The following is a 57,671-nucleotide window of genomic DNA, read 5'->3' as shown; positions in this document are numbered from 1 at the left end:
GCAGTTCTGGCGATTAATATAGGGCAACCTAAGCCATTGCCTGGCCAGAAAAATGAAGTGTTGAGTGGTATTGTGAAACATCCTGTCTCCGCCCCGGTTTTCCTGTCATTCACTGGAATGACAGGGGATGCTCAAGCGGATCTGGTGCACCACGGTGGTCCAGATAAAGCTGTTTGTGTATACGATCATAGTCGCTATTCTGCGATTGAGCGTCTGATGGAGCGTAAGCTGGAGTGGGGGGCATTCGGAGAGAATCTGACCGTTACAGGATGCGCTGAGGAAGAGGTTCGCATTGGTGATGTATTTGAACTCGGTGATGCGCAGGTGCAAGTCAGTCAGCCGAGACAACCATGTTTCAAGCTGGGGATAAGATATGATTACAAGGAGTTGCCTGTATATTTTCAGGAAAGCGGGCATACCGGTTTTTATTTTCGAGTATTGCAAGAGGGAGAGGTTGGCCCTGCATCACGTTTCAGAAGAGTTCGCACAGATACTTCATACATGACGATTCTTGAAGCTAACCGGATCATGCATCAGGGGAAACAGGATGTGGAAGGGATGCAGGCTCTACTCTCTATTCCTGTGCTCTCGGATAGTTGGAAACAGACATTGCTTAAACGGTTGAACAAGCTTGAGCGTAACTGAGCCCTGCTGAATAGTCCGAACCGCTATATGGATACGGCAGTGTTCCTATTACAAACCAACGTAGGAGTGAGATCAACATGACAGTTTTAGGTGCGATTGAAGCAGGCGGAACCAAATTTGTATGTGGCCTTGGTACAGAACACGGAGAGGTCCTGGAACGAGTTAGTTTCCCTACAACCACGCCGGAAGAAACGATGGCTCAGGTCATCTCTTTTTTTGAGGGCAAAGGTATTGAAGCAATGGGGGTAGGTTCTTTCGGGCCAATTGATCCCATTGAAGGAAGTCCAACCTATGGTTATATTACGACAACACCGAAGCCGCATTGGGGACAGTACAACATGATTGGCAAACTCAAAGAACACTTTGATGTACCGATGACGTTTGACACCGATGTGAATGGAGCAGCTTTGGGTGAAGCCACTTGGGGAGCTGCGCAGGGGCTGGATAGCTGTCTGTATATTACGGTAGGTACAGGCATCGGTGCAGGAGCTGTCGTTGGCGGAAAAATGGTGCACGGACTGTCTCATCCCGAGATGGGCCATATTATCGTGCGGAGACATCCCGAGGATTCATATGCAGGATTTTGCCCATACCATGGAGACTGTCTGGAAGGGCTTGCGGCGGGGCCGGCCCTGAACAAGCGCTGGGAACAACCTGCTTATGAATTGCCAGCAGATCACAAAGCCTGGGAGATTGAAGCGCATTATCTTGCACATGCTCTAATGAATTATGTGCTGATTCTTTCGCCTCAGAAAATAGTGATGGGCGGAGGTGTGATGAAGCAGGAGCACCTATTCCCGATGGTTCGTAGCAAACTACAGGAATTGCTGGCAGGCTATGTGCAGCATCCGTCACTTCATGCTGGAATTGATGCGTATGTTGTTCCACCAGGTCTGGGAGATAATGCTGGCTTGTGTGGTTCGCTGGCACTGGCGAAACTGGCCTTGTCAAATAAACGCATTTAGGGATTGACGAAATTTACCAGTATGGTATGATGTGAGCAACAGCATAGTACGGTTAATGAGGAAGCACCTCTCTTGCAGCGATCTGCGGGAGAGGTGCTTTTTTGTGTTGTCTGGAGACAGAGACAGAGAATACCTTCGTTAATCGAACAGGCTGTATCGTCCAAAGGAGGGAACAAGTAATGGAAGTCATTTTCATGAACAAATTATCCAGAGTGTTTGATCAGCATGAACAGATTGCCCAGTTATGGATTGGCGAGGAGGAGAATACTTGGCACTTGGGATGGAGTCGTTATGAAGCAGGGGATCGGGAAGATACGATCTGGTATGAAGGTCATTCGTGGGAAGAGCTGATGCACATATATCGTCATCAACTTGCCATGCAGATGAGCGAAGGGTATCGTCCATTGATGCATGGGTTGTACAATGAAAATGAGGATCTGAAGCTACGTAGTTATGCAGGCCAGCGTCTGCATTGTTTTAGTGAATTATACGGAAATGAACAATTGTATGAGGATTTATGCACATGGCGCAGGCAAAAAGCGGCTTCGGATCGGAAGGCTCCTTATTTTGTAGCGACGAATCGTTTGTTGCGGCTGATCAGTGCGTTTGTTCCACATACGATGGATGAGCTGATGCAACTGCCGGGCGTTGGTGAGAGCAAAGCAGCAGAATATGGGCTGGAATGGCTTGAAATGATGAGTGGAATCGAACAATCGAGACCTTTTCCGTTAGACTGGGTGTACATCGTATTGCAAGAAGAAGAGTACGAAAGTTGGTTATATAAGCAGAAAGAGCAGAAGTACAAGCAGGAACTGGATAAATTCATTACGCGTAAGCACGTGCTGGAAGGCATGAAAGAGGGACAGACCTTAGAAGAGATCGTGAATCGATCTGGTCTATCACGGCGTGAATTAATCGAACTGCTCGAAACATTGGATCTGGAAGGGTATGACACGGATTCATTGCTGGATGTAGAACTGGCCGTTATGCCTGAGACTGAACAAGAGGCGGTATGGAACGCATATGAGGAGTTAGGAGATACATTTCTGAAGCCTGTGTTACATAAAGTTTACGGAGGAGAGCGCCCTGAAGGAGGGAGCTTGGAGCAAGTGTATGAACGGTTACGGATGATTCGCATCCGTTTTCGGAGACATACTGAAACAGAGCGTAATGTTGGTTAGCTAAAATACGCCGTGAGGCGGTGATATTAAAAAAGACGAAGTCGTCCCTGTGAAGGAGCGCTTCGTCTTATTCTTTAAATGGTATGATATAGCGGATAGAGCGGTCGTTTCAGATCCAGTCTTTTTTACGGAAAATAAAGAACATCGTCAGACCGAGTGTAATCATCAGGCCGATAACAGCATAATACCCGTATTTCCAGTGTAATTCGGGCATGTTGTCAAAGTTCATTCCATAAATACCGGTGATAACGGTCAGAGGCATGAACACGGTGGTGATGGCGGTAAACACACGCATGATCTCATTCGCGCGGTTAGCGATACTGGACTGATAGGCTTCTCGCAAGTTGCCCATCAGATCGCGGTACGTTTCAAAGGTTTCCGATATTTTTACGGCGTTCTCGTAAATGTCGCTGAAATATTTTTGCAGCTGATCATCAATGAGACGCAGATCTTTTTTGTTGAGTGTATTAATGACCTCTTTTTGAGGTCCCAGTACTTTCTTCAGCCACAAAATCTCGCTTCGCAGACCGATAATCTCATTCAGATGTGACTTTTTGGTATGCATCAGAATGTCTTCCTCAAGTTTCTCAATTCGCGCTTCAATTCGATCACCAACGGTGAAGTAATTGTCCACAATCAAGTCAACAAGCAAGTAGAGGAGACGATCTGGACTGCTGATTTCCTGTTCCCAGAGAATCGGCTTCAATGTACGTAGTTCGCTGATCTTTTGTTTGGTAACCGTAATGATAAAATGTCTACCGAGAAAGAGATTGACTGCACGCAGGAAGATCTCTTCATCATCAAAACGAATGCTATTAATCACGATAAAATAATGGTTCTCATAAATCTCAATCTTCGGACGCTGTTCTTCATCACTCAAGCAATCCTCAACAGCCAGATCATGCATGGAGAACAGCGGCTGAAGTACAGCCAAATCGTCCACGTCCGCATCAATCCAGTAGAACCCTTCTGCTGGTGGAGTCAGCGCTTGCTGAATGTCATCCACCGGGATAAATACACCGTTGTTAACCAACCGGATTTTCATGTTATCTACTCCTTGTGCACCCGCCGTCTTGGCGGATTTCATCGTTAATATGGGCGCAAAAGAACAGATCAGCCGGTCGGCAGCGGAGCCTGTTATGAGGACTGTACTGCGTCATCAATCTATAATCAAACGGAAGAAACGTCCCGCTGCCGACATGCTGATGTCAATTCTCTATGCAGTTGTTCGGAATTCGACTGCCAGTTGGGCCTCGGGTCGCCATCCATTTAATATGTCACCTCTCACATAAGGGCTTATAAACACTTGTCTAGTATACCGCTGGTCTAGGGTGCTTTCAAGCGCAAAAATGTGTCTATTTCACGCTCTGAGGCAGTGTATGACAACGGATGATGAACGGTTCCGAGTTTAGGTTCAAAACCAATCAACTGGTTCTTGACGTGAGGGCAGTAATGTTTTAAAGTAAAAGTTAATATATCTGAATTAAAATTGAATACAGCGAAATCTTATCAAGAGTAGGTGGAGGGACCAGCCCGATGAAACCCGGCAACCGGCGATATAACGCACGGTGCTAATTCTTGCAGCGACCAAGCATCCTTGTGATGCTGTTGTAACTGAGAGATGAGAGAGGCGCATATCTGTTTACATATGACCTTTCTCGGAATCCGAGAGAGGTCTTTGTCATATGCAGAGCTTCTCAGAGCGTGATTTTCGCACCAGATGCGACCCATGAAAAAGGAGGAGTCAACTCACTATGCCAATTAAAATTCCAGACACATTACCAGCCAAAGAAGTGCTTGAGAGCGAGAATATTTTCGTCATGGACGAATCATCCGCATACAAGCAGGATATTCGTCCGCTCCGGATCGCCATACTGAATCTGATGCCTACGAAGGAAACGACGGAAACGCAATTGCTTCGTCTGGTAGGTAATACACCGATTCAAGTGGATGTTGTGCTGGTACACCCCAAATCCCATACTTCCAAGAACACATCTCAAGAATACCTGGATCTCTTTTATAAAACATTTGATGAGATCCAGCATCGCCGTTTTGACGGGATGATCATTACCGGTGCACCGGTAGAGCAAATGGATTTTGAGGACGTGAATTATTGGGAAGAGATTCAGGAAATCTTTGAATGGACCAAAACGAATGTAACTTCGACGATGCATATATGTTGGGCTTCTCAAGCAGGTCTATACCACCATTTTGATGTACCCAAAGTTCCGCTGGATGAAAAGTGTTTTGGCGTATTCCCGCATACGATCAACAAACCTCATGTTCCAATACTGCGTGGATTTGATGAAGTGTTCAACGTTCCACACTCCCGTCACACGGAGGTACGACGCGAGGATATTGAGAAAAATGATAAACTCGAAATTTTGGCTGAGTCCGAAGAAGCAGGGGTATTCCTGGTTGCCACCAAGGACGGTAAGCAAATTTTTGCCACAGGACATGCCGAGTATGATCCGTTTTCATTGAAATGGGAATATGACCGTGATGTTGCCAAGGGATTGGACATCGCGCTGCCGAAGTACTACTATCCAAAGGACGATCCTTCTCGGATACCTCCGGCTACATGGCGTGCACACGCTAACTTATTATTCTCTAACTGGCTCAATTACTATGTGTATCAGGAAACCCCTTACGATATTGGCCCACAAATCTAATCAAGATTACAGGAGGATGCAGTAATGGAAGATAACAAGTTGAAAATTGAAAGCCGTTTAGCTCAAATTGGGTCCATCAATGAACCCGTAACAGGTGCTGTTAACTTTCCGATCTATCAATCCACTGCGTTTCGTCACCCGAAGCTGGGACAAAGCACGGGGTTTGATTACATCCGTACAACAAACCCAACGCGCAAAGTATTAGAGGAAGCAGCAGCGGCTCTAGAGTCCGGTGATGCGGGTTTTGCCTGTAGCTCGGGCATGGCAGCACTGCAAACGATCTTTGCGATGTTCGGCCAAGGGGATCACCTGATTGTTTCTCTAGACCTGTATGGCGGTACATATCGCCTGTTGGAACGGATTTTGTCCCGGTTCGGTGTAACTGCAAGTTATGTAGATACGAACGATCTGGAAGCATTGGAGAACATCCGTCAGCCGAATACGAAGGCTGTTTTCATCGAGACACCAACTAATCCGCTCATGATGATTACGGACATTCAAGCTGTTGCTTCTTGGGCGAAAAAACACAATCTATTAACCATTGTAGATAATACGCTACTGACTCCATTCTTCCAGCGTCCGATTGAACTTGGTGCCGATATTATCATCCATAGTGCGACTAAATATCTGGGCGGACATAATGATGTGCTCGCTGGATTGATCATCACCAAAGGTGAAGCCTTGTCTGCCGAGATGGCGTTCCTTCATAACTCCATTGGAGCTGTGTTATCACCGAGTGATTCATATCAATTGATGAAAGGGATGAAAACACTGGCTCTTCGCATGGAGCGTCATGAATATAACGCACTTACCATTGCGAAGTTCCTCTTGGAACATCCGGCTGTAGCTGAAGTATTCCACCCTGGTTTGTCCGATCATCCTGGATATGAAGTTCAGCGTAAGCAGTCTTCCGGCAATACAGGCATTTTTTCGTTTAAAGTGAAGGATGCACGTTATGTTGAGCCATTGCTGCGTCATATCCAATTGATTGCATTTGCAGAAAGTCTCGGTGGTGTAGAATCACTCATGACCTATCCTGCGGTGCAGACCCATGCGGATATTCCGCTTGAAATTCGTGACGCTGTAGGTGTGGACGATCGTCTGCTTCGCTTCTCGGTAGGCATCGAACATGCAGAAGATTTGATCGCGGATCTGAATGAAGCATTGCTGGCAGCACAGCAGGAAGTTGAAGGAGGCGTAACCTCATGAGTGAATCGAGTAACCATAAGCCCAGTACGTCGGAGCTGAAGTTTGACACCAAGCTGCTTCACTTTGGAGATGAAATTGATAAAACAACAGGTGCCTCAAGTGTACCGATTTATCAAGCTTCCACGTTCCATCACTTTGATATCTTTAATCCGCCGCAACATGATTATAGCCGTTCAGGTAATCCGACTCGCCAGGCTCTGGAAGATTACATCGCGTTGCTTGAGGGCGGGGTACGCGGATTTGCATACTCGTCAGGGATGTCTGCAATCTCCAGTGTGTTCATGATGTTCTCCGCAGGGGATCATATAATCGTAACGGAAGATGTATACGGTGGGACATATCGTCTACTCACAACGATACTAAGTCGGATGCAGATTGAGACTACTTTTGTTGACATGACCGACATTGAACAAGTCAAAGCAGCAATCAAGCCTAACACGAAGGCCGTATACATGGAAACACCTTCCAATCCGACCTTGAAGATTACGGATATTGCCGCAGTTACGTCCTGGTCCAAGGAGCATGATCTGATTACCATTCTGGATAATACGTTTATGACACCGTACTATCAGCGTCCTATTGAGCTCGGCGTAGATATCGTTGTACATAGTGCTACGAAGTTTCTCGGTGGTCACAGTGACGTGCTGGCTGGTCTGGCTGTTGCGCGTACAGACGAGCTGGGCAGACAATTGAAACAGTTGCAAAACGGACTAGGTACCGTTCTCGGAGCTCAGGAATCTTGGCTTCTGATGCGTGGGATGAAGACCCTGGGTGCGCGGATGGCTCACAGTGAACAGAGTACTGCAAAACTGGCCACATGGCTCAAAGGGCGTCAGGATATAACAGCCGTGTATTACCCTGGACTTGAGGATCATCCGGGCCGTGAAGCGCATGAGCGTCAGTCGACAGGTTACGGAGCCGTAGTATCGTTTGACGTCGGTTCAGGTGATCGTGCAAAAGCTGTCCTGAATCAGGTGAAACTACCCATTGTCGCTGTAAGTTTGGGAGCAGTGGAGAGCATTCTTTCGTACCCAACGATGATGTCTCATGCAGCTATGCCTGCGGAAGTTCGACATGAGCGTGGAATTACCGATGGGTTGCTGCGTTTCTCTGTAGGGCTTGAGGATATTGATGATCTGATTGCTGATCTCGAGCAAGCGTTGCAAGCCACGCTATAAATTGAACGACTAAATAGGTGCACGTTAAAATCGGATGCAGCTAGCATTCAAACGGTTTTCATATGTCAAAATTTTAACTTATTTTATAAGCACCTTTTCATAAGGTGCTTTTTTTCACATGTAACCTGTGTTACGATATGTGGAGTACAGAAATGCGATGTTACAGCCACGACTTGCTTTTTGCTAACAAGCCGGGAGTGATCGTCGTATTATTTTCTCTTTACGAGGGAGGCTTTTTTACGATGAGTACGGTAGACCGTATCTTAGATAAAGCCCTTCGGGGCGAACGTTTAGACTTGGAAGACACAATTCAGTTATTTGAATCAGACGAAGTGGACAAAATCGGGGCAGCTGCCAATGTAATCATGAAACGTATGCACCCTGAACCATACAGAACATTTGTTATTGGGCGTAACGTCAATTACACGAATGTGTGCGACGTATACTGCCGTTTTTGTGCTTTTTACCGCAGACCTGGTTCAGAAGAAGGTTATGTGCTTCCGGATGAAGTGATTTTCCAGAAAATCAAGGAAACTGAAGATGTCAACGGAACCGAAATTCTGATGCAAGGTGGAACGAATCCAAATCTGCCTTTCAGCTATTATACGGACTTGTTGAAAGCGATCAAGGAACGTTTCCCGAATATTACGATGCACTCTTTCTCACCAGCCGAGATTATGAAAATGGTTGAAGTATCCGATGGTCTTACGCTGGAAGAGGTAGTGCGTGCCATTCACGATGCGGGACTTGACTCCTTGCCAGGTGGCGGAGCCGAGATTCTTGATGACCGTACACGCCGCAAAATCAGCCGTCTGAAAGGTTCATGGCGCGACTGGATGGATGTGATGCAGACTGCTCACCGAATCGGTATGAATACAACCGCTACGATGGTTATTGGTCTGGGTGAATCCATGGAAGAGCGTGCGCTGCATCTGATGCGTGTACGTGAAGCGCAGGATGAGTGTATTGCCAATAAGTATGATTCTGAAGGCTTCCTCGCTTTTATTCCGTGGACATTCCAGCCAGATAATACGAACCTTAAGCTGGAGCGTCAGACTCCACAGGAGTACCTGAAAACGGTAGCGATTAGCCGTCTGGTGTTAGATAACATTAAAAACATCCAATCTTCCTGGGTCACAATGGGACCTGAAATCGGTAAGAAATCACTCGAATTCGGCTGTAATGACTTCGGCAGCACGATGATTGAAGAGAATGTTGTATCCTCCGCAGGAGCAACATACAAAGTGAACATTGAATCCATTCTGCGTCTGATTCGGGAGTCTGGTTATATTCCGGCACAGCGCAACACCCGTTATGATATTCTGCGTATGTTTGATGAAGAAAGCATTGTGCCTAAAGATTTCGTAATGCAGAACTAATCCCTACATTTATAGAAAAGCAATATGGTTTTTAATTTATGTCACATCATGTGAAGTAAATAGAAACTCGTTCCGCTTAAAAGGGCCAAAGTAGATTAAACCTGCTTTGGCCCTTTTCGTTGTGCGTACCTGATTCAGGTACAGTTCTCCTTTTATCCAGGAATCGAGATCATTAAACAGTACATATTACGCATTTGACGATATGTTATATAGATTTTTAACTGATACAATGGAGGGACAGTTGTGTAGTCAAACCTGCTGGGAGGAACGAATCGATGAAAACAAGAAAATTGGGAAAGACAGCATTAGACGTACCTGTTTTGAGCTTTGGCGCATCATCACTGGGCTCTGTATTTCGTGATATTGACCGGGATGAAGGGATTCGTACCGTTCATGCAGCGATCGATGCAGGTATGAATTATATAGACGTGTCGCCGTACTACGGTTTAACCAAGGCGGAGACGGTACTCGGTGAAGCAATCCGTAGTTTGCCGCGTAGCTCTTATACGTTATCAACCAAAGCTGGACGGTATGGTGAGAACGAGTTTGATTTTTCTCGCAAGCGTATTTTGGAGAGTGTACAAGAGAGTCTGGCAAGGTTGCATACGGATTATCTTGATATTTTATTTTTACATGATATCGAGTTTGTGGCTCCTGAGATCATCATTGAAGAAGCTTTTCCAACATTGTTAGACCTGAAAGAGAAAGGCGTGATTCGTTACGCCGGAATCTGCGGTTTGCCGTTGCCTTTATTCGAAAAAATGTTGCCGCAGCTTGATGCGGATGCCATTATCTCCTATTGTCATTATGCTCTAAATGATACGTCATTGTTATCGCTACTGCCGTTACTCGAGGAAAAAGGGGTTGGACTTGTAAACGCTTCCCCACTTTCAATGGGATTGCTTAGCACGCGCGGAACACCGGCTTGGCATCCAGCGGGTGAACGGGTAAAAGAGCTTTGTTTGACAGCTGCCCGCTTCTGCGAGGAACAAGGCAGTAATATCGCCAAGCTGGCAGTACAATTTTCTACAGCAAATGAACAAATCCCAACAACTCTCGTTAGTAGCGCGAGCCAGCAAAACATTGTCAACAACGCGGCCTGGGTTGAAGAACCTATAGATAAGCAACTTCTGGAAGAGGTATTACGTATTCTGGCTCCATTAAACAATGAAACTTGGCCGAGTGGTCGTGCTGAATATAACGGATAGTTAAATATATCGTCGAATGGATCTGAGGGGGAACAGTGATGAGAGCTATCGTATGTGAAGAAATTGATCGTTTGGTGCTGAAGGATTTGCCGCAGCCCGAAAGAGGTGAGGGAGAAGCGTTGGTCGCTATCCAGCGAATTGGTATCTGTGGTACAGATTTGCATGCGTACAAAGGCAATCAGCCGTTTTTTACGTATCCTCGTATACTTGGTCATGAGCTTGCAGGTATCATCGAAGAGATTGGCCCGAACGAGGCAGGTTTACAGCCGGGAGACCAGGTAAGCATTATTCCTTATCTGCATTGTGGACATTGTATTGCTTGTCGTTCAGGCAAAACCAATTGTTGTGCATCCATGCAAGTGATGGGTGTACATGTGGACGGTGGTATGAGAGAACGGATTACAGTGCCTGTTTCCCATCTGCTGAGAGCAGAGGGGTTAACATTAGATGAGACAGCTATGGTTGAACCACTTAGCATTGGGGCTCATGCTGTGCGCAGAGCTGCACTTCAACCAGGAGAGCGTGTCGTTGTTATTGGAGCCGGACCTATCGGGCTGGGAGTCATGGCCTTTGCCAAACAAGCAGGTGCATACGTTATTGCTGTGGATCGAAATCTGGACAGGCTGGAATTGAGCCGAACCTGGGCCGGGGTGGATGAGATCGTGCAGGCGGATGAACAGGCTCTGCAGCGGGTATTCGAGATTACTGGCGGTGATTATGCCACGGCTGTATTTGATGCGACAGGTAACGTACATTCCATGAATGGCGCGATACCTTATGTGGCTCACGGTGGACAGTTGATTTTTGTTGGGCTGGTGAAGGCGGATATTACGTTCCATGACCCGGAATTTCACAAGCGTGAGATGAGTATGCTGGGCAGCCGGAATGCAACACGCGAGGATTTTGAACAGGTGTTATCGACGTTGCGTGACAAAAAATTAACGATGGATGGTTATATCACACATCGAGCACCTTTTGAAGAGCTGCCAACCGCAATGGACACTTGGCTGTTACCCGAATCTCAAGTGGTTAAAGCAATCGTAGAATTATAAATTTTCACAATTTGAAGATGTGTACGAAGAAATGCTCTCTTCCCGGTTAATGAGCAATGGAGAACGATCCATTAGTTCATGGGAAGAGAGCGTTTTGTTATATCGTTATTTTCGCTAGCTATTTCATTTTTCTGGATTCGAGATAATACCTGCGTGAGGGTCAATGTGCCGAACAATGGATTTTAACCAGATAATTTCCAGGAAATGTACTTCGTAATAAAGTGTTCCTGGAATCTGTTTGATCCAGACCTCCGCGTCAGCGATCGGGGAAGACTCAAGTGTTGCACTTAGCTTCCCTGGTTCCCTGCGCAGGCGGTTTCGTACAGCTTTTTCAACTTGAGCACGTTGCGTGGTCAGAATGCATATTTTGCGTTTGGAGGAGAATCCCCGGAATGCAAGGTACACCATTTCATAGGCAATCAGATAAGCGATGATAGAATACATGGCCTGATCCCAGCCAAAAACAACACCAGCAGCTGTCAGTATGATCAAGTTAAGCAGCATGATTATTTTTTCGATAAGCATCCGTTTCCCGCTAAACACACGTTCAGGTGGCCGAGAAGACGGATCACCGATTTCCAGCGTATCCAGTGTCCCACCATACCGAACAACAAGCCCGATTCCGAGCCCCAGGCATAACCCGCCAAACATGGCAGCAGCCAAAGGATGCTCGACGAGCGGCGGCATGGGATGTAGCACAATGGCACCGATCGAAAAGACAACCAAACCCAGAACAGTTACAAGTACAAACTTTTTCTTCACGATCCTGTAGGATAAAAATATAAACGGAACATTGAATAAAAACAGGAATAAGCCGATTCGTAGCTCCGTCCAGTGTGCGAACAGAGAAGAGATCCCTGTTATGCCACCAATAATAATTTTATTGGGGTGCAGAAACAACTCAAGTCCGACGGAGGCCAGTATTCCGCCAATGATGACCAGAAACAGATTCAGCCAGCGGCGGGAGGGCGCTATGCTACTCTTCGTAGTACGTGGCACCGGATTAGCCGATATCAGAGGTGTTTTCACATGTCCATCCTCCTTCAGTGCGGCTTCGAGCCATTCTCCCTGGGTTCTTCACAGAAAGGTCAGCATGTAGCCGCTCAGTTGCTTAATACAAACATAGGTCTGCTCTGCACAGACATGTTACTTAGCCTTCTTTCTGCAGAACTTTAGGTTCCTCTTTTTTCTTGCGAGGATCTTTGAACTTGAATATTTTATCCAAAATACGGAATACGTGTTTGGACTCTTTGGTTAACAGCGGCCCCAGAATAGCAAGGATTAATACATACAGCGCGGCAAATGGTTGAAGCAATGGTAACAGTCCACCGGCTTTACCCATATTGGCCATAATAATGGAGAACTCACCACGAGATACAATGGTTAATCCGATATTAGCAGATGCTTTTGGTGAAAGTCCTGCACTGCGTCCAGCCAGCATACCTGCGAGGAAGTTACCAAACAGTGTAATCACTACAGCAATCAAAGCGAGCCAAACGGCTTCACCACCAAGGGACAACGGATCAATAGATAGTCCGAAGCTGAAGAAAAAGATAGCTCCAAAGAAATCTCGGAACGGCAGAATCAGATGTTCGATCCGTTTAGCATGTTCCGTTTCCGCAAGCACAAGACCAACGAGCAACGCACCGATGGCTTCAGCAACATGAATCGTTTCGGAGAAACCAGCGACAAGGAACAATGCCCCGAAAACAACAAGTGAGAATAATTCATTGGAACGAATTTTCAGCAATTTATTCAGTAGCGGTGTAGCTTTACGTCCGAGAATGATGACTACAAGCATGAAGCCGAGAGCAATCAGTGCGGACATGATTACGCCTCCAATGGAGGATGAATCACTGAGTACAAGTCCGGACAGGATGGAAATATATACGGCGAGGAATACGTCCTCAAACATAATGATACCCAGAATCATCTCGGTCTCCGGATTGGCTGTTCGTTTCAAATCAACAAGCACCTTGGCAACAATGGCACTAGACGAGATCGTTGTTATGCCTGCAATGATGAGTGCCTCAGCTGCCGGGAAACCGGAAGCAAAACCGAATACTAATCCGAGTGTGAAGTTAATCCCGATATAGATCGAGCCGCCAACAACGATGGAGCGACCCGATTTGACTAAACGACCTACAGAAAACTCCAATCCCAGATAGAACAAAAGGAATAGAATACCGATTCGACCCATAAAGTCGATGAACGGCTGGCTTTCAATAAATCGGAAGTCCAAATGCCAGATTTGCATGGCATGTGGTCCCACGGCCATCCCGATCAGAATATAGAACGGAACAACCGAAAATCTCAGTTTTGCGGATAAAAGGCCGGCTGCTGCAATAAGCACCAGCGCGAGCCCCACTTCAAAAATCAAATGGTCCATCGAGTTACCCCCTTCCCGTCAGGAGGAGGGACTTGAAAAGCTTCTGCTGGTTGCGTTCGCCAACGGCGACTACCGTAGATTCTGCGCTAATCACAACCTCCGGACCTGGGCTGATGTGTTTTTTATGATTTTTCTCCACAACGGCAATGACCGTTGCACCAGAGTTTTGACGTACATTCAATTCACCAATGGATTTGCCAATGCATCCAAATGAAGCTTCGATTTTGTACCATTCGATAATCAGATCATCAAAGGTAACTTCAATATTTTCAAGTTGCTTCGGTTTGTAAGTTAATCCGCCAACGATCGCGGCAATCTGTCTTGCCTCATTGTCGTCAAGTGTAATCATAGAGATGCTTTGATCCGGGTCATCATATTCAAAATGATACATTTCACGGCGTCCATCATCGTGAATAATAATGACGATTTTATCACCGCTGCTCGTTTCAATTTGAAATTTTTTGCCGATTCCCGGCAAGTCTGTTTCGCGTACATCCATGGATAGTATGCCTCCTTAGTAATTGAGGCTGGCCATAGAAGGAAGGCCTTTCTTCCCGTAATCAATTGATCTGCTGCTCAGGCGGAACATCAAGTGTTGCAGGGAAACAGAGCCAGTAATTCCTGACACAGCCGAATATATGATGTGTAATCAAGATCAGTTTTGTGAAATAAAGCTCAACAAATAAACGAACACATATAAAGTTCAAACCAGTTGTTTCAAAAGTAACGTTTACATAATGGGTTATAAGTTATGCATGAGAACACCGTCTATAACAAGAGGTGGCTCCATGCTCTGGCAACCTGACGAATACGGCAAACAGGCTCTTAACGAGCTCAGGCGTATCTCGGTGCCATTGGGGAGAGGGATAAATACATACTGGTGTATTTAATTGGCAACAGAAATAATCTGCGCTTGAACAGACAATACCACGGTTTAAAAGACAGACCTGCTGTAGGAATTCGCAGCACGATTAATAATGCGAGGACAAGAAATACAGGCTTGGTTTGCTTAACTGCAGCCAGCTTAGACATTACTTGCGGATTTTTGCGAATGACAGGTTTCTGCTGAGACTCGGGTATTTGAGACAGCACTTCAAGCCCTTCTTTATTCGAAGTGGCATCGACGGATACACCAACGGCAGACTCGGTCTGCATTGGAACCGGGAAGCACAGCGCCTGAAAAACGCATAAAATGATGATAATCATGTGATGGAGCAGTCTAGGATGTTGTCTCATTTTCGGCTTCCCCCCTTCCGTGAAGATACTGTTATAAAAATAATAACACATTTTTGCGTGATCTCCAAACCATTCATTTATAGTTCACGAAACCTTCTATTATTCTTTTTGCCAAAAAACTTTTGCTCGCGTTTTATGCTGAGAAATCATGACACCCTTTCCATCAAACCGCTTCGTATATCCCTTTGGGCCTTGCCATATACTTTGAAGAGAAAGGAAAGGAGTGATTCTTATGGAACTGTTTACAGTATGGACCGATGTGTCTGGGCAAGAGGAGGCAGCCCTTTTTCAACAATGCATTAAGGAAAAAACCAAAGGTTTACATATAAGTAAAAGAGGCTTCCGGCTCACCTTCAAACATAAGGATGGCAGAGCAGTCTGGACGTGCAGAGGCAATGAGAATCACGAAGATTTCCAGCAGTGGTTGCCACGAATCAGTGATTTGCTTTCCCTGGGTATTGCGGATTATATAATGGAAACACAGGAACGAAGCATGGTAGAGAATATTATTGCCAAATCATGCTCGGTAATGGATGAACACGAAGTTGAGAAGGTTCACCGCATCTGCATGCCGCTGCTCGTGAATAGTGACTTGCATCAACCGGGCCTGCGGGAGCGCCGCCGTGCAACATTAGCGAGAGGTTTAAGGCAGGATTTGGAGGACATCCATTTTTTCCATCTCGAAGGAATCCTGAATTTCCGTATACGTGCCTACAAGCAGGAATTGCAGGAGCTCGTGGAATATGCACTCGATGAGTTCTGGATGGATCGTCAATATGAAGAGTTCATGGGACTGTTGAAGTATTTTGTGTTTTTTCAGGAGGCTAAAGTTCCTCTAATCCATCTGATCCACAAGGGCAAACATGAATTTCAGGTGCTTGATGCAGGACTTAATCTGTTGCCTGTGCAGAAGGATGAGCAGGTGGTTGTGGAGATGCCAGGACTGGAACTGGAGATGGATATCGAGGATATGATCGTGAGTACACTTATTTCCATATCACCCGAAAAAGTCATGCTACACACCAGCACTCCCGAGTTGCCCATCATCTCGACGATATGCCAGATTTTCGAAGATAAGGTGCAGATATGCCATCAGTGTCCCGAATGCGAAGTGCTCCGTTCTGGATTGCTCACAAGTCTTGACGCAGGCGATCTGGGCAATTATAATAACTGTTGATACAAAAGCGTTGACAAAGACAAGAGCCACACGTTAGATCGGTGCAGAGAGAGGAACCTGGGCTGAAATTTCCTCCGGATATCGCGTATGGTTTACCCCTTTGGAGCTGCAATTTTGAAAATAAAACCGGTTACCCAACCATTTGAAGGATGGCGGTTTTGTGAGTAAGGATTTGCCGGGTCATGCCCGTTACCGACATGCCAATGAGGGCTGTTTTCCTAATATGAGGAACAATCAGCTGAATTAGGGTGGAACCACGAGATATAACACTCGTCCCTTGACCGGGACGGGTGTTTTTTGCGTTCTTTTTCGTTGATCTAAGGGCGAACTGGAAATACGCAATAGATGATCAGTCCATTGCATGAAAATGAATGATGTATATTTTACAGGAGGAATGAGACAAATGGCAGTAAACATTAAACTACCGGATGGTTCCGTACGTGAGTACGCAGATGGGAGCAGTATTGAGGATGTAGCCGCTTCAATTAGCAGTGGGCTTCGCAAAAATGCCGCAGCAGGAAAACTGGATGGCATCGTGGTGGATCTGTCCACTCCAATTCATGAAGGGGCTTTGGTGGAGATCGTAACGCTGGATTCCCCTGAAGGTCTTGAAGTGATGCGCCACAGTACAGCTCACTTGCTGGCTCAGGCGGTAAAACGTCTGTACGGTAACAAAGAAGTTCATCTGGGCGTAGGACCAGTCATCGAAGATGGCTTCTACTATGACATGGATCTCGAACATCCGCTTAACCCGGAGGATCTGCAAAAGATCGAGAAAGAAATGGAGCGCATCGTCAATGAAAATCTGCCTATCGTGCGCAAAGAAGTAAGCCGTGCGGAAGCCATCAACATTTTCAATGAAGTCGGCGACCCATACAAACTTGAATTAATCAATGCTCTACCGGAAGATAGCGTAATTACGATCTATGAACAAGGCGAATTTTTCGACTTGTGCCGTGGACCACACGTTCCATCTACAAGCAAGATTAAAGTGTTCAAACTGATGAACGTAGCGGGTGCATACTGGCGCGGGGACAGCAAGAACAAAATGTTGCAACGGGTGTACGGTACTGCTTTTGTGAAAAAAGCACAGCTGGACGAGCACTTGCATTTCCTGGAGGAAGCGCGCAAGCGTGACCACCGTAAACTGGGTAAAGAACTGGAAATGTTCACGTTCTCGCAACTCGTGGGTCAAGGTCTGCCGATCTGGTTGCCTAACGGTGCGAAATTGCGTCGTACACTGGAGCGTTATATCGTTGATCTGGAAGAAAGCCTTGGTTATCAGCACGTTTACACTCCTGTATTGGGGAACGTAGAGCTGTACAAAACTTCCGGTCACTGGGAGCACTACCAGGAAGACATGTTCCCGAAAATGATCATGGACAATGAAGAACTGGTTCTTCGTCCGATGAACTGTCCTCACCACATGATGGTGTACAAATCCAATATGCACAGCTACCGTGATCTTCCGATCCGTATTGCCGAACTGGGTATGATGCATCGCTATGAAATGTCAGGTGCGTTGACAGGTCTGCACCGTGTACGTGCGATGACACTGAATGACTCTCACATCTTTGCACGTCCGGATCAGATCAAAGAAGAGTTTGCTCGTGTTATCGAATTGATCCAAACGGTATATAAAGACTTTGGCATTCACGAATATCGTTTCCGTCTATCTTACCGTGATCCGCAAGACACCGAGAAATACTTCCAGAACGATGAGATGTGGGAAATGTCTCAGCGTATGCTGCGTGAAGTTGTGGAAGAACTTGATCTTCCGTTCTATGAAGCTGAAGGCGAAGCGGCGTTCTACGGTCCGAAGCTGGATGTACAGATCAAGACTGCACTTGGCAAAGAAGAAACACTTTCTACCGTTCAACTGGACTTCTTGCTCCCTGAGCGCTTTGAGCTTGAATACGTTGGTGATGATGGACAGAAGCATCGTCCGGTCGTTATCCACCGTGGCGTAATTAGTACAATGGAACGTTTCACTGCATTTTTGCTGGAGAACTTCGCAGGTGCATTCCCGCTTTGGTTGTCTCCAGTACAAGCCAAAGTCATTCCGGTATCCGGAAATTACGACGAGTATGCGCGTGAAGTAGAAGCGAAGCTGAAACGTGCGGGAATCGCGGCGGAAGCAGATCTTCGCAATGAAAAACTGGGTTACAAAATCCGTGAAGCACAGCTGGAGAAAATGCCTTACATGTTCGTTGTGGGCGAGAACGAGAAAAATGCTGCATCGGTATCCGTACGTAAACGCGGAGAGGGCGATCTAGGCATGAAGCTGGTGGATGAGATTGTTGCTCAGTTGAAAGAAGAAATTGCTTCAAGACAAGTCTAGTTTAGAATCCTGTGTTGTAAAATAAATCTAACGAAACCGTCTGAGAACATGGCTGAACCCATCGTTTTCAGACGGTTTTTGTGTTCTTTTTGTACCTATAGTCTGACAAAAGGTATAGGATAGATGCTTTTTGGTAACCCTTTGCAAGTGAGGGGGAGGTTATACCATGAAAAAGCATTTACTAAAATTCAATGAAAACCACAAGTTCATCATCATGTGCTGCTTCATATTTGCCGGGATTTTGATGAGTTTCAATGAGGCCAAGGCCTATATATTTGAAGAGGAAAGCACGATCATGCATGTCCAGGAAACGAACAATAATAACAAACAAGATGTAGCTCGTAATTTAAAAGCCGAGCAGACAGGAGAGCAAAATCAACTCGAACCTGTATACACAGACGAGGCTCAATTGACCACACTCGTGTACATGGCTTTTATGTGGTCTCCACAGCCAATGGTGTTGCCAAAACCTGAATTACCAGCCAAACGAGTGATTGATCCTGCTGACCCGGCCATGCCAGTGCTGGCACCGCGTTCAGAACAAATTTTGGAAACCCAGAAGGTGACGGCAACAGGATATACAGCAGGAGTCGAATCCACAGGTAAAACGCCAAAACATCCGCAATACGGTATAACGTATTCTGGGGTAAAGGTTCGACGGGACAAGGAAACCGTATCTACCATTGCAGCAGATCCGAAGTTATTTCCGATGGGTTCCATATTGTATATACCTGGTTATGGTTACGGTATAGTTGCGGATACAGGTTCGGCCATTAAAGGCAACAAGATCGATCTGTATTTTCCGACGACCAAGCAGGTGTACAAAGAATGGGGTAAAAAGGATGTTGAAGTACAGGTTATCAAGCAGGGTGCAGGGAAATGTACGGAGCAGATGCTGGCGGAGTTGTCCAAAGCGATTGATGTCTATAAAACTGTACCGGATTCCTGGCTGGACAAAGCTATCTGAGAATGGAATGTTATGCCTGAATAACAAAATGGCTCTCTTCACATAATATTGACTGGGGACGAACCCCGCACTGCAACAGGCAGTGTAAATATGAAGAGAGAGGTGATTCGTTGTGGCAAAGAAATCCCAAGGGTACCAAACGCCGAACGAGAAGTATGATGCTGAATTTGGACAGGAGAATGGAAGCGCCGCGTCTAAAGTGAAGCAATCCGCTCAAAACAAAGTACAAGACAATTTCCAAACACCTGATGAAAAATATAATGCCGAGTTTGGTGTAGAAAACACAGGTCAAACCGGCCGTGCAGGAAAAATGAAAAAGTAAGTTGCCACGGTTCAAGCATTAAACTATGCAAGATGAATAAAGAATCGATGATGATTTGTACACCCTGGAGCGGTTGCTCCGGGGTGTTTTCATTTTCATGTTCCTGATTTCATGTTCCTTTTCTAAAATGATTAAAATTTACATAATTCTCCTCAGGCCTCAGTCTCGAGACCGAGACAAATTACACCTGTCGGCGCTGTTAACCTTAGCATGTCTAAGGTACACTGGATATAGAATAAAGACAAAGGAGACATGAGTGATGAAACGATCTACGCTAGACCGTTTGTGGGTTGGCATACCTCTTATCGCTATAGGTGCAATGATCTTGCTCAGACAATTGGGATATGACATTGATGTAGGATATATATTTAGAACATACTGGCCGGTGTTTTTGATCTGGTGGGGAGTGAAAGGCTTGACGGAAATTCGCCGTAACGGGGGATATGCTGCTATTGGGCCCGTTGTTGTGCTTTCCATAGGTGGATTCTTCCTTGCGCGTAACTTGGGCGTGATTGGTTATTCCCTAGGAGAATTCATTCGTTATCTAGTTCCAATTCTGCTGATCGGCGGAGGGTTATATGTACTAATTGGACCAGGTCATCGGGATCGGAAACCTCCTGGAAATGGAAGCAAAACACCGCCTCCACCGCCTGAGCAGCCTTATAAGCCGTTGTCCCCTCAAGATTTGGAGATGCCCTCATCATTCGATGAAGAGTTCGAGAAGACCTTTGGCAAACCAAAGCAAGAGCAACCCTCCAGTAAGCATCAATCCTTTCATTCCGAAGAGGGGCCGAACCTGAAAAAAGACAGTGAAAAGTTCGGACAGTCTCATCAGAAGTACCATTCACATTCGGATGATCCAAAATTTGGAGGCTTTGGCCACGCTAATTCTCATAACTATAAGTATGGATATGAAGAAGGCTATGGCAAAACAATTAATAAATCCACTTTCATTGGTGATTTTCATATGGGCAAAGAAGTGTTTACGCTGAAACCGATGAATATCTCCTCTTTTATTGGGGATACCGTTATTGATTTGACCAAGGCACAGATCCCATATGGAGAGACCAAAATTGTCATTTCACATTTTATTGGCGATGTTAAGATTTTTGTTCCAGAAGACATGGATCTGGGCATTTCACTGACCAGCAGCTCTTTTCTGGGAGACATGAAGCTTCTGGGTACAAAACGTGGAGGTTTTTTGGGAAATGCGCAGGAGGAAACTCCGCACTACCAAGAAGCCGGTAAGAAGCTCCGCATTATTGTCAGTGTTTTTATTGGCGATGTCAAAGTAAACAAGGTGGATTAACCTATGATTCGAACGATTCTTAAGGCAAACAAGTGGGAACTGATGACGTATTTCGTGTTGACCGGATTGATCACACTGGGCGGATTCTATCTGTTATATGGGGATGTGCTTACAGGGGACAATCGCAATCGGGCATGGACATATATCGGAGTTGTCGTTGTAGGTACTGTGGTCACCGGCTATATCGCCGCATTGCGGCTTCAGCGCAAAATTGATTTGCTCGATCTCAATATGTTGAAAGTATCTAAAGGAAATCTTGCGGTTCGCATGCCTGATGCGGAAGATGCTTCTTTTGGACGGGTGTATCAGGAGTTTAATGTGATGATGGAGTCCATTGAGAAAAAAATGAGGTTACTCCAGCGGCTTGGTGAGCAAGAGGTTATTGAAAAGGAACAGGCTTCTGAGCGTGCCGTTATCGAAGAACGTAAACGTATGGCAAGGGATCTGCATGACACAGTGAGTCAGCAACTATTCGCCATGCATATGTCTGCTTCATCCCTTCCACGTCTGCTAGAGATGAATCCGGAGCATGGTCGCAATGTGCTCGACCAGTTAATTCAGATGTCTCATATTGCACAGCGCCAGATGCGTGGATTGATCGCGCAACTCAGGCCGATTGAATTGGAGGGACGCGACCTAACTGCAGCACTCGACAGCTGGTTCCCTGATTATTGTCGGCAAAATGGTTTAAAAGGCGTGAAAGAGCTGGAGTTGGATGGCGGAGTCTCTGATGCCATTGAGCACCAGCTGTTTCTCATTATTCAGGAGGCTGTAGCCAATGTTGTTAAACATGCTGAAGCTGGACTCGTTAGTCTGGCTATCCGGGAATCGGAGCATCAGATCAGCATGAGCATCAGTGATGATGGGCAAGGTTTCTTGCAACAGACGGAGCGACCAGGCTCATATGGGTTGTCCACGATGCGAGAACGTGCCGAGAAGCTGGGCGGTCAAGTGCAGATTATATCCAAGCCTGGGGCGGGTACGACGGTACGAGTGCTCATCCCGAAATTTGATAACGTGTCCGAGGAGGAATCAGAATGAATGGCAAAGTAAACGTAATGATTGTGGATGACCACGATATGGTACGAATGGGCTTGAAGACTTACCTCATGCTGGAGCCTACGTTCCATGTGATGGCAGAAGCAGGTAACGGGCAACATGCACTCGATCAGCTACGTCAGATGAAGGATTCGGAAATGCCGGACCTGATTCTGATGGATCTGATGATGCCGGTGATGAACGGAGCTGAGGCTACGCAAGCCATTATGTCTGAATTTCCGAATATGAAGATTGTCATGCTGACCAGTTTTCTGGAAGATGATCTCGTTGTTCAAGCGATCGAGGCAGGAGCAGTAAGTTATGTGCTCAAAACGGTATCCGCCGAAGAACTGATCTATGCTCTTCAAGGTGCTAACCGAGGGATGCCTGTGATGACAGGAGATGTCTCACAGGCGTTAACGCGAGGCATCCGGCAACGGACGGCGAGGGACAGTGAATCTGGACTTACCGATCGGGAGAAGGAAGTACTTCTACTTATTGCTGAAGGGAAAACCAACAAAGATATCGGAGAAGAATTACATATCAGTATTAAAACCGTTAAAACACATGTAAGTAATTTGCTGATGAAATGTGAGATGGATGATCGGACACAACTGGCGATTTACGCACATCGGCAAGGATGGGTGAAGAAGCAAGGCTGAAAATGTTGCTATGACGGGAAAAAACAGCAAATATTGCATGCTTTTATCTCCTTTTTAATTGTTTTTAAGGTACGATTAAGGTTCAAAGTACAAAATAAGGACAGTTAAAGAATATCTCTTGCGAATAAGAGATTGGGAGGTAGAGAGGCATGGACGAACGTAATTATAGATCAAATCGACAAGATGAGGAAAAAGAAACGAATCAAACTGAAAATCGGAATCCTGCCGGAAATGATGACTCCTCGTATTATTATTCTTACGGACCATTCCAGTCTGTGAGTCAGGAAGATACAGCTAGTGGCAATGGGCCAGGGCAAGAAGGAAATGTGGAGATTACAAGACCAGATCCAATAAAACCTGTACCTTCTTACCATAATAATGACTCCTCTGGTCAAACGGGCAGAATGTCTGGCGGCGGTTCGGGTCATGGCGGAGGTCAAGGAAATGGAAATAACAATGGTAACTGGAACTATAACAACCGCAGACCAAGGTCTTCTGTAAGATCACTTCTGTTCTCCTTTATCGCAGGTATGTTAGTCATCACTGTGTTGATGTACACAGCCGACAGAACGAACATGTTCACACCACAAGCCGCGCTGACGAATAACGGAACGGAATCTGCTCAGGAAACACCGAGTAATACAGGTGGAGGTAACAATGTGACGGCGTCCTTGCTACCGACAGGTAAAGAGGATGTATCCTCTGTGGTGAAACAGGCGAGCCCGGCTGTCGTGAAAATTGAAACGCTGGCTAAACAGTCCACACGTGGTTCTGGACAAGGTGGAGCAAATACAAACGATCCGTTGTATCAATACTTCTTTGGTGGCGGACTTGGTGGACCTAACGGAAATCAACAACAACAAGAACAAGGTCAACAGCCTCAACCTCAAGCGAGCAATCAACTCGTACCCATGGGGATCGGCTCCGGATTTATTTTTGATAAAGAAGGCTATATACTGACGAACCAGCACGTTGTTCAAGGTGCAGATGTCATTCAGGTAACACTTGAGAACAATAGCAAGCCATATGAAGCTAAATTGCTCGGAAGCAGTTTTGATCTTGACCTTGCCGTGTTGAAAATTGAGAAAAATAGCGGTGATAAAGATTTCCCTGTAGCACCGCTAGGCAACTCAAATAGCACACAAGTTGGTGAATGGCTTGTAGCGATTGGTAACCCTGAAGGTTTTGAACATACAGTAACTGCAGGTGTTCTTAGTGCCAAAGAACGTACGATCAGCATTCCGGATCAAGAAACAGGTAAAACACGTGAATACAGCCACTTGTTGCAAACAGATGCTTCGATTAACCCGGGTAACTCGGGTGGTCCGTTGCTGAATCTGAACGGAGAAGTTATCGGTATGAACGTTGCTGTAAGTGCGGATGCTCAAGGTATCGGTTTTGCAATCCCGTCCAGTGTCATCTCTGAAGCGGTGAAATACTTGAAAGAGAACAAAGATGTTCCCAAAGAACCTGTACCGTTTATCGGTGCTTCTCTGATGAATCTCACCCCGGAAGTGGCCAAACAAATGGGAACAAATATTACGGAAGGTTCAGTTGTTGCAAGCACGGTGTACCAATCTCCAGCTTACCAGTCTGATCTGAGACCGTATGATATCATTACCGGCGTAAATGGTACTTCAAAAGCAACAAGTCAGGATTTGATCGACTTTATCAAGACTCAGAAAGTCGGCGGAGAGATTACGCTTAATGTTGTACGTGACGGCAAGAAGATTGATGTGAAAGTGAAAATTGGCAACAAGTATGATTACGATACAACACAAACACAGCAACAATAATTGCAACCAGGTTGAAGTAGATGAAGGTAAGAACGGAAGGGTTTAAGGCCCTTCCGTTTTTTTGCACGATGTTTCTGTTCTGTTTTTGCATAGTTTCTCTATTATGGATTATGGAGAAGATGCGAATCAGGCTTTGGCCTGTTACAATGGGGATACAACGATAGGGTAAAGGAGAAAGACCATGCGCTCAACGATTTTAATTGTAGATGACGACGAGAAAATTGTGTCTATGCTGCGCCGAGGCCTGGCATTTGAAGGATATGAGGTTCAGACAGCTTCTAACGGAGCAGAAGGCCTAAGCAAGCTGATGGATAAGGAGCCGGATATCGTAGTGCTCGATGTGATGATGCCGCAGATCGATGGCTTTGAGGTATGCCGCAGATTGAGAGAAGCAGGTAGTAAAGTTCCTGTGCTGATGCTTACTGCAAAGGATGAGGTTCAGAGCCGGGTGACCGGACTGGATACCGGTGCTGACGATTATTTGGTGAAGCCGTTCGCACTGGAAGAATTGCTCGCACGTGTCCGTGCTTTGCTGCGTCGCAAAGCGGATATCTCCAACGTGGTAGACAATCGCCTAGTATATGAAGATATCATTCTGGATAACGATTCACGCGAAGTGCTCCGAGATGGCAAACGTCTTGAACTGACAGCAAAAGAGTTTGAATTGCTTAATCTGTTTATGCAAAATCCGAGAAGGGTACTGTCTCGTGACCTCATTATGGACAAAATATGGGGATACGATTATAGCGGCGAGTCCAATGTGTTAGAGGTCTATATCGCGATGCTTAGACAGAAAACAGAAGAGCATGGAGGCAAACGTCTCATTCAGACGATCCGGGGAGCCGGCTACATTTTGAGAGGTGACTCGTAACATGTCCATTCGGTTGAGACTAACCGCATGGTATTCGGGAATTCTGGCAGCCGTGCTGATCTTTTGGGGTGTGGTCATTTATGCTTTTGTGTATTTTAATACCTACAACGAAGTAGAACAGCAGTTAAGGGAAAAGAGCCTGCGGATCACGGAACAGATCGGGGTCAACCCGCTATCACAGACACTTGATCTTGATCCTTTTGCGGAGAGCCAGCTTCAGGAAGCTCAAATCTACATTCAACTGGTGGACTATGAAAGCAGATCGGTTAAGTTCTCAGGTAATATGGAGAAAGCGGACATTACCTTTCCTGTGATTAATATTAACCGTATTCGTGATGAGATAGGGATCTCCAAAGTCAGTGTGCATGGTATCCCTTTTCTCGTTAATCAGCAGGCGCTGTCTCTTAAGGGAACAAATGACATCAGGGGACTACTTCAAGTGGGAGCTAATGTCAGTTCACAGGAGCGTTTGCTTGAGGCATTAAGGAATATCTTGGTGTTCGGATGGCTTGTAGCTATGGCGCTTGCCATTACATCCGGTTTGATTCTGGCCCGTAAGTCCATGCGACCACTGGTTAATGTGATTGATGCCGCTAATCAGATTCAGTCTGGAGACGATCTTAGTGTACGTATTCAGTATTCGGGACCGAAGGATGAGATCGGTCGTCTGATTGAAACGGTGAATAACATGCTGGAGCGAACCGAGCTGTCTTTCCGTGGGCTGGAAGAGACGAATACGGCACAGCGGCGATTCGTATCCGATGCTTCCCATGAGCTACGGACACCGTTGACTACCATACGAGGAAATGTGGATTTCCTGAAAAAGTTGTGGGATCAGGAGGGTGGAGACCGCCCGAATCTGGATGAAGAAACGATCAGGCAGATGTCTCTTGAGGCCATTGAGGATATGGCTGATGAGGGCAAGCGTATGAGCCGTCTGATCAGCGATATGTTATCCCTTGCCAGAGCGGATACAGGTCAGAAGATCGAGCTTAATCCCATTCCGCTGCAGATTCTGGTGCAGGAAGTAGCACGTAGGGCCCAGTTCCTGGATCGTCAGGCAGACTGGCTTCCTGGGGATTTGTCGATTCTGAATGGTATTTACGTAAACGGAAGCAAAGATTATCTGCAACAAGTCTTGTTTATTTTTATAGAAAATGCCTTTAAATACACCCCGGAGGGTTCGGTTACGCTGGATGCTCTGTTGTATAAAGGGCAGGTCGGACTGCGGATCAGTGACACGGGAATCGGTATGGAACGGGATCAGGTACCGTTTATTTTTGACCGGTTCTACCGGGCAGACGAATCTCGTGGGGCGACGCCGGGTATCGGACTTGGATTATCCATTGCCAAATGGATCATTGAGGAGCATAACGGGTCGGTTGAAGTGGTAACGAGACGAGGAGAAGGAACCACTTTTATCATCTGGTTGCCTGTGGTCTTTGCCCCGCCTATCGAATAAAGGTATAATAGGATGAAGACTGCAATTACATCGGCCTATACAGCCGAAAAGAAAGCGGGTGGCAACCAAGTGGAAGTACTGCGAATTTCGCCGCGGGGATACTGTTATGGAGTTGTAGATGCCATGGTGCTTGCTCGTCAGGCGGCACGCAACCTGGATTTACCACGGCCTATTTATATATTAGGTATGATTGTGCATAACAAACATGTGACTGATTCTTTTGAAGATGAGGGCATTATTACGCTGGACGGTCCTAATCGGATGGAGATTCTGAATCAGGTGGAGAGTGGCACGATTATTTTTACGGCTCACGGTGTCTCGCCGGAGGTACGTAAGCTGGCTCGGGAGAAGGGGCTGACCACAGTAGATGCAACCTGTCCAGATGTGACGAAGACTCATGATCTGATCCGGGAGAAGACGGCTGAAGGTTATGATATTATCTACATCGGTAAGAAGAATCATCCGGAACCGGAAGGTGCGATTGGTGTTGCACCAGACCGTGTTCATCTGATTGAGAAGGAAGAAGAGATTGAAGGTCTGAACGTGCCTGCGGGGAAAATTTTGATTACCAATCAGACGACAATGAGTCAATGGGACATCAAACACATTATGAGCCGGTTGCTGGAGAAATTCCCAGGAGCTGAAATTCATAACGAAATATGTCTCGCTACGCAAGTACGTCAAGAAGCGGTAGCAGAGCAAGCTGGGCAGGCCGATCTTGTTATTGTTGTGGGTGATCCACGTAGCAATAACTCCAATCGTTTGGCACAAGTGTCCGAGGAGATTGCGGGCGTGACGGCATATCGTATATCCGACGTATCTGAAATTCAACAAGACTGGTTGAAAGGTGTGCAGAAAGTGGCTGTGACATCAGGAGCTTCAACTCCAACACCAATCACCAAGGAAGTTATTCAATATCTGGAGCAGTATGAGCATGATCAGCCGGAAACGTGGGAAATTGTACGTACCGTTAATATGAGCAAGCTATTGCCTCCGGTTCGAGAGAAGACGCGTACCACATAAATTTCAAAAGTGAATAGGAAACATCCGGCTGTGCAGATCCTCGTTTCATTGGGATGTGACATAGCGGGATGTTTTTTTGTCTATACATTTTATATTTTACCTGTAGAAAATACCGGATATAGTGATCACTCCTTGACGATAGGAAGAAACTGTGTTATATTTGCTTTAGTGATTAAAAGCTTAAAAGCGAACAAGCGTTTAAGCGCGACAGAATTTTGGGGTTTTAGAAATCAGAAATCAGACATCAGACGCACGAAGTAAACGAGTGCTCTTATACAAGGAAGGATGGGAAAATTTATGATCGTAATTGCAGGCAAGGCTACCTCGGAGGACCAAATTCAGGATATCGTTAGTGTGATTGAAAAGGAAGGGCTGCAGGCACATGTATCCCGCGGAGAGGATCGCACGATCATTGGATTGATCGGTAAAGTGGAACCTAAGATGCAAGAGCACCTTCGCCAAATGAAGGGCGTGGAGAACGTGGTGAAAATCTCGAAATCTTACAAACTGGCAAGTCGTGACTTCCATCCGGAAGACACGGTCATTTCCATTAAAGGTGTAGATATTGGCGGAAAAGAGCTTGTCGTTATGGGTGGGCCTTGTGCCGTTGAATCCGCTGCACAGATTGATGAGATTGCTGGACTTGTGAAAGCAGCTGGGGGTCAAGTGCTTCGTGGAGGTGCCTTCAAGCCACGTACAGGTCCTTACAGCTTCCAAGGAACGGGTGTGGAAGGCTTGATCATGATGGCAGAAGCAGGTCAGAAGCATGACCTGCTCACGATTACAGAAGTCATGACGCCGGAATACGTAGATATCTGTGCGGAGTATGCGGATATTCTGCAGGTGGGTACACGGAACATGCAGAACTTTGATTTGCTGCGCAAGCTGGGTGAGTGCGGTAAGCCGGTATTGCTTAAACGCGGATTCAGTGCGACATATGATGAATTGCTTAATGCAGCAGAATACATTCTTGCTGGTGGTAATCCGAATGTGATGCTGTGTGAGCGCGGTATCCGTACGTTTGAACAATACACTCGTAATACACTGGATCTGTCGGCAATCCCTGTCTTGCAGTCTTTGAGCCATCTACCAGTCATCTCTGACCCGAGCCATGGCACGGGACGCCGTGAGCTGGTAGAACCGATGACCAAAGCTTCGGTAGCCGCAGGAGCTAACGGCCTGATCATTGAGATGCATACAGATCCCGACAACTCTATGACTGGAGACGGTGTGCAGTCTTTGTTCCCTGACCAGTTTGCTAACCTGCTACAAGATCTGGAGAAATTAGCTCCGATTGTGGGCAAAACATTTAACACGGCTAAACAGCCTGCTGCATTTTTCCCGGCACGAGTAGGCGTATAATTTACGTAGATAGTGGGATTTAAATAGTCAAAACCGGACCTCTGCTCCAAATTTGTTCTTTGTGAACAATTTGGGTAGATGTCCGGTTTTTCGTCTATTTTGAACATATGAACATATTTATTATCAAAGGTGATAAGAAACATTTATGATGTCACGTTTTTTCCATCATTTAGGTTATTTCGGGGGTCGCTTCACCGCATTAAATCAGTCAAATATGAATAAAAATCGTTGTTATATGCATTTTTGAATATTATAAAATGTAAGTATACCTAACATGCTCGCAAAAAATACCTTACATAAGTATTGACGATGTTATGTTTCAGAATTTATAATGACGACAGAAAAAAATTCGAATATATAGACATTTTCTTCGTGGGGTTGTTTAATGTTCGGAATATTTGGGAGGACGAATACATGTCGGTTGAAAACGTATTGAAATCAATTCAAGAGAACAACATCGAGTGGGTAGATTTTCGTTTTGTAGATTTGGCTGGTCGTGCGCATCATATCTCTTTGCCAGCTTCGGCTGTTGATGCAGACACGTTCGTAAATGGAGTAGCGTTTGATGGTTCTTCTATCCAAGGTTTCCGTGGTATTGAAGAGTCCGATATGGTTATGATGCCAGATCCTGAAGCGACTTATGTCGATCCGTTCACTGCACACCCTACATTGAATGTTATGTGTGACATTTTCACACCGGATGGCGAGCGTTATGAGCGTGATCCACGCAGCATCGCAGTTAAAGCAGAAGCTTTCCTGAAAGAAAGCGGCGTAGGTACTGCAGCGTTCTTCGCACCAGAGTCCGAATTCTTCATCTTCGACGATGTTCGATATGAGAGCGGTACGAACAGCTCTTCTTACTTCGTTGATTCCGAAGAAGCATCATGGAACACAAACCGCAAAGAAGAAGGCGGCAACCTGGGCTTCAAAGTTCGCACGAAAGGTGGATATGTTCCTGTAGCTCCAGTGGATACTCAACAAGATATCCGTAGCGAAATGTGTCGTTTGTTGGAAGAAGCAGGTTTGTCCATCGAGCGTCATCACCATGAAGTAGCGACTGCGGGTCAAGCTGAAATCAACTTCCGTTTTGATACCTTGAAGAAAACAGCAGATAACCTGCTTGTATACAAATACATCGTGCACAACACGGCGCGTCAATATGGCAAAGTAGCAACATTCATGCCAAAACCACTGTTCGGTGACAATGGTAGCGGAATGCACGTTCACCAATCGATCTTTGATGGTGATTCCCCATTGTTCTATGACAAAGGTGGTTATGCTAACCTCAGCGAAATGGCTCTGCATTACATCGGAGGTATCCTTTACCACGCTCCAGCACTGATCGCTTTGACTAACCCAAGCACAAACTCGTTTAAACGTCTCGTGCCTGGTTACGAAGCACCGGTTAACTTGGTATACTCCAAAGGTAACCGTTCTGCAGCTGTACGTATCCCGGTAGCAGCGGTAACACCTAAAGGCTGTCGTATCGAGTTCCGTACACCGGACTCCACAGCTAACCCATACTTGGCATTCTCTGCAATGCTGATGGCGGGTCTGGACGGAATCAAACGCAAAATTAACCCAACGGAGCTCGGATATGGTCCACTCGATAAAAACATCTACGACCTTTCTGATGCAGATAAAGAAAACATCCGCAGTGTACCGGCTTCCCTCGAAGAAGCACTGGATGCACTGGCGGCTGATAACGAGTTCTTGACTGAAGGTGGCGTGTTCACCAAAGAATTCATCGATAACTACATCAACCTCAAACGCGATGAAGCTAAAGCAGTTGCGATCCGCATTCATCCGCATGAGTACAGCCTCTACTTCGACTGCTAATCAGTTGGAGTCGGAACCGAAGGGTTCCAGATTAAAGCCTCCGGGATTCTTTCTCGGAGGCTTTTCCTTGAAACAAACAGTGTAGTGCTTTAACTTTTTAGGGTGATAAAGGAATTTGATGGCTTTTAACGAGTTTTCAGTGCATATTCCCCTTGAAGCGTTCAGGGAATACTGATATCATAGCGATAATATTTACTTCATATGTCAGTTAAGGATGGAAAGGGCGGGGGATTTTGTGACAAAGAGAGCGTATAACTTTAATGCCGGACCAGCAGCGTTACCACTTGAAGTATTGGAGCGTGCTCAGGCGGAATTTGTAGATTTTCGTAATACAGGCATGTCGATTATGGAGATGTCTCACCGTGGGGCCGTGTACGAGTCTGTACATAATGAAGCGCAGGAGCGCTTGTTGTCACTGCTAGGTAATCCAAAAGGCTATAAAGTTCTTTTCTTGCAAGGCGGTGCAAGCACACAGTTTGCGATGCTGCCGATGAACCTGCTTGGGGCAGGTCAGACAGCTAGTTACATCATGACAGGCAGCTGGGCCAAAAAGGCTCTGTCTGAAGCGAAGTTAATTGGTGAGACTCATATCTCCGCTTCTTCGGAATCCGATAAATTCATGAAATTACCGGATGTTTCGAATCTGAGTTTGCCTGAACGTACGGCTTATGTGCACGTAACTTCAAATGAGACAATTGAAGGTACGCAATTCAAGGCTTTCCCTGATACCGGATCGGTACCGCTCATTGCTGATATGTCCAGTGATATTTTCTGCAAACCGTTTGATCTGAATCAGTTTGGTATGATCTATGCAGGTGCACAGAAAAACCTCGGCCCTTCGGGAATTACCGTTGTTATTGCACGCGAGGAGTTGGTGAGTGAATCTCCGAAGACCATTCCAACCATGTTCCGTTACAGCACTCATGTAGATAACAATTCCCTGTATAATACACCGCCATCCTTCTCGGTATATATGGTGAACGAAGTGTTGAAATGGATTGAAGAACAAGGCGGTCTGGCTGGTGTGGAACAAAAGAATATCAAAAAAGCGGAATTACTCTACAATACGATTGATTCCTCAGGGGATTTCTATCGTGGCTGCGTTGCGTCAGAAGACCGCTCGTTGATGAATGTGACGTTCAGGCTCGCTTCCGAGGAACTGGAGAAGAAATTCATTAAAGCTTCAGAGCAGGAAGGTTTTGTAGGTCTGAAAGGGCATCGCAGTGTAGGTGGACTTCGTGCTTCGATCTATAATGCGGCCCCATACGAGAGTGTGAAGGCACTTACCGACTTTATGAACCATTTCCAGCAGACAAACGGATAACTTTATTTTTAAAAAAGAAGATCAAATATAGTAGCAGCGAGGCTTGGATGAGCTGTGCTTCTGCTATGGCAAAGCCTTCCACATTGACGTGTGGAGGGCTTTTCTTTAAAATTAGAGGATTGTTGTATACATGTACATGAAATAAAAAGGAGATCAAACACATATGGCATTACACATCGTTCTTGTTGAACCGGAGATCCCGGCTAACACGGGGAACATCTCGCGGACTTGTGCGGCGACTGGAACTCATCTTCATCTTGTGCGTCCTCTGGGATTCCGGACAGATGATGCGACCTTGAAGCGTGCTGGACTCGACTACTGGCATGCGGTTCATATCGAATATCATGATTCATTTGACGAGGTTCAGGAGAAATATCCGGACGGACGTTTCTTCTACGCAACAACGAAAGCTAAAAACCGGTATTCGGATTTCGAATTTCAGGATGGAGACTTTCTCGTGTTTGGTAAAGAAACAAAGGGGCTTCCACCTGAATTGATTGCTGCCAACCCGGAAACTAGCATGAAAATGCCGATGAGCGGAGATGTTCGTTCATTAAATCTTTCCAATTCAGCAGCGATTATTGTATATGAAGCACTGCGTCAGCTAAATTTTCCAGGACTGGATTAGGGAATCGCATCTTAAAAAGACGGTTATAATTCGCTAAAAAAACATTTTTCAAAAAAAAGGACAAAAAATGTTTATTTCCAGCAGGATTCGACAAAATTTTGGCGAATCTATAGATATAGTACTAATGTACCTAGAAATTCAGAGTAAGATAGGAGAGGTGTGCCGTAGCTATGAAGCCAGCTGGAGTAGTTCGCAAAGTTGACCAATTGGGTAGGATCGTATTGCCTAAATCTTTGCGCAAAAGGTATCAAATGAATGAAGGAGATCCTGTAGAAATTTTAGTTCAAGGGGATCACATTATCTTGGAAAGATACCGTCCGAAATGTATTTTCTGCGGATCAATGGAAGATGTCAATGACTTTAAAGAGCGTTACATATGCGCACAATGCTTAGAAGAAATGACTCAGCTTTCATAAAAGCAAGCAAAAAACACTATGGAGCATACAAACTCCATGGTGTTTTTGTTTTTTAATGTTTAACGTTGTATAAGATGACACAGCGACTTGGAAGCTCGTTCTTGCACCCAGTGTCTATGTAAACTAATAAATCATCCTTAGTTCGACTGATTTAGCGCTGGCAAAATCTGATCCCATACAGCGTTCAGGATGCCTTGCATATTCTCCTCTTCACTGTTGATACTGATGACAGCCTCTTTGGAAGGCAGGACAATGCAGAATTGACCATAAGCTCCATCAGCTCGATAAGCATCATGCGAGCACATCCAGAACTGATACCCATAGCCTTGTCCCCAATCCCCATCTCCGGTAGTCTCAATCTGTTTACGAGTAGCTGCTCTGATCCACTCAGCTGGAACCAGCTGTTGGTTATCCCAGCGACCTTCTTGAAGCAAGAACTGACCAAATCGGCTTAATTCCTCGTTACTCAGCCACAAACCTGCACATCCCAGGGTAACGCCAAGCGGAGAAGTCTCCCATTCAATATCAAGCATGCCGAGTGGTTCAAAAAGACGTGGAATGAGGTAATCTTTTACTGTCTGACCAATAGCCTCTTGCAGCATGGCCGAGATCATAAACGTATCCCCACTGCTGTATGTGAAATGCTCTCCTGGCCTTCGATCCAGTGATAGAGACATATAGTGTTTTACCCAGTCCTTTTCCTCTAAAGAGGCGCGTTCGTCAGCCCAGAGGGGTGGGTCATCGTGACCTGATGACATGCGAAGCAGATCCCTCAATGTGAGCTCTCGCGGAGAGGGCAGTTGTGAGGGGGGGCGCTGTGCTTGGTCATAAGGGAAGTAATCGCCCAAAGTGTCATCCAACTGAATAAGTCCTTCTTCAACGGCAAGTCCAACCGCCATGCAGGTAAAGGATTTACTTACAGAATGTTGCACACGCCGGCGATCACCGTCTGGATGCCATTCATCCAGAAGTCGCCCATTTTGTAGTACACGCACAGAGTGCACAACAAGCTTCTCTTCTGTGATTGTGTCAATAAATCCTTTAAGTTGTTCTGCCATGATAACCCTCCAGTTCCAAGCGTTTACCTGAATGAATTCAGTCTGGTGAAACGTTTCCGTAATCTGATTGCAAAATTAGAACTCATGTTAGTATATTCTCGGTTTGATGTCAATTCTTGTGTAATAATGAATGATTAAATCCGAAAATACTCGTTATAAAAGTGCCTTTTGAATCAAAATTGGAACAATCAGGTCACTTTTTTGATAAAAAAACGCGAAAATTGTAAAAAGGTTATTGACAGAGTTTAGTCAACGGGATTATGATTTATTCGAAACGATTCGAAGAAATCGCTTCCAAGTAAAATGTTGATATTTAAACTCCAGGTAAATCAGTGTTGATTGTTTTTGAAACGATTCGAGAGAATCGTTTCGATAACCAAAGCCGGTAAAAGTGAGCATGTTGGGGGAAGTAACAGCAAGCAAAGAAAGAGAAAAAGCAAAGCCGCAGTTAAAAGCAACAAAGATGAAAGGGGTTACGATCAATGGCGCATATTACGATCGAAACCGGATCGCCCACATTATGCATGAATACAAGCATACACGTGGTATCCAGTGACTCCGGAGAGACTTCAGGCGGTACACTATATCTGCTTCACGGGGCAGGAGACAATGCGAGTACCTGGCAACGTCTGACCACCATTGAGATGTATGCAGCCCAGTATGGTTGCACCGTCATCATGCCTGAAGCCAATCGCAGTTATTACACGGATATGGAATACGGCCTGAATTACTTCCACTACATCACGAAGGAACTGCCTGAACTATGTGAAAGGCTACTGAAGCTAAATTCCGACCCAGCCAAAACTTATGTTGCCGGTTTGTCCATGGGTGGATATGGAGCGTTGAAATGTGGGTTGACCTATCCTGAGCAGTACAGCAAAGTAGTGTCTTTATCCGGTGTAACGAATATTCAGGCGCGGCTTCGTGATCCCCATATGCCGGAAGGTATGATCAAGGAAATGAAAGCGGTTTTTGGGGAACGGTTACAGGTAAAGGCTGATCAGGATATTTACGCATTGTCAGCCAGACTGCTGGAGCAGGGAGGAGCCTTGCCGAAGATATTGAGTTGTTGCGGGGACCATGATCCTTTCGTGGACATGAATCGGGACTACGCCGAGTATATGCAGGGAACTGCATTTGATTTTCGGTATGTAGAAACACCTGGAACGCATGAATGGCGATTTTGGGAACAGCATCTGAAAACGATGTTTGATTTTCTTTACAACGACAACACCATAGTAGAGTGAGGAGATGCAAATTGAAACCTGCAGCCGAAGGACCTAACAAAAAGCTGAAGGCAAACATGAGAGGTAAGTCGCTTTGGACTGAAATCTGGAAACACCGAATGACGTATACCCTGCTTATTCCAGGGATGGTCTGGTTGATCCTGTTTGCCTATATGCCGATGGGCGGCCTGTCACTGGCGTTCAAAGACTACAAGGCTAACCTTGGAATCTGGGGAAGTCCGTGGAGCGGATTTGAAAACTTCAAATATGTCTTCCGCGATCCGACCTTTATTGATGCCGTATGGCGGACGCTTTACATTAACATTTTGAAGCTGATTATTCAGTTCCCGTTTCCGATTATTCTGGCACTGCTGTTGAATGAGTTGCGGATGCGCAGAGGTAAGAAGTGGTTCCAGACCGTCCTGACATTTCCGCACTTCCTGTCCTGGATCATCGTATCCGGTGTAGTCATTAACGTGCTTGCCTATGACGGACTTGTAAACAGTGCACTTGGATTACTTGGTTTACCGACGATTAATTTCTTGGGTTCGGAATCCAACTTTGTTCCGATGTTGTTGCTGACTGACATTTGGAAATCGAGCGGCTGGGGCGCAATTATCTTCCTGGCAGCGATCTCCGGTATCGATCAGGATCAATATGAATCTGCACAGATCGATGGAGCATCCCGGATGCAGCAGATGTTCCGCATTACGCTGCCAAACATTATGCCAACGATCACGGTTATGTTTATTTTGTCGGTGGGCGGATTGATGTCCTCCGGTTTCGACCAGATCTTCAACTTGGCGAACGCCGCAACGAAAAATGTATCTGAAGTACTCGATGTATATATCTATCGGATTACGTTCCAGTCATCAACCGACTTTTCATTCTCGACAGCGGTCAGCTTGTTCCGTTCCCTGGTGAATATGGCGCTGTTGCTTCTGGCCGACAGATTTGCCAAGTGGCTTGGTGGAGACGGTTTATTCCGATAAGAGAGGAGGAGAAGTGAGATGAGCAAAGCTGGAAGAAAACCTAAGATTGGCACCGAACGAATGACCTTTCTGGATTACATGATATTCGCCGTTTTATTGGTACTTGCACTGATGATTCTGATTCCGTTCTGGAATGTCATTATGATCTCGTTTGCAACCCAAAAAGAGTATGCTGAAAATCCGTTCCTGATGTTCCCGAAAGAGTTCACGCTTGATTCATATAAAGCACTGTTCGCTGACGGTAGAATCCTGTCGGGTTACAAAAATACATTGATCTTGCTGGTGATTGGCTTACCGCTGAGCTTGTTCCTGACAACAAGCATGGCTTATGGCCTGAGCCGCGGCAATTTCCCATTTAAAAAGTTTCTCTTTTTCCTGGTACTGTTCACCATGATCTTTAACGGGGGTATCGTTCCTCTGTATCTGATTATGAAATCACTACAACTAACAGGTACATTATGGTCTGTTATTCTGGCAGGAAGCTTCAGTGCCTTTAACATGATTCTGATGATGAACTATTTCTACACACTGCCTGAATCCCTTATGGAATCTGCACGACTCGATGGTGCAGGAGAGTGGAGAATTTTATTCTCCGTCGTTCTTCCGCTGGCAACGCCAATTATGGCAACCATTACACTCTTCTACGGGGTAGCCTACTGGAACAGTTGGTATGACGCGATGATCTTCCTGCGAAAAGCGGACCAGTTACCGCTGCAAAACGTGCTAAGGAACATCATTGTAACTGCCACAACGAATGCCTCCAATGCATCCAGTGTGGACGCAGTAAAACTGAGCAGCTTCTCTATGGGTATGAAGATGGCTGCAGTATTTATCACGATGGTACCAATTATGTGTTTCTTCCCAATGTTGCAAAAGCACTTTGCCAAAGGGGTATTAACAGGGGCTATCAAGACCTGATATACACATAGGATTTCAATGCACAAGAAATTCGACTAAAAACATGGGGGTAAAAGCATGAAAACGGGTAAAAAGTTGTCAGTCAAATCGTTATTTGCGATCACACTCTGTCTCATGATGTTGGTAGTGTCGGCTTGTTCCAACAGCAGCAAAGGCTCAGATGGTGGCAACGAAAAGGATGCGGAAGGGAATTACAAAGATAACCTGACCATTTCCGTAGCGAATCTGACCGAAGTGAAAACCGGAAATATGGACAATGAGTTCCATAAGTTCTGGGAAGACAAGTTTAACATCAAGTGGGATTACAACTATATTGACTGGGATTCATGGGGTGAGAAGCTTCGCCTGTGGATTAACTCTGGTGACCTGCCGGATGTAGCGGTATGGAATTATGTACACGGTGATGCCATCAACAACATTGATCAAGGCTTGTTCTACAAGTTCCCGGATGATTGGAAAGAAAGATGGCCTAACGTTGCTGCGGCTTACAAGCTGACAGGACTTGGCGACAAGCTGGAAGAATTGACAGGCGGTACGTATGTGCTTCCTAGACCTATTTATTTCGAAAACAAACCTGCTGATCCGCTGACCAACCAAATTGGTGTTATCGCTCTTCGTAAAGACTGGGCAAAAGCGGTTGGGTTTGAACTGAAAGATGCGTACACAACTTCTGAATTGAATCAGTTCGCTGAACTGGTGAAAGAAAAGGACCCAGGTAAGGTGGGTAATAAACTGGTGCCATTGTCTTACAATGCTGCCGATGCAATGACAAACATGATCATGCCGAATAGTGTTCATGCGATGACAGACGTTCCTTTCTACAAAGGTGAAGATGGTAAGTTCCATTGGGGCCCTGCAGATCAGGAAACACTGACAGGTTTGAAATTGATGCAAAAAGCGTACAAGGATGGGTTGCTTAACCCAGAGTTCTACACTTGGAAAAACAATGAAGGACAAAACAACTTCAAAGTAACAGGTACTGCAGCTGTAACTAGTCTTGGTGGACTTGCTTCTTATAGACAAGGTCTGGATTCTGATATGAGAAAGAACCTTGGCGTTAACAGTGATGATCTCGTTCACACAGCGATCGTTCTTGGTGATGACGGTAAATACCGCAATATGGAGCAAGCGAACTTCTGGTCTGCTCTGATTTTCAACCCGAACATTAGTGACGAGAAATTCGAACGCATTATGGACTTGATCGATTACTCTGCAACCAAAGAAGGACAATTGCTGATCAACATGGGCTTCGAAGGCAAGGACTGGAAATACGATGACAACAAAGAGTTGGTGAACTTGCTACCAGAGGGAACGGTACTCGAAGACAAGTACCCTGCACGTTTTGAAGGACTCTATCTTCTTGGCGATGACTTCAGTGTAGTAAACCCTGCAATCAAAAAAGATTATCGTGATAGAGCAGTAGAATTGTTCCAGGAGAAAGCAAAGCTTGGTACTGAAAGTAAATCACTTGCACCATACGATTGGGATGTTAACCTGTATGATTCCAAAGCGAAGAGCCAAGCATCTTTCGATTATCAAAACGAATATGCGAACTTGATCCTCAAAGGCGGAGACTTGGAAGCTAACTGGAAAGAGTGGGTTAATAGCAAAATGTCTCTGGTTCAGCCTTATCTGGACGAATTGAACGAAAAGTTCAAATAAACGTAATGAAATGAAGAACAACAAGGGGATGACAGGAGCGTTCTGTCTCTCCGTCCGATTGAACCCGGTGCGCGTCTCTCCCCGAACGCAGCCGGGTTCTTTCTTTCAATTAAAAGGTAGTGGAGGATGGTTACGTGGATAATCAGCAGTTGATGGATTTAGTGAATCAGATGACGCTGGAGGAGAAAGTGGCACAGCTGTTACAGCTGACTGCCAACTTCTATGAAGGGACAGATACGCAGGGCCAGATTACAGGGCCGATGGAAGAGATGGGCATTACAGAGCAATCCGTGAGAGCGAGCGGCTCCATTCTTGGCTTATCCGGTGCACAAGCGATAATGGATGTGCAACGGGCTTATATGGAAAAAAGCCGTCTCGGCATCCCGCTATTATTCATGGCAGACGTGGTGCATGGTTATAAAACGATCTTCCCGATCCCGCTGGCCATTGGCTGTTCATGGGATCTGGAACTTGCGGAGAAGAGTGCCGAGATTGCGGCGCGTGAATCCGCAGTATCCGGTTTGCATGTCACTTTTGCACCGATGGTCGATCTGGTTCGTGATCCGCGCTGGGGGCGTGTGATGGAAACAACGGGTGAAGACCCGTATCTAAATAGTTTATTTGCTGCTGCTTTTGTACGTGGTTATCAGGGTGATAACCTGACGGATGAGCTGGATCGTCTTGCAGCCTGTGTAAAACACTTTGCCGCGTATGGTGCAGCGGAGGGTGGGCGTGATTACAATACGGTAGATATGTCAGAGCGTCAGCTCCGTGAATATTATCTGCCAGCATATAAGGCGGCACTGGATGCTGGTGTGGAGATGGTAATGACTTCATTCAATACCGTTGATGGTATTCCAGCCAGCGGGAATGAGAAGTTAATGCGTAATATTTTGCGCGAAGAATGGGGCTTTGATGGCGTGCTAATCTCGGACTGGGCTTCCATTCGTGAGATGATTGCCCATGGTGCGGCCGAGGATGACCGGGAGGCGGCATATCGTGCGATTCGTGCGGGTGTCGATATGGAGATGATGACGCCATGTTACGTCAACCATTTGCCTGAACTGGTTCAAAAGGGTGAAGTGCAAGAGCACCTTGTTGATGAAGCAGTTTTGCGCATTTTGCAGCTCAAAGACAAGCTGGGTCTGTTCGATAACCCGTTCCGAGCTGCTGATCCGGAGCGTGAGCGCGAGATAGTTTTCTCCAAGGAACATCGTGAGGTATCACGAGAACTTGCTGCGAAGTCTGCGGTGCTGCTCAAAAATGACGGACAGACCCTTCCGCTACAACCTGATGCGAGAGTTGCATTAATTGGACCTTTCGCTCAAAGCGAAGACATCCTCGGCTGGTGGTCTTGTGAAGGTGTCAAATCGGATGCGGTGAAGCTAGGAACAGCGTTGCAGGAGCGTCTCCCACAAGGTAAGGTTCTCTTGGCTCAAGGCAGTGATGTGCATACCATCACGGATGAGCAGATTGCCGTAGCACTGGAAGCAGCAAGTCAGTCTGATATCATCGTGCTTGCACTGGGCGAAGATTCCGAGATGAGTGGAGAAGGCGGCTCGCGGACAGATATTCGTTTGCCGGCAGCACAGTTACGATTGATACAGGCGCTCAAGGCATCAGGCAAACCAATCGCCATTGTCATTTTCAATGGACGTCCACTTGATCTGAACGGAGTCGTCGGCGAATCAGATGCTGTACTTGAAGCCTGGTTCCCGGGAAGCGAAGGGGGGACAGCGATTGCGGATATTCTCACAGGAGCAGTGAATCCGTCTGCACGACTTACGATGTCCTTCCCACAATCGGTTGGACAAGTTCCGGTATATTACAACCATTTCAATACAGGGCGCCCAATCAACCCGAATAATACCGAGAATCGTTATGTTTCCCAATATATTGACAGTCCGAATGAACCGTTGTTCCCGTTTGGATACGGTCTTTCCTATACGACATTTGCTTATGGAGAGGTTGAAGTGTCGGGACAGGAGCTGACTGCAAATGATTCTCTGACGGTTCAGGTGCGTGTAACCAATACAGGGGATCATGCTGGTGTAGAGACTGTGCAACTATACGTTCGGGATGTAAGCGGAGAAGTGGTTCGTCCGATGCGTGAGTTGAAAGATTATGTGAAGCTATCCCTTGCACCAGGGGAAACGGGTACGGCTAAGTTTACATTAAATGAAGAACAATTGCGTTATCATCATGCTGATCTCAGCTATCGCAGTGATCGTGGAGAGTTTCGTGTGCTGGTTGGACCAAATAGCAGAGATACACAGAGCCAAACATTCAGACTTGTCTGAATCGTTTTATGCTGTAACGAGACGTCTGTTACTTCTTATTTTAAGTTCAGGTCTTTCATTAGGAGAGGCCTGATCAACATAACAGAGGAGCGAAGAATATGGTCAGTATCAAGGATATCGCCAAAAAGGCGGGTGTTTCCATCTCGACCGTATCGTACGCGCTGAATGGAAGCAATAAAGTCACCGATGAGACCCGTTCTAAAATTTTGGTCATCGCCAAAGAGCTGAACTATGTTCCCAACGCGGCTGCCAGAACCTTGAAAAAGAGAGAGTCACGGATTCTAGGTGTTTTTCTCACGGATTTCAGCGGTGATGTATACGGAGACTTGTTAACGGGTATGAAGGCGATATGTAATGCCCAGGGGTATGATCTTATTGTATGTAGCGGTAAACAGTCTCATCGGATGTTGCCGGAGCGAATGATTGACGGGGCGATTATTCTCGATCATACGTTCTCAAGTGAGGAACTTATGCAGTATGCGGATCGAGGACATAAAATTGTAGTGCTTGACCGTGAGTTGAAACATCCTAATATAAATCAGGTACTGCTCGATAACAAGGCTGGGGCCACACTGGCGATGGAATATTTGATTGAACACGGGCACAAAAAGATCTACGTGGTTACAGGTCCAGAAGGGTCGTTTGACTCTCTACAACGGTTGAAGGCTGTAAGACAGGTTGCGGAGCGTCAGGCGGATGTGGAATGGATAGAAATCATGGGAGATTTCGAGAAAAGCGGTGGGGAACGAGCCGCAGATTACATTATACAGACGTATGAAGGGCCGGCAGCTGTTTTTTGTCTTAATGATGAGATGGCTATAGGTTTATGTGATCGTCTTGCAGATAGTGAACTCGAGATTGGCAAACAGATTGATGTCATTGGCTTCGATCATATTGAACTTACTAACTACGTACAGCCCAGACTGGCAAGTATCGATTATTCCAAACGAAAGTGGGGAGCACTTGCAGCTGAACAATTAATTAAAATTATAGCTGGAGAACCTGTGGATCACGAGCGCATATATGTCACCTTGGTGGAAGGGGAATCCGTAACCGGGCCTAATTCGGTAGAAGTCAGGTTGCCCATGCCCAATGCAAACGAACGTGCAGTCAGCTATTAAACAAGCTTTTCGTGTCACCGCCGAGAGTTTGTTAGGCGAATTCAATTGTTATAGCAAGAGACAAGCTTTGGAGGGAGAGAACATCCTTTTAAAACTTGTCTTTTGCTATATGCAGAAACATGAAAAAAGCCTCTCCGAAGAGAGGCTTGGCCCTACAGTTACAGGCCTTTTGTTTTGTCTTGGTTGTAGGATGAAGTGAGGATACCTGTGATGAATAGTGTTAATACAACTGCAATAATCCAGAATGTCAGCGAAAACGACATACACTTCGCACCTCCTGCACAAGCTCATTTACTTCTATTATAACCATATTCGTTAGAAAAGGAATGCCTTGTCCCATCATTTGTAAAATAAAAAGTGGGTAGGAACAGGTCTCAGATTGCCATCCGAAGGGTTATTGATGACTCGATTATTCAGAATTAGCGATGAGGAGCCACCGCCATCGAGATTATAAGCGTCCACCACGCCAAGTTTAAGAAGTCGACCTTGCATCTCTTCGAGGGTAGCACCTGAGCTTCCGCTCTCGTTATAACCATCGACAACCATGATCAGTAATTGATCATCTTTGTAGTTACCAATGACGGTTCGTGGAGCACGCTTCGGTGACACCTTCCATTTGTCCGGAATAATCGTTTTCTGTCCGTTTTTCATAAGGATCGGTACAAATGTCGCTCCAAATTGCGGGTGTAGGCGATCCAGGGAGCTTTTATCGAAAAATTTCCCTCCTACCAGTTTACCATCATCGTTTAGCCCGACAAAGAACAGGTCTTTGAAGCTAGCCTGAAAACCGTTGATATACTTCCCATCCATGACGGTAGTGCTGAGGGGGTAACGCTTGCCGCCGCTGTCAGCAAATCCGCCAGCATTAATCCCGGCAATCGCTCCGCTCCGTTTCACGGCCTGCATTGTCGTTTCTGATCGCCCTAGCTCACTATTCAAGGCCATCTTCATCGCATTGTGATCTTTCAGCTTGATCTTCATGGCATATCCCTTGTAGCTGCCTGGGTTTACCCGATACAGTTCAATGGTGATCCGATCACTGTCTACACGATCAAAAGGAACGCCAAGTTTGGACGTAATGCGCTTATTGTAGATTGTTTCCGGGCGAGCAGCTTGAACTTTAGCCTTTTGTACAATGGTAGACATCGTACTGGTCGTTTTATTGTAAAGCAGGGTCGTTCTTTTAATAGAAGAAGAAGTTTGAACAGCAGCCTCTTTTGCTCCCGCAAGTTCCTTACTGATTGTTTGGGTCTGAGAGGTTACCTGATCTTCTGGCAAGCTTGTAGGAATGATAGCTCCTACTTCTAATTCAGGACGAAATAGCAACAAACATATGATCAATCCTATAAAAGGAGCGAGTGCAAGCATAAAAACACGATTAACCTGTTTCACGGGTGTAATCATTTGAGCAAGTCCATCTTTTTCTGGAGAGCTTCCAGTTGTTTCTTCACTTCGCTCAATTGCGTATACAATTTGTTGCTGTTGTCTGTTTTGTTGCTTGCATTGTCCTTGGTGAACGTAAGCAGTTCATTGAAGGACTGAACCTGTCCCTGCAATGCTGCAACTTCTGAAGAGATCGTTGTTAGTTGCTTTTCATAATCGCTTTTCAATGCGTCAATCTGATGCTCAGTATGGACCTGAAGCTGGTTGATCATCTGTTGCTGGAGGTGATTACTATAATAGTAGGTTCCAGTGACTCCTAGTACAATGAGAACGATCCACATGACCAGAAACCATTTAACGGATGATCTGATCTTGCCTTTGGCGCTCCGGGTGTGATGGATGTCAGAAGACGGGTCGGATGGTTTCATAACATCACTCCTGGTTCTATATATTAGATTAAAAAATTCCAATCCTCATTCTATCATGGTGCTATTGATTACGCAAAAATGAAATTCTTTAAATAATAGATCAAAAAGAGATTGCATCGGAAGGAAGTCCTAGGATACAATTTCTTATAGATGCAATAAGTAGGAACTTTGGGCAGGTTTTTCGACTTTTTTAGATAGAAATGCAGGAATTTTATACTAGGTTTTGATCATTTCATGCATGGAATGGGGCCCATCTTGCCTTTTCTACAGTAGAATACAGTCAGAAAACAGAGTTTTTGAGCGCTGAGTCCTGTATTTTCCTTTTATTCGACATAATCCGACCTTAGCTTCATCTATACTCGGACTGTCGCATAAAGGATATAGATGGAAAACAGAAGTCAATTGTCCAATACATAACAGGGGGAACCACAATGAAAAAAGTATGGCAGGTGGTCATCGTAGATATCCACCCCACCAGCATGCTGGGAACAAAATTAATCTTGGAAGAGCAACAGGATCTGACGGTACGTGGTATGACTTCGACCGGAACGGAGGGTCTTGAACTGGTGAGTGCGCACAAGCCTGATTTGATTCTCATGGATTATCGTTTGCCAGAAGGGCAGGCAGATCAGTACATCGCTCAAATCAAAGGGCTTTCGAATGAGACACATATTATTATTCTGACAGATGAAGATAACGTAAAGTTGTTTCGTTACCTAATGAGTCTCGGTGCAAGCGGCATGTTATCCAAACAGGCTTCGCCAAGCCAATTGATTCATCTGATCTCCGGACTAAGAGAAGGCTACGTTTCAATACCCATGTCTTGGTTAAACAGTGAGGATTGGGGGCAACCTGCCGATTCACAGTCTGAAGAAGGTATAATTGAACTAACCGAGACAGAAACTTTTATTATGGAAAGAATTGTTCAAGGGATAACCTATGATAAAATAGCGAGTGAGATCAATGTGAGTCGGCGCTCGATAGACAATTACTTGCGTAAAATCTATGTGAAGCTGGAAGTGAGCAGCAGAGCACAGGCCATCGAACGTTATGCCTTGCATGCAAGACAATCCAAGACGGTGTCTTAATTATTGTCTCCGCTGGTCCTAGCTGGTCATAATAAAATTGCTCCTAGAGGTCAAAGTCAGATTGCCTCGCTTCATGAGATAATTCAGGTATTCGTTCAGTTATATTTGGTGCCCATTCGGAATAGGTTGTAGGGCGGCTGCGAGAACAGTTTCGGAATAGGGATGAAGGGGGATCTATCCATGAAATATTTCTTTGCTTCCCGTACCAACAGGCTTTTGTCTTCACCACTGAGGGATATACGTGAGATGTCTGGCAAGGAGTATTTCATTTCTCTCGCTGAAGAGTTGCCAGCGGAGGAACTGTTTCCTTTTAAACTTTTGGAGGAAGCGGCGTTGTCCGTATTTAGTTCAGGACCTTCTGCATTGCAGTATGGTGAGCCAGGTGGATATGCTCCATTAAGAGAATGGTTGAATAATGATTGGAATAAGCGCAAGGGTATCCGGACTGTCTCCAATCAGATTTTGCTGACTACAGGCACCCAACAGGCAATCGATCTCGTGATGCGTCTTTTACTGGAGCCGGGAGACTCTGTACTTGTTGAACATCCGACTTCTCCCGGTTGTCTTGAAGTACTCGAAATGCAAGGAGCCACAATTGTACCTGTTATGGGAGATCAGGATGGAATTTTACCAGATTTATTGGAACAGCACATGCAGCAGGTGAGACCGAAGCTGCTTTTTGCTGCACCCAGCTTTTCCAATCCCACGGGAATCTTGTGGAGCCTGGAACGACGAGAAGCTGTTCTTGATCTGTGCGCGCGTTACGGTGTGTTGCTTGTTGAGGATGATTCCTATGGTGAGTTGCATTTTGACGGCTCGGAGCCAGCTACCTTCTATCGCAAGTATCCTTCACTCTTCGCATTGGACACTGCAGATCAAGGTGGACATGTCCTCTATATCGGGTCCTTCAGCAAAACAGTTGCACCTGCTCTCCGCACAGGGTGGGCTGCGGGACATCCATCACTGATCCAGGCAATGGCCTCCGTCAAACGAATTGCGGATGGACAATCCAGTCCAATGAATCAGCGACTACTGTACCAATTGCTCGCGCAGTCACCTTTTCGATGGAGCGATCACTTATCCATGCTGAACAGGGAATATAAAACAAGACTTAAATTAATGCTTGAGTTGTTGAAGAGACCCGGCTGGAAAGGATGTAGCTATAACATTCCTCAGGGTGGAATGTATCTATGGGTGCGATTGCCGGAAGGATTGAACAGTGAGGCGCTGCTTAAGGCAGCTTTATTGAAGGGAGTATCTTTTCTACCAGGAACATTATGCTCCACAGGAACACTTGATCAACAATATATTCGGTTGAACTTCAGCCGTCCCGGCCGGGATGAGTTGTTGCTTGGCATGAATTTGATTAACGAAGCTATCTTAGAATTTACCGCTCGTAGCTAAAGGTAGAGCGATTTCATCCAAAGAATTTCAGATTAGTTTACAAATCATCTAGATTACCTTATTGCATCCACTAACATTTTTATATATAATATGAATTAATGAGTGATCGACTTCTTTAATACGATGCAACAACCGTTGCGAGTCCAGAGGACACACTCATACATTTTAATCATTGGGGGAAATTTTAACATGTCTAACGTTCTTTTTATTAAAGCTAATGACCGTCCTGCGGATCAAGCAGTTAGTGTTCAATTGTACGATGCATTCCTGAGCGCATACAAAGAGTCCCACCCAGGTGATACCATCACTGAGCTGGACCTCTACAATACAGATCTTCCTTACTACGGCAACACTGTAATCACTGGTGGTTACAAAGCAGCTAACGGTATCGAAGCAACTCCAGAAGAGCAAAAAGCAGCAACACTGGCTGCGCAATTGCAAGATCAATTCCTTGCAGCTGATAAAGTGGTATTTGCATTCCCACTGTGGAACTTCACTGTTCCAGCACCGCTGGTTAACTACATCTCTTACCTGAGCCAAGCAGGCAAAATGTTCAAATACACTGCTGAAGGCCCAGTAGGTCTTGTAGGCGACAAAAAAGTAGCATTGCTTAACGCACGTGGTAGCGTATATTCCGTAGAGCCTATGGCATCTGCTGAAATGTCCGTTCGTTATGTAACGAACGTACTTGGCTTCTGGGGCATCCAAAACCCTGAGGTTGTCGTTGTAGAAGGTCACAATGCTTCTCCTGATCGTTCCCAAGAGATCGTGGAAGCTGGCTTGAAATTGGCTAAAGAAGTTGCAGCAAGCTTCTAATCCAATTCCATATGGAAAACGCCCGTCGTCTCCGGAAGGAGATAACGGGCGTTTTTTTGTATGTTTTTGGCGAGCTTATCGTTCATCGTATCGTTCAGTTCAGTTCTTGGTTGGGTTCAGAAGATAACGTTCGGTGACTTCGGCAACCTGAACAAGATCTTCCTGTGCCCAATCTTCGGATGCAGTCGAGTTCACTTTGAATGTGTTCAATTGATCATAATCAGTCCAGATGTCTGTTTCCCCGGCCGTCAGTCCCTGGTCTTGCATCATAAGTGCATGTTCCGTTAATGCCTCCACACCTTTAACGGTGAGCATATATTTTCCGCGGGAAATACGTTCAAACCAGCTGTAATAGTTTTTCTGCAAAATGGCTGCCGCTGAGCCTACACCTGTCTGACGGGCAAGTGCCGCGGGTGAAGATTCACCACTGGACCTTAGCGCGGCGGCGACACGTATAGCCTTTTCCCGATAAGCCGTCATCAGCTGGCGGCCTGTACTGCCCCCTGTATTATAGTCTCCGCTTCGTTCATCGAATTCCTTCAGCAGACGCTGGCGGCGTATCCCGCTCTTGCGGGCTACCGGGCGGGGTCGCTCAGTGCCGGATATCGCAGAGGGTTCGCATAATATATCAATCAGAGGTGCTTTGGTTTTGTAAAAGGTGACCGTCAATAGCCCCAGGCCTAGTTGACTGCAAAGTGCTGTTAACTCGCTCCAGCGCTGATTAACCGCTCCCCGTTTACTTCGGTTGCGCTCCACAGCCAGATATACGAGTGGGCTGATTTTCAGGCGTTGCATGCCTTGTAATAGCAAAGACAGGTTAAACGTTTTTTTCATCTCGACAATAAGGGGGTCCGTCTGATCTGCCTTCATGCCGACCAGGTCACAGTGCTTAACCTCTGCTTTGATATCGAAGCCGCGCTGTTCAAAAAAAGTTTTGACAGGGGAATACAGCTCCGTTTCATATTGTATAGCCATGCTCTCTACTCCTCTCCCGAAGGTGCTCTGCCTGCCTTCGCCGCATTGTCCGGTTTCCATCATTAGAACCTTCATTATAGCATATTCATGCTTTTTTTTCTGAGGTCACAAGATGTCTGATAGAACAGCACATACGTAAAATTCAGGATCAAGGTTTGAAAAAAAAGAGGTCAACTTATCCAAGTTGCCGCATAGGTATGTAATACACTTTTCACATCCATACAAGACCATTGAAACAAAGGTAGCGGGACTAAGCCGGACCGCAGAAGGGTATTCAAGCAGGAGCTGCAACTCTATTGATTTCTTCATACCATTCGGAATGGTTGACAATCACACTAAAGGAGCCATGGGAGGTACCAAGCATGAATATTTTTGAACGCGTTGCGGAATATCGGGCAGAGAGTGACCGTTTGTCATGGAACGGAACATTTGAAGATTATATTGCACTGCTGAGAGAGGACCCGACTCCGGCAATGACGGCTCACGCACGAGTGTATCAGATGATTGAATCGTTTGGGGTAGAAGAGGCCTCGGGACACAAGCGGTACAAATTTTTCGAGCAGGAGATCTTCGGATTGGATCGTTCCATTGAAAAACTGGTGGAGGAGTATTTTCATTCGGCTGCACGCCGTCTGGATGTACGTAAACGGATTTTGCTTCTGATGGGACCGGTCAGTGGGGGTAAATCCACGTTGGTGACCCTGCTAAAAAGGGGATTGGAGCAATTTTCACGTACGGAAAAAGGGGCCGTTTACGCCATTGAGGGATGCCCGATGCATGAGGAGCCACTACATCTCATTCCGCTGGAGCTTCGGCCCGATGTAGAGAAAGAGATCGGTGTGCGCATTGAGGGCAATCTGTGCCCTTCCTGCCAGATGAGACTTCGCACCGAATTTGGTGGGGACATCAGCAAGGTTCCGGTGGAACGGGTCATCATCTCTGAAGATAACCGGGTGGGAATTGGTACATTCAGTCCATCAGACCCGAAATCTCAGGATATTGCTGACCTTACAGGCAGCATCGACTTCTCCACGATTACCGAATTTGGATCGGAATCTGATCCGCGGGCGTATCGTTTTGACGGGGAACTGAATAAGGCCAACCGTGGTTTGATGGAGTTCCAGGAGATGCTGAAATGTGACGAAAAATTTCTGTGGAACCTGTTATCCCTGACGCAGGAAGGCAATTTTAAGGCGGGGCGCTTCGCACTGATCAGTGCAGATGAGATGATTGTGGCACATACAAACGAATCCGAGTATAAGTCTTTTATTTCAAACAAGAAAAATGAGGCTTTGCAGTCACGGATGATTGTGATGCCGATCCCGTATAACCTGAAGGTGTCGGAAGAAGAGAAAATTTACGCCAAGCTAATTCAGCAAAGTGATATGAAACATGTGCACATTGCACCGCATGCGCTGCGTACAGCGGCGATCTTTTCCATACTTACACGATTGAAGGAAACGAAGAAACAAGGCATGGATCTGGTGAAAAAAATGCGGATGTACGATGGCGAAGAGGTTGAAGGGTATAAAGAAGCAGATCTGCGAGAAATGCAAAATGAATATTTGGACGAGGGCATGTCCGGTATCGATCCGCGGTACGTCATTAACCGGATATCCAGCGCTTTGATTAAGCAAAACCTTCAGTGCATTAACGCGCTGGATATCCTGCGTGCCATTAAGGATGGGCTGGATCAACATGCTTCGATCACTAAGGAAGAACGCGAGCGGTATTTGAACTTTATCGCGCTGGCACGTAAAGAGTATGATGAACTTGCGAAGAAGGAAGTGCAGAAAGCTTTTGTATATTCGTTCGAAGAGTCAGCCAAAACCTTGTTTGAGAATTATCTGGATAACATTGAAGCGTTCTGCAACTGGTCTAAAATACGTGATCCGCTGACAGATGAGGAGATGGACCCGGATGAGCGGCTGATGCGTTCCATTGAGGAGCAGATTGGGATCTCCGAGAATGCGAAGAAAGCGTTCAGGGAAGAGATTCTGATTCGGATCTCGGCATACTCCCGTAAGGAACGAAAGTTTGAATACAGTAGCCACGATCGTCTAAGGGAAGCCATTGAGAAAAAGCTGTTTGCTGATCTCAAGGACATCGTCAAGATTACGACGTCTACGAAAACACCGGATGCCACTCAATTGAAGCGCATGAATGAAGTCATCAAACGTCTTATCGAAGAGCATGGATATACAGCTGCAAGTGCAAATGAATTGCTAAGATACGTAGGAAGTTTGCTTAACCGTTAACCTGCAGCACCATTCCGAATTAGGTCCTGAAGATTTGTTGTGAGGCTCCTTCGCAACAGATTCAGGGCCTTTTTATATTGAAATAAACCAGTTAAAAACAATATTTGACAAATAAATATAATTAATCCCACATTAAATAGTTCTTAGGGTATATGTGTGTTTAGGTAGTTTAGTCTATAATCAATTAAAATTGTTTTAATTTTTGGTTGAAAAGTAGATAAGGAGTTGATCCGATCGGATATGAGTAGCATTTCGGCAGAAAGGCAAAAACAACTGGATTATGTGGGGTTAACTGCACAAGATTTGAGACTACTTGCTGATCATCGGCCTGTCTTCGAAAAAGTTGTTGAAGATGTGGTGGATCACTTTTACAAACATGTGGGGAAGTACCCAGAGTTAACGGAGCTGATCGCCCGATTTTCCAATATTGAACGATTGAAGGAAACACAACGGATGTATTGGTTATCCATGACAGACGGCATTGTGGATGATGCATATATTGAACAGCGGATCACCATTGGATTAGTTCATTCGCGTATCGGCCTGACAACGAACTATTATCTCGGTGCTTACATGGCCTATCTGGATATCGCTACCACCATATTTAAACAGCTTACCCCGGATTCGTGGCACTACGTTATACATGCACTAAGCAAAATGTTCAATCTGGATTCCCAACTGGTTCTGGAAGCTTACGAAAAAAAAGAAAAAGAACAGCTTCACCAGCTCGCTGCAGATCAGGATGGTACACTACAAGCCATCACACAAATTACACAGGAACTTACCGGTATGATTACGGAATTAAATGAAAATGCATTATCCATCTCCGCTGTAGCGAAGGAAACGGTTGTTTCCCAGGATCAGGCGCATGTGCTCCTTGAAGAGTTAACCGGAGGAATGCAACAGATCGAAAAAATGGGTGAGCTGATTCGTGAAATTTCCGATCAAAGTCACCTTGTCGGCTTGAACGCTGCAATTGAAGCGGCACATGCCGGAGAGTTCGGACGCGGATTCGAAGTGGTTGCAAGCGAAGTACGCAAGCTGGCGGCAAGCTCCAGAGACGCGCAAAGCAAAATTCAATCCAATCTGGATCAGATCATGGAAATATTAAAAAGAGTGCAGCAGGAGTCTGAGCGTACTTCGAACGGGGCGCGCAGTCAGGCTTCACGTTCATCCGAGCTTGCCGTTTTTGCGACAGCAATGGAGAAGCTTGCAACGGATTTGAGGAAACTGTAGCAGTAATGTGGACCCCGAAGCACCAGGAACCTTCCATACCGTTTCCGGTTGTAATAAGCTATAATGGGTAGACAAACCTGCTGTTGTTATAGATAATATAGCCGGAGACAGGCGATTTAAAAAGAGGTCGAGGTGATTAGATGGCTTCTATCCATGATGTGGCCAAAGAAGCGGGAGTATCTGTTGCAACCGTTTCCAAAGTATTGAACGACTATCCGGACGTTAGTGAAAAAACACGTAAAAAAGTGAATATAGCTATCGAACTATTAAAATATCAACCCAATGTAGTCGCTCGTGGACTGGTTAAACGCCGTTCATGGACAGTGGGGGTACTGCTTACCGTTCCGTTTACGAATCCGTTTGTATCCGAGTTACTTGAAGGGATCAAAACGGCCTTGGAAAATAGCGGTTATGATCTTGTTCGATTATCAACTCGATTTGATGACCCTACATATTCTTTCATCAAGCACTGCCGTAGCCGAAATGTGGATGGCGTTGTTGTTTTCGGGGAAGGACGGGAAAACAAAAGCATTCAGGAACTGGTCACGGCAGAGATTCCAACCATGTTCATAGATACCGATCTGTTTGGCAAACGTGCAGGTTACATTACGACAGATAATGTTAATGGTGTTGCTATGGCAGTGAAGCATCTGTATGAACTTGGGCATCGCAAGATTGCCTACATCTCAGGTACACTGGGACCTGCTGTTGCTAACCTTCGTTTAGACGGGTACAAGGAAGGGCTTCGTTTATGCGGTATTCCTTATGCGACGATTTATCTGGAAGTCTGTGACTATTCATTTGATGGCGGTGCCAAGGCAGCTCGGCGTTTGCTGGCTCTTAGGGAGCAACCTACAGGCATCATCTGTGCCTCGGATATGTCTGCTTTTGGCGCGATTCATGAGATTGAAAAACATGGTTTCAGTGTGCCAGAGGATATCTCAGTGGTTGGATTCGACAATACGTATTATGCCGAGGTGTTTAAGCCAGGATTAACAACGGTGAATCAGAATATCTACACCATTGGTATTCGAGCCATTGAATATCTGATTGCGATGATTGAGAATCCCTCGTATACACCCCCTGTCGTGACGGAACCATCGAATTTAATTGTTCGCCAGACGACAGCGCCTGTAAATGAAACGTATCCGGAACTACCTGCACAGCCATAGGCTGTGCTTTTTTTTGTTACCGAATGATACGTTAATATTGAAGTGTGAATGGCATGGGCGGCGATCATAAGTATAAAAAGAGGGGGATGGACACTAAATTTCCATATTTACAGTAAAAGGTATGATGACATAAATTTGATAATGTAACCGCTTACTTAGGGAATTAAGCAGGTTCCCAAGGGCGTAATCCGGCTCACTTGAGGAGGTTAAGAACCGTGCATTGAAGTTCCTGACTCCATCCGTGCGACGTAATATGTTGCCAGTTAACAGACCAGCAGAGGAAATCCATGCATGCAGAAGTGTGTTGTGAAATGCCCGATGTTTGACCGCGTTACAGGATGGATGACGAAATTCACAAGGAGGAATTGACGTGCGGGGAAAATGGTTGAGGTTATGCTTGGCAGCAACTCTGATCTTTAGTTTGTTGCCAGGGATCGGAGCAGGAGAACAGAAGGCAAGCGCAGCAAATGCAGGTGACATTTTGTTGTCTCATTCGTTCGAGGATGGCACGACCCAAGGCTGGACAGCCCGGGGTGGAGTAACGGTTGGCGTGACTGGAGATCAAGCTTACCAAGGTACACGTTCTCTGAAAACAACAGGTCGCACAGAGGCCTGGAATGGACCTTCATTGTCATTGTCGGATGTGGTAGACAAGAATGCTGTCGTTGAAATATCTGGTTACGTGAAACTGGTTGCAGGTTCAGCACCGGCTAATCTGAAATTTACCGTGGAACGCCGCGATGGCAACGGGGATGCGCAATATGATCAGGTTAACGCAGCCGAGCAAGTAACCGATCAGAAATGGGTGAAGCTGCAAGGACAATATAGTTATGAACAAGGCAGTGGCCTGCAACTGTATCTGGAGAGCACGGATGCAACCGCTGCTTATTTGTTAGACGAGTTCCAAATCCGGCTTGTTAAACCTGCTCCAGAGAATCCAGGTGAGCCGGGAGAACCGGGCAAAGCTTTGTTTAACGCTGATTTTGAAGATGGGAATATCGGAAAATGGAAACCTCGCGGTACTGAAAAGCTGGAGGTAGTCAGCGGCATCGGACACAATAGTAACCGCAGTTTGAAAACCTCCTCCCGAACGGAAACTTATCATGGACCGTTGGTAGAGGTGTTGCCTTACTTGCAAAAGGGAAGTACAGTTCATGTCTCCTTCTGGGCGATGTATGATGAAGGGCCTGCAACCCAGGTAATCAACGGCTCATTGGAGAAGGAATTTAATGGTGATGCAGCTAAGCTGGAATATGCAACCTTTGCTTCCACTACACTGAATAAAGGCCAATGGAAGAAGATCGAAGCAGATGTCATCGTTCCGGCAGAAAGCACGGGTGTAAGCGGATTGCGGATGTATGCCGAGACACCGTGGAAGCAGTCTTCTGAAGTGACGGAGACAGACACGATTCCGTTCTACATTGATGATGTTCAGATTACAGCGACGGAAGCGATCGCAATTGAGAAGGATATCCCGGATTTGGCCAAAACGCTGGGGACATCTTATGCTCTTGGCGCAGCGATTGACCAAACGGCTCTAGATCCACAAGATCCGCACTCGGATCTGCTTAAAAAACATTTTAAAAGTATTACTGCGGGCAACTTCATGAAAATGGATGCCATGCAGCCGACGGAGGGCAATTTTGTCTGGTCTGAGGCAGATCGGCTGGTTAACTTTGCTGCAGCGAACAATATGGAGGTCAGAGGCCATACGCTACTATGGCACAGTCAAGTACCGGACTGGTTCTTTACCGATCCTAATGATCCATCGAAACCAGCTACACGTGAGCAACTTCTGAAGCGTATGAAAACACATATCCAAACGATTGTGAGCCGTTACAAAGGTAAAGTGCATACGTGGGATGTTGTTAATGAAGTCATCTCGGACGGCGGAGGTCTGCGTGATCAGGCGAGCAATTCGAAATGGCGGGATATCATTGGCGATGTAGACGGTGACGGAGATGACAGTGACTACATTGAACTGGCTTTCCGTTATGCACGCGAGGCTGATCCTGACGCGGTACTGGTGATCAATGATTACGGTATCGAAGGCAGTGTTAGCAAAATGAACGACATGGTCAAACTGGTGGAGAAACTGCTGGCTAAAGGTACACCGATTGATGCTATCGGCTTTCAAATGCATGTGTCGATGTACGGACCGGATGTAAAACAAATTCGTGAAGCGTTCAACCGGGCGGTTGCTTTGGGGGTTCACATTCAAGTAACGGAACTGGATATGTCGATCTATTCGGGGAACTCGGAGCAGGAGAAACCTGTGACCGATGAGATGATGCTGGAGCAGGCTTATCGTTACCGTGCGCTCTTTGATCTGTTCAAGGAGTTTGATGATCGTGGTGTTATGGACAGCGTGACGTTATGGGGACTTGCTGATGACGGCACATGGCTGGATGATTTTCCTGTCAAAGGCAGAAAGGATGCACCGCTGCTGTTTGACCGTAAACTGAAAGCCAAACCGGCATACTGGGCGTTAGTTGATCCGGCATCCTTGCCTGTATATCGAAATGAATGGACAGCCGCACAAGCCAAAGTATCCTTGCCAGACCGTAAAGGGCAGGAAGATATTCTCTGGGGAGCTGTTCAGGCCAAACCGGTTTCACATGTCATCGAAGGCACAGCAGGTACTACAGGTCAAGTGAAGACATTATGGGATGGGAAAAAACTGAACCTGCGCATTGAAGTCAAAGACGCCACACGTCAGAAAGGCGACCAGGTAGAGGTGTTTGTCAGCCCGGAAGATATGGCAACCAGCAAGAAAAATACGACACCGAAAGATGGGCAATACATTTTCAATAGGGATGGCGGCAAAGGCAAAGATCAGAAGCTCTACGAAGTGAAGGAGAATAAATCGGGATATATTGTCTATGCATCACTACCGTTCTCCGCAGCTGATCTAGCCGAAGGCAAGGTGTTATCTCTGGATTTCCGCATTACGGACAAACAGCCTAACAATAAAACTTCCATTATTGTCTGGAACGATACGAATAATCAGCAACCGCAGAAAAAGGAAAGTCGGGGCAAGCTTAAGTTAGGCCCTGCATTAAAACAAGTCAAAGTTTCATATGGAACTCCTGTTGTTGATGGTAAGGAAGATAAGTTGTGGAAAAAAGCAGTGTCCATCACAACGGATGTTAAGGTTGCCGGAAATGCCGGTGCTAAGGCCAAGGCGAAGTTGCTGTGGGATGAAAAGTATCTTTACGTACTTGCTGATGTCAAAGACCCTTTGCTCAGTAAAAAAAGTGCTAACGCACATGAACAAGATTCCATTGAGCTATTCATTGATCTGAATAAAAATCAAACGAGCAGTTATGAGGACGATGATGCCCAGTATCGAGTTAATTTCGATAATGAAACTTCGTTTGGTGGTAATGCCCGTAAAGAGCTGTTCAAATCAAGTACACGTCTGACGAAGGAAGGATATGTGGTAGAGGCAGCTATTCCGCTGGAGAATGTTAACGCCAAGCAAAGTAAATGGATCGGGTTCGATCTGCAGGTGAATGATGATGGTGCTGGAGATGGAAAACGTAGCAGTGTCTTCATGTGGAGTGATCCTTCAGGCAACTCGTACCGCGATACTTCCGGATTCGGTAGTCTGTTATTGGTAAAGAAGTAGAATTACTGACCATGCTTTGGATGAGGATGTTTAATGAAGTGTAACAAATGAGTGACTAGGGTGAAATGCGCTGTGCTTCTGGAAATAAGTGTTGATTTTCAGGGCTGGGACGTTTAGACTATAAACATTCATCATTAGCGGGTTTCATTGTATGCCAATCGGTTTATGACTAAGTCGCTAGTCGCAAAGTCAAATGCTACGGAGGGAGTGCCTGTCGCCCAGGCAGCGCACTCGCTTCTTTTTTTACATTTAACATACATATGAGCATTACCCGGCTGAAAGGACAGAGTGAGTGGAGCACATACATGGCACGTACAATCTACAACTTGTTATTTTATCCTATTTCATTGCG

General features: G+C 45.8%; 49 protein-coding genes and 1 riboswitch (2 of these 50 only partly in view). Of the genes, 40 read left to right on the top strand and 9 right to left on the bottom strand.

The window, feature by feature from the left end; translation table 11 throughout:
* The 3 genes from J2T16_RS09195 to J2T16_RS09185 form a co-directional block, all read left to right on the top strand.
* Positions 1-645 carry the 3' portion of an MOSC domain-containing protein gene (locus J2T16_RS09195; protein WP_154886880.1) on the top strand. Its footprint begins 42 nt before the window's first position, so 645 of the gene's 687 nt are visible here — the last part of the coding sequence; the start codon falls outside the window, past its left edge; its stop codon occupies positions 643-645.
* Positions 646-722: 77 nt separating this feature from the next.
* Complete coding sequence (locus J2T16_RS09190) at positions 723-1,610, top strand: ROK family protein (RefSeq protein WP_336122184.1); 888 nt, start codon at positions 723-725, stop codon at positions 1,608-1,610.
* 179 nt (positions 1,611-1,789) lie between these two features.
* Positions 1,790-2,791 (top strand): HRDC domain-containing protein, encoded by a 1,002-nt coding sequence (locus J2T16_RS09185; protein ID WP_090919834.1) that lies wholly within the window; start codon positions 1,790-1,792, stop codon positions 2,789-2,791.
* A 109-nt stretch (positions 2,792-2,900) separates the two neighbouring features.
* Here J2T16_RS09185 and corA read toward each other — a convergent pair whose 3' ends face one another.
* Entirely contained in the window at positions 2,901-3,836 is a 936-nt protein-coding gene (corA, locus tag J2T16_RS09180; RefSeq protein WP_090919837.1) for a magnesium/cobalt transporter CorA, read from the bottom strand.
* Here corA and J2T16_RS09175 point away from each other — a divergent pair.
* From J2T16_RS09175 to J2T16_RS09145, 7 genes are all read left to right on the top strand, one after another.
* The gene (locus J2T16_RS09175; RefSeq protein ID WP_154983010.1) at positions 3,835-4,083 is read left to right on the top strand and encodes a hypothetical protein; all 249 of its coding nucleotides are present in this window, start codon (positions 3,835-3,837) and stop codon (positions 4,081-4,083) included. The genes corA and J2T16_RS09175 overlap by 2 nt on opposite strands.
* 211 nt (positions 4,084-4,294) lie before the next feature.
* Positions 4,295-4,419, top strand: a riboswitch (SAM riboswitch).
* Between the two features lie 126 nt (positions 4,420-4,545).
* Entirely contained in the window at positions 4,546-5,463 is a 918-nt protein-coding gene (metA, locus tag J2T16_RS09170) for a homoserine O-acetyltransferase MetA (RefSeq protein WP_090919840.1), read from the top strand.
* 24 nt (positions 5,464-5,487) lie between these two features.
* Positions 5,488-6,672, top strand: a complete 1,185-nt coding sequence (locus J2T16_RS09165; protein ID WP_499018185.1) for an aminotransferase class I/II-fold pyridoxal phosphate-dependent enzyme — start codon at positions 5,488-5,490, stop codon at positions 6,670-6,672.
* A complete protein-coding gene (locus tag J2T16_RS09160) occupies positions 6,669-7,850 on the top strand; it encodes a trans-sulfuration enzyme family protein (RefSeq protein ID WP_339837262.1) in 1,182 nt (393 codons plus the stop codon). Before J2T16_RS09165 ends, J2T16_RS09160 begins: the two co-directional genes overlap by 4 nt.
* A 242-nt stretch (positions 7,851-8,092) precedes the next feature.
* Complete coding sequence (gene mqnC / locus J2T16_RS09155) at positions 8,093-9,229, top strand: cyclic dehypoxanthinyl futalosine synthase (protein ID WP_154983012.1); 1,137 nt, start codon at positions 8,093-8,095, stop codon at positions 9,227-9,229.
* A 275-nt stretch (positions 9,230-9,504) separates the two neighbouring features.
* On the top strand, positions 9,505-10,437 hold the full coding sequence (locus tag J2T16_RS09150; protein ID WP_499018184.1) for an aldo/keto reductase: 933 nt from the start codon (positions 9,505-9,507) through the stop codon (positions 10,435-10,437).
* Positions 10,438-10,475: 38 nt separating this feature from the next.
* Positions 10,476-11,489, top strand: coding sequence for a zinc-binding alcohol dehydrogenase family protein (locus J2T16_RS09145; RefSeq protein ID WP_499018183.1), 1,014 nt, complete (start codon positions 10,476-10,478; stop codon positions 11,487-11,489).
* Positions 11,490-11,612: 123 nt separating this feature from the next.
* Here J2T16_RS09145 and J2T16_RS09140 read toward each other — a convergent pair whose 3' ends face one another.
* From J2T16_RS09140 to J2T16_RS09125, 4 genes are all read right to left on the bottom strand, one after another.
* On the bottom strand, positions 11,613-12,518 hold the full coding sequence (locus tag J2T16_RS09140; RefSeq protein WP_499018182.1) for a YitT family protein: 906 nt from the start codon (positions 12,516-12,518) through the stop codon (positions 11,613-11,615).
* 121 nt (positions 12,519-12,639) lie between these two features.
* Positions 12,640-13,878, bottom strand: coding sequence for a cation:proton antiporter (locus J2T16_RS09135; RefSeq protein WP_090919859.1), 1,239 nt, complete (start codon positions 13,876-13,878; stop codon positions 12,640-12,642).
* Positions 13,879-13,882: 4 nt separating this feature from the next.
* The gene (locus tag J2T16_RS09130) at positions 13,883-14,377 is read right to left on the bottom strand and encodes a cation:proton antiporter regulatory subunit (protein ID WP_090919862.1); all 495 of its coding nucleotides are present in this window, start codon (positions 14,375-14,377) and stop codon (positions 13,883-13,885) included.
* A 335-nt stretch (positions 14,378-14,712) separates the two neighbouring features.
* Positions 14,713-15,114, bottom strand: coding sequence for a hypothetical protein (locus tag J2T16_RS09125; protein ID WP_154958242.1), 402 nt, complete (start codon positions 15,112-15,114; stop codon positions 14,713-14,715).
* Between the two features lie 232 nt (positions 15,115-15,346).
* On the opposite strand from J2T16_RS09125, the gene J2T16_RS09120 reads away from it, so the two are divergent.
* From J2T16_RS09120 to J2T16_RS09045, 16 genes are all read left to right on the top strand, one after another.
* The gene (locus tag J2T16_RS09120) at positions 15,347-16,291 is read left to right on the top strand and encodes a putative sporulation protein YtxC (RefSeq protein WP_154958241.1); all 945 of its coding nucleotides are present in this window, start codon (positions 15,347-15,349) and stop codon (positions 16,289-16,291) included.
* A gap of 403 nt (positions 16,292-16,694) precedes the next feature.
* Positions 16,695-18,632, top strand: a complete 1,938-nt coding sequence (gene thrS / locus J2T16_RS09115; protein ID WP_090919871.1) for a threonine--tRNA ligase — start codon at positions 16,695-16,697, stop codon at positions 18,630-18,632.
* Between the two features lie 454 nt (positions 18,633-19,086).
* Positions 19,087-19,599 (top strand): 3D domain-containing protein, encoded by a 513-nt coding sequence (locus J2T16_RS09110; protein ID WP_373323211.1) that lies wholly within the window; start codon positions 19,087-19,089, stop codon positions 19,597-19,599.
* Between the two features lie 112 nt (positions 19,600-19,711).
* Positions 19,712-19,921 (top strand): hypothetical protein, encoded by a 210-nt coding sequence (locus J2T16_RS09105; RefSeq protein ID WP_090919874.1) that lies wholly within the window; start codon positions 19,712-19,714, stop codon positions 19,919-19,921.
* Positions 19,922-20,180: 259 nt separating this feature from the next.
* The gene (gene liaF / locus J2T16_RS09100) at positions 20,181-21,230 is read left to right on the top strand and encodes a cell wall-active antibiotics response protein LiaF (protein WP_336122191.1); all 1,050 of its coding nucleotides are present in this window, start codon (positions 20,181-20,183) and stop codon (positions 21,228-21,230) included.
* Positions 21,231-21,233: 3 nt separating this feature from the next.
* On the top strand, positions 21,234-22,271 hold the full coding sequence (locus tag J2T16_RS09095; RefSeq protein WP_090919880.1) for a sensor histidine kinase: 1,038 nt from the start codon (positions 21,234-21,236) through the stop codon (positions 22,269-22,271).
* A complete protein-coding gene (locus J2T16_RS09090; protein WP_154886857.1) occupies positions 22,268-22,930 on the top strand; it encodes a response regulator in 663 nt (220 codons plus the stop codon). The genes J2T16_RS09095 and J2T16_RS09090 overlap by 4 nt, the downstream gene beginning before the upstream one ends.
* Positions 22,931-23,079: 149 nt before the next feature.
* Entirely contained in the window at positions 23,080-24,726 is a 1,647-nt protein-coding gene (locus J2T16_RS09085) for a S1C family serine protease (protein WP_339837282.1), read from the top strand.
* A 181-nt stretch (positions 24,727-24,907) separates the two neighbouring features.
* On the top strand, positions 24,908-25,597 hold the full coding sequence (locus tag J2T16_RS09080) for a response regulator transcription factor (RefSeq protein ID WP_090919888.1): 690 nt from the start codon (positions 24,908-24,910) through the stop codon (positions 25,595-25,597).
* A 1-nt stretch (position 25,598) separates the two neighbouring features.
* Positions 25,599-27,059 carry a sensor histidine kinase gene (locus tag J2T16_RS09075; protein WP_154983018.1) on the top strand — a complete coding sequence of 487 codons (1,461 nt, stop codon included), beginning with the start codon at positions 25,599-25,601 and terminating at the stop codon, positions 27,057-27,059.
* A 69-nt stretch (positions 27,060-27,128) separates the two neighbouring features.
* Positions 27,129-28,082 carry a 4-hydroxy-3-methylbut-2-enyl diphosphate reductase gene (locus J2T16_RS09070; protein ID WP_154887432.1) on the top strand — a complete coding sequence of 318 codons (954 nt, stop codon included), beginning with the start codon at positions 27,129-27,131 and terminating at the stop codon, positions 28,080-28,082.
* Positions 28,083-28,379: 297 nt separating this feature from the next.
* On the top strand, positions 28,380-29,444 hold the full coding sequence (gene aroF / locus J2T16_RS09065; RefSeq protein WP_441925785.1) for a 3-deoxy-7-phosphoheptulonate synthase: 1,065 nt from the start codon (positions 28,380-28,382) through the stop codon (positions 29,442-29,444).
* 414 nt (positions 29,445-29,858) lie between these two features.
* Positions 29,859-31,283 carry a type I glutamate--ammonia ligase gene (glnA, locus tag J2T16_RS09060; RefSeq protein WP_090919896.1) on the top strand — a complete coding sequence of 475 codons (1,425 nt, stop codon included), beginning with the start codon at positions 29,859-29,861 and terminating at the stop codon, positions 31,281-31,283.
* A 235-nt stretch (positions 31,284-31,518) separates the two neighbouring features.
* Entirely contained in the window at positions 31,519-32,607 is a 1,089-nt protein-coding gene (gene serC, locus J2T16_RS09055) for a 3-phosphoserine/phosphohydroxythreonine transaminase (protein WP_499018181.1), read from the top strand.
* 163 nt (positions 32,608-32,770) lie between these two features.
* A complete protein-coding gene (trmL, locus tag J2T16_RS09050; protein ID WP_482913992.1) occupies positions 32,771-33,235 on the top strand; it encodes a tRNA (uridine(34)/cytosine(34)/5-carboxymethylaminomethyluridine(34)-2'-O)-methyltransferase TrmL in 465 nt (154 codons plus the stop codon).
* 170 nt (positions 33,236-33,405) lie between these two features.
* A complete protein-coding gene (locus J2T16_RS09045; protein ID WP_090919903.1) occupies positions 33,406-33,651 on the top strand; it encodes an AbrB/MazE/SpoVT family DNA-binding domain-containing protein in 246 nt (81 codons plus the stop codon).
* Between the two features lie 137 nt (positions 33,652-33,788).
* On the opposite strand, the gene J2T16_RS09040 is transcribed toward J2T16_RS09045, so the two are convergent.
* Positions 33,789-34,709: a serine hydrolase domain-containing protein gene (locus J2T16_RS09040; RefSeq protein WP_499018180.1), complete on the bottom strand. Its 921-nt coding sequence runs from the start codon at positions 34,707-34,709 to the stop codon at positions 33,789-33,791.
* 482 nt (positions 34,710-35,191) lie between these two features.
* Here J2T16_RS09040 and J2T16_RS09035 point away from each other — a divergent pair, with 482 nt between their 5' ends.
* The 6 genes from J2T16_RS09035 (at position 35,192) to J2T16_RS09010 (ending at position 42,928) form a co-directional block, all read left to right on the top strand.
* Positions 35,192-35,956: an alpha/beta hydrolase gene (locus J2T16_RS09035; RefSeq protein WP_154886846.1), complete on the top strand. Its 765-nt coding sequence runs from the start codon at positions 35,192-35,194 to the stop codon at positions 35,954-35,956.
* Positions 35,957-35,967: 11 nt separating this feature from the next.
* Positions 35,968-36,927: an ABC transporter permease gene (locus tag J2T16_RS09030; protein WP_090919910.1), complete on the top strand. Its 960-nt coding sequence runs from the start codon at positions 35,968-35,970 to the stop codon at positions 36,925-36,927.
* Between the two features lie 18 nt (positions 36,928-36,945).
* A complete protein-coding gene (locus J2T16_RS09025; RefSeq protein WP_090919912.1) occupies positions 36,946-37,845 on the top strand; it encodes a carbohydrate ABC transporter permease in 900 nt (299 codons plus the stop codon).
* Between the two features lie 57 nt (positions 37,846-37,902).
* Positions 37,903-39,507 carry a type 2 periplasmic-binding domain-containing protein gene (locus J2T16_RS09020; RefSeq protein WP_090919914.1) on the top strand — a complete coding sequence of 535 codons (1,605 nt, stop codon included), beginning with the start codon at positions 37,903-37,905 and terminating at the stop codon, positions 39,505-39,507.
* Between the two features lie 134 nt (positions 39,508-39,641).
* Positions 39,642-41,807: a beta-glucosidase BglX gene (gene bglX, locus J2T16_RS09015; RefSeq protein WP_499018178.1), complete on the top strand. Its 2,166-nt coding sequence runs from the start codon at positions 39,642-39,644 to the stop codon at positions 41,805-41,807.
* Positions 41,808-41,905: 98 nt separating this feature from the next.
* Positions 41,906-42,928, top strand: a complete 1,023-nt coding sequence (locus J2T16_RS09010; protein WP_221786421.1) for a LacI family DNA-binding transcriptional regulator — start codon at positions 41,906-41,908, stop codon at positions 42,926-42,928.
* Between the two features lie 339 nt (positions 42,929-43,267).
* Here J2T16_RS09010 and J2T16_RS09005 read toward each other — a convergent pair whose 3' ends face one another.
* Positions 43,268-44,332, bottom strand: a complete 1,065-nt coding sequence (locus J2T16_RS09005; protein ID WP_499018177.1) for a phosphodiester glycosidase family protein — start codon at positions 44,330-44,332, stop codon at positions 43,268-43,270.
* Positions 44,329-44,739: a hypothetical protein gene (locus tag J2T16_RS09000; protein WP_499018176.1), complete on the bottom strand. Its 411-nt coding sequence runs from the start codon at positions 44,737-44,739 to the stop codon at positions 44,329-44,331. Before J2T16_RS09000 ends, J2T16_RS09005 begins: the two co-directional genes overlap by 4 nt.
* A gap of 431 nt (positions 44,740-45,170) precedes the next feature.
* Between J2T16_RS09000 and J2T16_RS08995 the strand changes: the two genes are divergently transcribed.
* The 3 genes from J2T16_RS08995 (at position 45,171) to J2T16_RS08985 (ending at position 48,047) form a co-directional block, all read left to right on the top strand.
* Entirely contained in the window at positions 45,171-45,827 is a 657-nt protein-coding gene (locus J2T16_RS08995; protein ID WP_221786424.1) for a response regulator transcription factor, read from the top strand.
* A 180-nt stretch (positions 45,828-46,007) separates the two neighbouring features.
* Positions 46,008-47,231, top strand: a complete 1,224-nt coding sequence (locus tag J2T16_RS08990; RefSeq protein WP_499018173.1) for an aminotransferase-like domain-containing protein — start codon at positions 46,008-46,010, stop codon at positions 47,229-47,231.
* A 123-nt stretch (positions 47,232-47,354) separates the two neighbouring features.
* A complete protein-coding gene (locus J2T16_RS08985) occupies positions 47,355-48,047 on the top strand; it encodes an FMN-dependent NADH-azoreductase (RefSeq protein WP_499018172.1) in 693 nt (230 codons plus the stop codon).
* A gap of 99 nt (positions 48,048-48,146) precedes the next feature.
* On the opposite strand, the gene J2T16_RS08980 is transcribed toward J2T16_RS08985, so the two are convergent.
* Positions 48,147-49,022 carry a DUF2161 domain-containing phosphodiesterase gene (locus tag J2T16_RS08980; RefSeq protein WP_499018171.1) on the bottom strand — a complete coding sequence of 292 codons (876 nt, stop codon included), beginning with the start codon at positions 49,020-49,022 and terminating at the stop codon, positions 48,147-48,149.
* Positions 49,023-49,384: 362 nt separating this feature from the next.
* Here J2T16_RS08980 and J2T16_RS08975 point away from each other — a divergent pair, with 362 nt between their 5' ends.
* The 5 genes from J2T16_RS08975 to J2T16_RS08955 all read left to right on the top strand — a co-directional run.
* Positions 49,385-51,280 (top strand): PrkA family serine protein kinase, encoded by a 1,896-nt coding sequence (locus J2T16_RS08975; protein ID WP_154886827.1) that lies wholly within the window; start codon positions 49,385-49,387, stop codon positions 51,278-51,280.
* Between the two features lie 240 nt (positions 51,281-51,520).
* Complete coding sequence (locus J2T16_RS08970; RefSeq protein WP_499018170.1) at positions 51,521-52,516, top strand: protoglobin domain-containing protein; 996 nt, start codon at positions 51,521-51,523, stop codon at positions 52,514-52,516.
* Between the two features lie 140 nt (positions 52,517-52,656).
* Positions 52,657-53,688 (top strand): LacI family DNA-binding transcriptional regulator, encoded by a 1,032-nt coding sequence (locus J2T16_RS08965; protein WP_154886823.1) that lies wholly within the window; start codon positions 52,657-52,659, stop codon positions 53,686-53,688.
* 370 nt (positions 53,689-54,058) lie between these two features.
* Positions 54,059-57,319 (top strand): endo-1,4-beta-xylanase, encoded by a 3,261-nt coding sequence (locus J2T16_RS08960; protein WP_499018169.1) that lies wholly within the window; start codon positions 54,059-54,061, stop codon positions 57,317-57,319.
* A 292-nt stretch (positions 57,320-57,611) separates the two neighbouring features.
* Positions 57,612-57,671 carry the beginning of an EAL domain-containing protein gene (locus J2T16_RS08955; protein ID WP_154886820.1) on the top strand. It continues 2,427 nt past the right edge of the window, so the window shows 60 of its 2,487 coding nt (coding positions 1-60); its start codon is at positions 57,612-57,614; its stop codon lies beyond the right edge, outside the window.

The sequence above is a fragment of the Paenibacillus intestini genome (genome assembly GCF_030803945.1).
GTDB classification, from domain to species: Bacteria; Bacillota; Bacilli; order Paenibacillales; family Paenibacillaceae; genus Paenibacillus; species Paenibacillus polysaccharolyticus.
This window is presented reverse-complemented; position numbering and strand designations above follow the sequence as displayed.

Coding starts and splice junctions, on each gene's coding strand:
- J2T16_RS08970 (WP_499018170.1), top strand. CDS start 51,521: ATGAGTAGCATTTCGGCAGAAAGGCAAAAACAACTGGATTATGTGGGG.
- J2T16_RS09090 (WP_154886857.1), top strand. CDS start 22,268: ATGAATGGCAAAGTAAACGTAATGATTGTGGATGACCACGATATGGTA.
- J2T16_RS08995 (WP_221786424.1), top strand. CDS start 45,171: ATGAAAAAAGTATGGCAGGTGGTCATCGTAGATATCCACCCCACCAGC.
- J2T16_RS08975 (WP_154886827.1), top strand. CDS start 49,385: ATGAATATTTTTGAACGCGTTGCGGAATATCGGGCAGAGAGTGACCGT.
- J2T16_RS09120 (WP_154958241.1), top strand. CDS start 15,347: ATGGAACTGTTTACAGTATGGACCGATGTGTCTGGGCAAGAGGAGGCA.
- J2T16_RS08980 (WP_499018171.1), bottom strand. CDS start 49,022: ATGGCTATACAATATGAAACGGAGCTGTATTCCCCTGTCAAAACTTTT.
- J2T16_RS09185 (WP_090919834.1), top strand. CDS start 1,790: ATGGAAGTCATTTTCATGAACAAATTATCCAGAGTGTTTGATCAGCAT.
- aroF (WP_441925785.1), top strand. CDS start 28,380: ATGATCGTAATTGCAGGCAAGGCTACCTCGGAGGACCAAATTCAGGAT.
- J2T16_RS09010 (WP_221786421.1), top strand. CDS start 41,906: ATGGTCAGTATCAAGGATATCGCCAAAAAGGCGGGTGTTTCCATCTCG.
- J2T16_RS09045 (WP_090919903.1), top strand. CDS start 33,406: ATGAAGCCAGCTGGAGTAGTTCGCAAAGTTGACCAATTGGGTAGGATC.
- liaF (WP_336122191.1), top strand. CDS start 20,181: ATGAAACGATCTACGCTAGACCGTTTGTGGGTTGGCATACCTCTTATC.
- J2T16_RS08985 (WP_499018172.1), top strand. CDS start 47,355: ATGCAACAACCGTTGCGAGTCCAGAGGACACACTCATACATTTTAATC.
- J2T16_RS09130 (WP_090919862.1), bottom strand. CDS start 14,377: ATGGATGTACGCGAAACAGACTTGCCGGGAATCGGCAAAAAATTTCAA.
- J2T16_RS09085 (WP_339837282.1), top strand. CDS start 23,080: ATGGACGAACGTAATTATAGATCAAATCGACAAGATGAGGAAAAAGAA.
- J2T16_RS08965 (WP_154886823.1), top strand. CDS start 52,657: ATGGCTTCTATCCATGATGTGGCCAAAGAAGCGGGAGTATCTGTTGCA.
- J2T16_RS09095 (WP_090919880.1), top strand. CDS start 21,234: ATGATTCGAACGATTCTTAAGGCAAACAAGTGGGAACTGATGACGTAT.
- J2T16_RS09025 (WP_090919912.1), top strand. CDS start 36,946: ATGAGCAAAGCTGGAAGAAAACCTAAGATTGGCACCGAACGAATGACC.
- J2T16_RS09190 (WP_336122184.1), top strand. CDS start 723: ATGACAGTTTTAGGTGCGATTGAAGCAGGCGGAACCAAATTTGTATGT.
- metA (WP_090919840.1), top strand. CDS start 4,546: ATGCCAATTAAAATTCCAGACACATTACCAGCCAAAGAAGTGCTTGAG.
- J2T16_RS09035 (WP_154886846.1), top strand. CDS start 35,192: ATGGCGCATATTACGATCGAAACCGGATCGCCCACATTATGCATGAAT.
- J2T16_RS09110 (WP_373323211.1), top strand. CDS start 19,087: ATGGTGTTGCCAAAACCTGAATTACCAGCCAAACGAGTGATTGATCCT.
- J2T16_RS09000 (WP_499018176.1), bottom strand. CDS start 44,739: ATGAAACCATCCGACCCGTCTTCTGACATCCATCACACCCGGAGCGCC.
- J2T16_RS09125 (WP_154958242.1), bottom strand. CDS start 15,114: ATGAGACAACATCCTAGACTGCTCCATCACATGATTATCATCATTTTA.
- J2T16_RS09075 (WP_154983018.1), top strand. CDS start 25,599: ATGTCCATTCGGTTGAGACTAACCGCATGGTATTCGGGAATTCTGGCA.
- J2T16_RS09005 (WP_499018177.1), bottom strand. CDS start 44,332: ATGATTACACCCGTGAAACAGGTTAATCGTGTTTTTATGCTTGCACTC.
- thrS (WP_090919871.1), top strand. CDS start 16,695: ATGGCAGTAAACATTAAACTACCGGATGGTTCCGTACGTGAGTACGCA.
- corA (WP_090919837.1), bottom strand. CDS start 3,836: ATGAAAATCCGGTTGGTTAACAACGGTGTATTTATCCCGGTGGATGAC.
- J2T16_RS09150 (WP_499018184.1), top strand. CDS start 9,505: ATGAAAACAAGAAAATTGGGAAAGACAGCATTAGACGTACCTGTTTTG.
- J2T16_RS09175 (WP_154983010.1), top strand. CDS start 3,835: ATGTTATCTACTCCTTGTGCACCCGCCGTCTTGGCGGATTTCATCGTT.
- J2T16_RS08990 (WP_499018173.1), top strand. CDS start 46,008: ATGAAATATTTCTTTGCTTCCCGTACCAACAGGCTTTTGTCTTCACCA.
- J2T16_RS09165 (WP_499018185.1), top strand. CDS start 5,488: ATGGAAGATAACAAGTTGAAAATTGAAAGCCGTTTAGCTCAAATTGGG.
- mqnC (WP_154983012.1), top strand. CDS start 8,093: ATGAGTACGGTAGACCGTATCTTAGATAAAGCCCTTCGGGGCGAACGT.
- trmL (WP_482913992.1), top strand. CDS start 32,771: ATGGCATTACACATCGTTCTTGTTGAACCGGAGATCCCGGCTAACACG.
- J2T16_RS09135 (WP_090919859.1), bottom strand. CDS start 13,878: ATGGACCATTTGATTTTTGAAGTGGGGCTCGCGCTGGTGCTTATTGCA.
- J2T16_RS09080 (WP_090919888.1), top strand. CDS start 24,908: ATGCGCTCAACGATTTTAATTGTAGATGACGACGAGAAAATTGTGTCT.
- J2T16_RS09040 (WP_499018180.1), bottom strand. CDS start 34,709: ATGGCAGAACAACTTAAAGGATTTATTGACACAATCACAGAAGAGAAG.
- J2T16_RS09160 (WP_339837262.1), top strand. CDS start 6,669: ATGAGTGAATCGAGTAACCATAAGCCCAGTACGTCGGAGCTGAAGTTT.
- J2T16_RS09020 (WP_090919914.1), top strand. CDS start 37,903: ATGAAAACGGGTAAAAAGTTGTCAGTCAAATCGTTATTTGCGATCACA.
- J2T16_RS09145 (WP_499018183.1), top strand. CDS start 10,476: ATGAGAGCTATCGTATGTGAAGAAATTGATCGTTTGGTGCTGAAGGAT.
- glnA (WP_090919896.1), top strand. CDS start 29,859: ATGTCGGTTGAAAACGTATTGAAATCAATTCAAGAGAACAACATCGAG.